This window comes from Terasakiella pusilla DSM 6293 (assembly GCF_000688235.1).
Taxonomy (GTDB): Bacteria; Pseudomonadota; Alphaproteobacteria; order Rhodospirillales; family Terasakiellaceae; genus Terasakiella; species Terasakiella pusilla.
On record NZ_JHYO01000007.1, the window covers coordinates 57,672 to 114,972 of the forward strand.

Annotated in this window: 59 protein-coding genes (2 of these 59 only partly in view); 40 read left to right on the forward strand and 19 right to left on the reverse strand. The window is 48.2% G+C overall.

Annotated elements, in window-relative coordinates; all coding sequences use genetic code 11:
• Both Q397_RS25370 and Q397_RS0106255 read left to right on the forward strand, forming a co-directional pair.
• On the forward strand, positions 1 to 475 hold the 3' end of the coding sequence (locus Q397_RS25370; protein WP_051609772.1) for a M23 family metallopeptidase. Its footprint begins 836 nt before the window's first position; only the last 475 of its 1,311 coding nucleotides appear in the window; the start codon falls outside the window, past its left edge; its stop codon occupies positions 473 to 475.
• A complete protein-coding gene (locus Q397_RS0106255) occupies positions 459 to 941 on the forward strand; it encodes a bactofilin family protein (RefSeq protein ID WP_028878678.1) in 483 nt (160 codons plus the stop codon). Before Q397_RS25370 ends, Q397_RS0106255 begins: the two co-directional genes overlap by 17 nt.
• A 33-nt stretch (positions 942 to 974) precedes the next feature.
• Here the strand turns inward: Q397_RS0106255 and Q397_RS24625 are convergent, their stop codons facing one another.
• The 3 genes from Q397_RS24625 to Q397_RS0106270 are packed head-to-tail and all read right to left on the reverse strand — an operon-like array spanning position 975 to position 4,482.
• A complete protein-coding gene (locus tag Q397_RS24625; protein ID WP_084148965.1) occupies positions 975 to 1,841 on the reverse strand; it encodes an alpha/beta fold hydrolase in 867 nt (288 codons plus the stop codon).
• Positions 1,842 to 1,845: 4 nt separating this feature from the next.
• Positions 1,846 to 2,535, reverse strand: a complete 690-nt coding sequence (locus tag Q397_RS0106265; protein ID WP_028878680.1) for a haloacid dehalogenase type II — start codon at positions 2,533 to 2,535, stop codon at positions 1,846 to 1,848.
• A gap of 9 nt (positions 2,536 to 2,544) precedes the next feature.
• The gene (locus Q397_RS0106270; protein WP_038012960.1) at positions 2,545 to 4,482 is read right to left on the reverse strand and encodes a lytic transglycosylase domain-containing protein; all 1,938 of its coding nucleotides are present in this window, start codon (positions 4,480 to 4,482) and stop codon (positions 2,545 to 2,547) included.
• A gap of 267 nt (positions 4,483 to 4,749) precedes the next feature.
• Between Q397_RS0106270 and dapA the strand changes: the two genes are divergently transcribed.
• Together dapA and smpB are read left to right on the forward strand one after the other, a co-directional pair.
• Entirely contained in the window at positions 4,750 to 5,622 is an 873-nt protein-coding gene (gene dapA, locus Q397_RS0106275; RefSeq protein WP_028878682.1) for a 4-hydroxy-tetrahydrodipicolinate synthase, read from the forward strand.
• Positions 5,623 to 5,628: 6 nt separating this feature from the next.
• The gene (gene smpB, locus Q397_RS0106280; RefSeq protein ID WP_028878683.1) at positions 5,629 to 6,111 is read left to right on the forward strand and encodes an SsrA-binding protein SmpB; all 483 of its coding nucleotides are present in this window, start codon (positions 5,629 to 5,631) and stop codon (positions 6,109 to 6,111) included.
• Between the two features lie 9 nt (positions 6,112 to 6,120).
• Here the strand turns inward: smpB and Q397_RS23925 are convergent, their stop codons facing one another.
• Positions 6,121 to 8,547 carry a methyl-accepting chemotaxis protein gene (locus Q397_RS23925; protein WP_051609773.1) on the reverse strand — a complete coding sequence of 809 codons (2,427 nt, stop codon included), beginning with the start codon at positions 8,545 to 8,547 and terminating at the stop codon, positions 6,121 to 6,123.
• A 476-nt stretch (positions 8,548 to 9,023) separates the two neighbouring features.
• Between Q397_RS23925 and Q397_RS0106290 the strand changes: the two genes are divergently transcribed.
• Entirely contained in the window at positions 9,024 to 9,248 is a 225-nt protein-coding gene (locus Q397_RS0106290; RefSeq protein WP_028878684.1) for a DUF4170 domain-containing protein, read from the forward strand.
• A 38-nt stretch (positions 9,249 to 9,286) separates the two neighbouring features.
• Here Q397_RS0106290 and Q397_RS0106295 read toward each other — a convergent pair whose 3' ends face one another.
• The 4 genes from Q397_RS0106295 to Q397_RS0106310 are packed head-to-tail and all read right to left on the reverse strand — an operon-like array spanning position 9,287 to position 11,350.
• A complete protein-coding gene (locus Q397_RS0106295) occupies positions 9,287 to 9,475 on the reverse strand; it encodes a DUF4169 family protein (protein WP_028878685.1) in 189 nt (62 codons plus the stop codon).
• Complete coding sequence (thrH, locus tag Q397_RS0106300; RefSeq protein ID WP_028878686.1) at positions 9,468 to 10,079, reverse strand: bifunctional phosphoserine phosphatase/homoserine phosphotransferase ThrH; 612 nt, start codon at positions 10,077 to 10,079, stop codon at positions 9,468 to 9,470. The genes Q397_RS0106295 and thrH overlap by 8 nt, the downstream gene beginning before the upstream one ends.
• A gap of 24 nt (positions 10,080 to 10,103) precedes the next feature.
• Positions 10,104 to 10,745 (reverse strand): uracil-DNA glycosylase, encoded by a 642-nt coding sequence (locus Q397_RS0106305; RefSeq protein WP_028878687.1) that lies wholly within the window; start codon positions 10,743 to 10,745, stop codon positions 10,104 to 10,106.
• Complete coding sequence (locus Q397_RS0106310) at positions 10,745 to 11,350, reverse strand: LabA-like NYN domain-containing protein (protein WP_028878688.1); 606 nt, start codon at positions 11,348 to 11,350, stop codon at positions 10,745 to 10,747. Before Q397_RS0106310 ends, Q397_RS0106305 begins: the two co-directional genes overlap by 1 nt.
• 122 nt (positions 11,351 to 11,472) lie before the next feature.
• Here Q397_RS0106310 and folK point away from each other — a divergent pair, with 122 nt between their 5' ends.
• The 9 genes from folK to era all read left to right on the forward strand — a co-directional run bounded on the left by folK (position 11,473) and on the right by era (position 18,759).
• On the forward strand, positions 11,473 to 11,994 hold the full coding sequence (gene folK, locus Q397_RS0106315; RefSeq protein WP_038012943.1) for a 2-amino-4-hydroxy-6-hydroxymethyldihydropteridine diphosphokinase: 522 nt from the start codon (positions 11,473 to 11,475) through the stop codon (positions 11,992 to 11,994).
• A gap of 64 nt (positions 11,995 to 12,058) precedes the next feature.
• On the forward strand, positions 12,059 to 12,460 hold the full coding sequence (gene rpoZ, locus Q397_RS0106320; protein ID WP_028878690.1) for a DNA-directed RNA polymerase subunit omega: 402 nt from the start codon (positions 12,059 to 12,061) through the stop codon (positions 12,458 to 12,460).
• An 11-nt stretch (positions 12,461 to 12,471) separates the two neighbouring features.
• Positions 12,472 to 14,628 (forward strand): RelA/SpoT family protein, encoded by a 2,157-nt coding sequence (locus tag Q397_RS0106325; RefSeq protein WP_028878691.1) that lies wholly within the window; start codon positions 12,472 to 12,474, stop codon positions 14,626 to 14,628.
• Positions 14,609 to 15,229, forward strand: coding sequence for a DUF2062 domain-containing protein (locus Q397_RS0106330; RefSeq protein ID WP_205618799.1), 621 nt, complete (start codon positions 14,609 to 14,611; stop codon positions 15,227 to 15,229). The genes Q397_RS0106325 and Q397_RS0106330 overlap by 20 nt, the downstream gene beginning before the upstream one ends.
• Positions 15,229 to 15,969: a pyridoxine 5'-phosphate synthase gene (locus Q397_RS0106335; protein WP_028878693.1), complete on the forward strand. Its 741-nt coding sequence runs from the start codon at positions 15,229 to 15,231 to the stop codon at positions 15,967 to 15,969. The genes Q397_RS0106330 and Q397_RS0106335 overlap by 1 nt, the downstream gene beginning before the upstream one ends.
• Positions 15,966 to 16,376 carry a holo-ACP synthase gene (gene acpS / locus Q397_RS0106340; RefSeq protein WP_028878694.1) on the forward strand — a complete coding sequence of 137 codons (411 nt, stop codon included), beginning with the start codon at positions 15,966 to 15,968 and terminating at the stop codon, positions 16,374 to 16,376. Before Q397_RS0106335 ends, acpS begins: the two co-directional genes overlap by 4 nt.
• A 65-nt stretch (positions 16,377 to 16,441) precedes the next feature.
• Positions 16,442 to 17,146: a signal peptidase I gene (lepB, locus tag Q397_RS0106345; RefSeq protein ID WP_028878695.1), complete on the forward strand. Its 705-nt coding sequence runs from the start codon at positions 16,442 to 16,444 to the stop codon at positions 17,144 to 17,146.
• A gap of 3 nt (positions 17,147 to 17,149) precedes the next feature.
• The gene (gene rnc / locus Q397_RS0106350; protein WP_028878696.1) at positions 17,150 to 17,848 is read left to right on the forward strand and encodes a ribonuclease III; all 699 of its coding nucleotides are present in this window, start codon (positions 17,150 to 17,152) and stop codon (positions 17,846 to 17,848) included.
• A complete protein-coding gene (gene era / locus Q397_RS0106355; RefSeq protein WP_028878697.1) occupies positions 17,845 to 18,759 on the forward strand; it encodes a GTPase Era in 915 nt (304 codons plus the stop codon). Before rnc ends, era begins: the two co-directional genes overlap by 4 nt.
• Positions 18,760 to 18,795: 36 nt before the next feature.
• Here the strand turns inward: era and Q397_RS0106360 are convergent, their stop codons facing one another.
• Both Q397_RS0106360 and Q397_RS0106365 read right to left on the reverse strand, forming a co-directional pair.
• Positions 18,796 to 19,152: a hypothetical protein gene (locus Q397_RS0106360; protein WP_028878698.1), complete on the reverse strand. Its 357-nt coding sequence runs from the start codon at positions 19,150 to 19,152 to the stop codon at positions 18,796 to 18,798.
• A 4-nt stretch (positions 19,153 to 19,156) separates the two neighbouring features.
• Entirely contained in the window at positions 19,157 to 21,358 is a 2,202-nt protein-coding gene (locus tag Q397_RS0106365) for a tetratricopeptide repeat protein (RefSeq protein ID WP_028878699.1), read from the reverse strand.
• A gap of 98 nt (positions 21,359 to 21,456) precedes the next feature.
• Here Q397_RS0106365 and recO point away from each other — a divergent pair, with 98 nt between their 5' ends.
• The 4 genes from recO to Q397_RS23930 all read left to right on the forward strand — a co-directional run bounded on the left by recO (position 21,457) and on the right by Q397_RS23930 (position 27,913).
• Entirely contained in the window at positions 21,457 to 22,173 is a 717-nt protein-coding gene (recO, locus tag Q397_RS0106370) for a DNA repair protein RecO (RefSeq protein WP_028878700.1), read from the forward strand.
• Between the two features lie 55 nt (positions 22,174 to 22,228).
• A complete protein-coding gene (gene parC, locus Q397_RS0106375) occupies positions 22,229 to 24,460 on the forward strand; it encodes a DNA topoisomerase IV subunit A (RefSeq protein ID WP_028878701.1) in 2,232 nt (743 codons plus the stop codon).
• A 125-nt stretch (positions 24,461 to 24,585) separates the two neighbouring features.
• Positions 24,586 to 25,596: a biotin synthase BioB gene (bioB, locus tag Q397_RS21370; RefSeq protein WP_417782401.1), complete on the forward strand. Its 1,011-nt coding sequence runs from the start codon at positions 24,586 to 24,588 to the stop codon at positions 25,594 to 25,596.
• 349 nt (positions 25,597 to 25,945) lie between these two features.
• Entirely contained in the window at positions 25,946 to 27,913 is a 1,968-nt protein-coding gene (locus Q397_RS23930; protein ID WP_051609775.1) for a methyl-accepting chemotaxis protein, read from the forward strand.
• A gap of 119 nt (positions 27,914 to 28,032) precedes the next feature.
• Here Q397_RS23930 and Q397_RS0106390 read toward each other — a convergent pair whose 3' ends face one another.
• From Q397_RS0106390 to Q397_RS0106410, 5 genes are all read right to left on the reverse strand, one after another.
• Entirely contained in the window at positions 28,033 to 29,604 is a 1,572-nt protein-coding gene (locus Q397_RS0106390; RefSeq protein ID WP_028878702.1) for a TRAP transporter large permease, read from the reverse strand.
• 2 nt (positions 29,605 to 29,606) lie between these two features.
• Positions 29,607 to 30,152 (reverse strand): TRAP transporter small permease subunit, encoded by a 546-nt coding sequence (locus tag Q397_RS0106395; RefSeq protein WP_028878703.1) that lies wholly within the window; start codon positions 30,150 to 30,152, stop codon positions 29,607 to 29,609.
• Between the two features lie 66 nt (positions 30,153 to 30,218).
• On the reverse strand, positions 30,219 to 31,352 hold the full coding sequence (locus Q397_RS0106400) for a TRAP transporter substrate-binding protein (RefSeq protein ID WP_028878704.1): 1,134 nt from the start codon (positions 31,350 to 31,352) through the stop codon (positions 30,219 to 30,221).
• A gap of 163 nt (positions 31,353 to 31,515) precedes the next feature.
• Positions 31,516 to 32,238: an arginyltransferase gene (locus Q397_RS21380; protein ID WP_051609776.1), complete on the reverse strand. Its 723-nt coding sequence runs from the start codon at positions 32,236 to 32,238 to the stop codon at positions 31,516 to 31,518.
• Between the two features lie 19 nt (positions 32,239 to 32,257).
• Positions 32,258 to 32,767 carry an RDD family protein gene (locus tag Q397_RS0106410; protein WP_084148966.1) on the reverse strand — a complete coding sequence of 170 codons (510 nt, stop codon included), beginning with the start codon at positions 32,765 to 32,767 and terminating at the stop codon, positions 32,258 to 32,260.
• A 137-nt stretch (positions 32,768 to 32,904) separates the two neighbouring features.
• On the opposite strand from Q397_RS0106410, the gene Q397_RS0106415 reads away from it, so the two are divergent.
• Positions 32,905 to 33,378, forward strand: a complete 474-nt coding sequence (locus Q397_RS0106415) for a flavin reductase family protein (RefSeq protein ID WP_028878706.1) — start codon at positions 32,905 to 32,907, stop codon at positions 33,376 to 33,378.
• On the opposite strand, the gene Q397_RS0106420 is transcribed toward Q397_RS0106415, so the two are convergent.
• The gene (locus Q397_RS0106420) at positions 33,379 to 34,158 is read right to left on the reverse strand and encodes an enoyl-CoA hydratase-related protein (RefSeq protein ID WP_028878707.1); all 780 of its coding nucleotides are present in this window, start codon (positions 34,156 to 34,158) and stop codon (positions 33,379 to 33,381) included.
• A gap of 91 nt (positions 34,159 to 34,249) precedes the next feature.
• On the opposite strand from Q397_RS0106420, the gene Q397_RS0106425 reads away from it, so the two are divergent.
• The gene (locus Q397_RS0106425) at positions 34,250 to 35,092 is read left to right on the forward strand and encodes an alpha/beta fold hydrolase (RefSeq protein WP_028878708.1); all 843 of its coding nucleotides are present in this window, start codon (positions 34,250 to 34,252) and stop codon (positions 35,090 to 35,092) included.
• A gap of 141 nt (positions 35,093 to 35,233) precedes the next feature.
• The gene (locus tag Q397_RS0106430) at positions 35,234 to 35,740 is read left to right on the forward strand and encodes a chemotaxis protein CheW (RefSeq protein ID WP_051609783.1); all 507 of its coding nucleotides are present in this window, start codon (positions 35,234 to 35,236) and stop codon (positions 35,738 to 35,740) included.
• 75 nt (positions 35,741 to 35,815) lie between these two features.
• Here Q397_RS0106430 and hemB read toward each other — a convergent pair whose 3' ends face one another.
• Positions 35,816 to 36,829: a porphobilinogen synthase gene (gene hemB / locus Q397_RS0106435; protein ID WP_028878710.1), complete on the reverse strand. Its 1,014-nt coding sequence runs from the start codon at positions 36,827 to 36,829 to the stop codon at positions 35,816 to 35,818.
• A gap of 72 nt (positions 36,830 to 36,901) precedes the next feature.
• Entirely contained in the window at positions 36,902 to 38,194 is a 1,293-nt protein-coding gene (locus Q397_RS0106440; RefSeq protein ID WP_028878711.1) for an O-acetylhomoserine aminocarboxypropyltransferase/cysteine synthase family protein, read from the reverse strand.
• 450 nt (positions 38,195 to 38,644) lie between these two features.
• On the opposite strand from Q397_RS0106440, the gene icmF reads away from it, so the two are divergent.
• The 19 genes from icmF to Q397_RS0106535 all read left to right on the forward strand — a co-directional run bounded on the left by icmF (position 38,645) and on the right by Q397_RS0106535 (position 57,203).
• On the forward strand, positions 38,645 to 41,920 hold the full coding sequence (icmF, locus tag Q397_RS0106445; protein WP_028878712.1) for a fused isobutyryl-CoA mutase/GTPase IcmF: 3,276 nt from the start codon (positions 38,645 to 38,647) through the stop codon (positions 41,918 to 41,920).
• A 162-nt stretch (positions 41,921 to 42,082) separates the two neighbouring features.
• Positions 42,083 to 43,411 (forward strand): cyclic nucleotide-binding domain-containing protein, encoded by a 1,329-nt coding sequence (locus Q397_RS23935; RefSeq protein ID WP_051609777.1) that lies wholly within the window; start codon positions 42,083 to 42,085, stop codon positions 43,409 to 43,411.
• A 67-nt stretch (positions 43,412 to 43,478) separates the two neighbouring features.
• Entirely contained in the window at positions 43,479 to 43,676 is a 198-nt protein-coding gene (locus Q397_RS0106455) for a DUF6898 family protein (protein WP_028878713.1), read from the forward strand.
• 403 nt (positions 43,677 to 44,079) lie between these two features.
• The gene (locus Q397_RS0106460; protein WP_028878714.1) at positions 44,080 to 44,994 is read left to right on the forward strand and encodes an ABC transporter permease subunit; all 915 of its coding nucleotides are present in this window, start codon (positions 44,080 to 44,082) and stop codon (positions 44,992 to 44,994) included.
• Positions 44,995 to 45,000: 6 nt separating this feature from the next.
• Positions 45,001 to 46,311, forward strand: a complete 1,311-nt coding sequence (livM, locus tag Q397_RS0106465; protein WP_028878715.1) for a high-affinity branched-chain amino acid ABC transporter permease LivM — start codon at positions 45,001 to 45,003, stop codon at positions 46,309 to 46,311.
• Positions 46,308 to 47,183, forward strand: coding sequence for an ABC transporter ATP-binding protein (locus Q397_RS0106470; protein WP_028878716.1), 876 nt, complete (start codon positions 46,308 to 46,310; stop codon positions 47,181 to 47,183). Before livM ends, Q397_RS0106470 begins: the two co-directional genes overlap by 4 nt.
• Complete coding sequence (locus Q397_RS0106475; RefSeq protein WP_028878717.1) at positions 47,183 to 47,893, forward strand: ABC transporter ATP-binding protein; 711 nt, start codon at positions 47,183 to 47,185, stop codon at positions 47,891 to 47,893. Before Q397_RS0106470 ends, Q397_RS0106475 begins: the two co-directional genes overlap by 1 nt.
• Before the next feature lie 11 nt (positions 47,894 to 47,904).
• A complete protein-coding gene (locus Q397_RS0106480) occupies positions 47,905 to 48,249 on the forward strand; it encodes a DUF6867 family protein (RefSeq protein ID WP_028878718.1) in 345 nt (114 codons plus the stop codon).
• Between the two features lie 119 nt (positions 48,250 to 48,368).
• Positions 48,369 to 49,472 carry a branched-chain amino acid ABC transporter substrate-binding protein gene (locus Q397_RS0106485; RefSeq protein ID WP_028878719.1) on the forward strand — a complete coding sequence of 368 codons (1,104 nt, stop codon included), beginning with the start codon at positions 48,369 to 48,371 and terminating at the stop codon, positions 49,470 to 49,472.
• 128 nt (positions 49,473 to 49,600) lie between these two features.
• A complete protein-coding gene (rpiB, locus tag Q397_RS0106490; protein ID WP_028878720.1) occupies positions 49,601 to 50,047 on the forward strand; it encodes a ribose 5-phosphate isomerase B in 447 nt (148 codons plus the stop codon).
• A 56-nt stretch (positions 50,048 to 50,103) separates the two neighbouring features.
• Positions 50,104 to 51,387, forward strand: a complete 1,284-nt coding sequence (gene glyA / locus Q397_RS0106495; RefSeq protein ID WP_028878721.1) for a serine hydroxymethyltransferase — start codon at positions 50,104 to 50,106, stop codon at positions 51,385 to 51,387.
• Positions 51,388 to 51,399: 12 nt separating this feature from the next.
• Positions 51,400 to 51,858, forward strand: coding sequence for a transcriptional regulator NrdR (nrdR, locus tag Q397_RS0106500; RefSeq protein WP_028878722.1), 459 nt, complete (start codon positions 51,400 to 51,402; stop codon positions 51,856 to 51,858).
• Positions 51,803 to 52,987 (forward strand): bifunctional diaminohydroxyphosphoribosylaminopyrimidine deaminase/5-amino-6-(5-phosphoribosylamino)uracil reductase RibD, encoded by a 1,185-nt coding sequence (gene ribD, locus Q397_RS0106505; RefSeq protein WP_420864623.1) that lies wholly within the window; start codon positions 51,803 to 51,805, stop codon positions 52,985 to 52,987. Before nrdR ends, ribD begins: the two co-directional genes overlap by 56 nt.
• 30 nt (positions 52,988 to 53,017) lie before the next feature.
• Positions 53,018 to 53,611 (forward strand): riboflavin synthase, encoded by a 594-nt coding sequence (locus Q397_RS0106510; protein ID WP_028878724.1) that lies wholly within the window; start codon positions 53,018 to 53,020, stop codon positions 53,609 to 53,611.
• A 2-nt stretch (positions 53,612 to 53,613) separates the two neighbouring features.
• Complete coding sequence (ribB, locus tag Q397_RS0106515) at positions 53,614 to 54,738, forward strand: 3,4-dihydroxy-2-butanone-4-phosphate synthase (RefSeq protein WP_028878725.1); 1,125 nt, start codon at positions 53,614 to 53,616, stop codon at positions 54,736 to 54,738.
• Positions 54,735 to 55,199 carry a 6,7-dimethyl-8-ribityllumazine synthase gene (locus tag Q397_RS0106520; RefSeq protein WP_028878726.1) on the forward strand — a complete coding sequence of 155 codons (465 nt, stop codon included), beginning with the start codon at positions 54,735 to 54,737 and terminating at the stop codon, positions 55,197 to 55,199. The genes ribB and Q397_RS0106520 overlap by 4 nt, the downstream gene beginning before the upstream one ends.
• A 5-nt stretch (positions 55,200 to 55,204) precedes the next feature.
• Positions 55,205 to 55,705, forward strand: a complete 501-nt coding sequence (gene nusB, locus Q397_RS0106525; protein WP_028878727.1) for a transcription antitermination factor NusB — start codon at positions 55,205 to 55,207, stop codon at positions 55,703 to 55,705.
• A 2-nt stretch (positions 55,706 to 55,707) separates the two neighbouring features.
• Positions 55,708 to 56,658: a thiamine-phosphate kinase gene (thiL, locus tag Q397_RS0106530; RefSeq protein ID WP_028878728.1), complete on the forward strand. Its 951-nt coding sequence runs from the start codon at positions 55,708 to 55,710 to the stop codon at positions 56,656 to 56,658.
• A gap of 74 nt (positions 56,659 to 56,732) precedes the next feature.
• Positions 56,733 to 57,203: a hypothetical protein gene (locus Q397_RS0106535; protein ID WP_028878729.1), complete on the forward strand. Its 471-nt coding sequence runs from the start codon at positions 56,733 to 56,735 to the stop codon at positions 57,201 to 57,203.
• Between the two features lie 67 nt (positions 57,204 to 57,270).
• On the opposite strand, the gene Q397_RS0106540 is transcribed toward Q397_RS0106535, so the two are convergent.
• Positions 57,271 to 57,301, reverse strand: partial view of an outer membrane protein assembly factor BamE gene (locus Q397_RS0106540; RefSeq protein WP_028878730.1) — the 3' end only. Its footprint extends 425 nt past the window's final position; 31 of the gene's 456 nt are visible here — the last part of the coding sequence; its start codon lies off the right edge, out of view; its stop codon occupies positions 57,271 to 57,273.

Here is a 57,301-nt window from a genome sequence, read left to right on the forward strand (position 1 = left end):
AAAATTGGGCGAGATCGACAAGAACCTCGTTCGCTGGCAGGGCCTGCAACATATCAAGCAATCATTGCCATTGGCGCAACCTTTGGACTACTATTACATTAGCAGCCGCTACGGGAAGCGCCGTGACCCGGTAAATAAACGCTGGGCAGTCCATTATGGTCTAGATATGGCCGCTTCCAAAAAATCTCCTGTTTACGTAACTGCACCTGGTACGGTAGAGTTTGTAGGCTGGAAGGGGAATTATGGTCGCTTTATTGTTATTGACCATGGTAACGGTATCAAAACCCGTTACGGTCACCTTCACAAGACCCTTGTTAAAAAAGGGCAGCATGTCGATTTTAGAACCAAAATCGGCCTTGTGGGCAACACTGGCAGAAGCACAGGGGCTCACTTGCACTATGAAGTGCGCTTTAACGAGAAAAATGTAGATCCGTACAAATTTATCAAGGCAGGACGTAATGTTTTCCAAGGGTAATAAAAATAAAGCAAACACCTCACCAGCAGTTGCTGCGAAAAAGCGTGTTCCGCCATCAATCATCAGCGAAGACCTAACCGTCACAGGCAATCTGGTTAGTGAAGGCGAAATCCAAATCGATGGTACCGTCAAGGGTGACATCAACAGCAAAGACCTATTGGTTGGGGAAACGGCGCTTATCGAAGGCCAGATTGTTGCTGAATCCATTCGCGTCCACGGTAAAGTCGTCGGTCAAATCAAAGCCTTAAACGTTAGTCTTGCAAAAAGCGCCAATGTTGTCGGCGATATCCTGCATGATAACCTGTCTATTGAAACAGGTGCCTTCCTTGAAGGGCATTGCAAACGTCTGGCAGATGGCGAGTTTAAAAACAGCCAAAAGCCCACTTTGAAAGTGACAGCTGAGCTACCTAAATCACAGGCCTCGGCAAGCGACAAAATTGACGGCGGTAAAAAAGCAACCGCCTAATGACAAAAGCCCGCATATCGCGGGCTTTTTTATTTAAGAAATATTGCTCATGAAATCCAAGATTGCCTTTTCCGCCACCGCCTCGGAAAGAGTAGGGGCATGCCCAACATTTGGCACCTCAACACCGGAAATAGACGTTAACCCTACGCACATTTTATCAAACGTCGTTTTATCAAAAACCTGAGACGCCCCACCACGAACAACCAACACCGGTCGATCCGCAAGTGCATAGAAATAAGGCCATAAATCTTTGCGCTCCTCCAAAGCAGACTCGGCTTTTAAGTTCTGAGCAATTTTTACATCCCAGCTCGGCACATAACTGCCTTGCTCAAGTTTGTAGGTTTTCTGTGCAATAGCCTGCCAGTCTTTATCGACGAAACCCTCTTCATCCTTATAGTGCTTTTTCAACTTACGGACAGCGCCATCCAAATCGGGAACCGCTTCATCATCTTCTGTATAAGCAATAATTTTAGACAACCCCTCTTCATTCAAATCAGGTCCTACATCATTGAGGATCGCTGAATGAACAAGTCCGGGCGCAACCACACACATTGCCATTGCCAACAGCCCGCCCAAAGACGTGCCGATAAAAGTACATCCATGTAAATTCAAGGCCGTACAAACATTGAAAATGTCACTAACGTAAGTTCTCGGATGATAATTCATCCAATTTTCATCGTACTGCGAACGACCTCGCCCGCGATAGTCAAGACACACAACCCGGTGGCCCAGTCCTGAGAGCGTTTCTGCAATCTCTTCAAAGTCCTGAGAATTTCGAGTTAAGCCCGACAAGCAAACCACAGGCCTTTTCCCTTGTCCTCCAGCAACGGGGCGATAGTCCCTCACGTACAACTTCAGTCCGTCGCCAGCGGTAATCAACTTTTCCTGATAGCGCCCCATGGCTTTACTCACCTAATAACTGACTAAATCGATCCAACGATCTAATTTCAAACGTTGGTTTATTCGCTGCGCCCAACTTTTCCGGTTTTTGCCCAAAACGATTGACCCAGACCACCTGCATCCCGAAAGAGGCTGCACCGGCAACATCCCACGCATTTGCAGATTGAAAAGCAATTCTATCCGCCGCAATACCTAAGCAATCGCAGCCATATTGGTACACACTCGGATGGATTTTAAACATTTGGATGTCATCCACAGAAATGACATGATCCAACAACTTTTCAATGCCTGCTTTGCGAACAGCAGACGTCAGCATAGTCCGCGATCCATTTGACAAAATAGCTGTTTTCACCCCTCGCGCCTTCAGGTTTTCCAGCATCTTCGGCACTTCAGGATAGGCATCCAGCTTAAGATAAAGTTCCATCAAGCGGCTGCGCAAAACCGGATCATGGATGTTATATGTCTCCATGGTGAAATCCAATGCATCGCCAGTTACATGCCAAAAGTCCTTGAAATCCCCCATCAAGGAACGCAGCCATGTATACTCCAACTGCTTTTTGCGCCACATCGCAGAAAAATCAAGCCACCTTTCCCCAATGTCTTGAGCGCAACGCCTTGCGGAAGCAGCCACATCAAATAAAGTTCCATAGGCATCAAACACACAGGCATCAATATTCTTTAACTGATCAGCCATAGGTTACCTCTATTTTGCACGTTTCAAGTCCGCTTCAAGTGACGAAGCAATTTCAGCCGTCTTCAAACGATGACGATAAACTTGAATATTCTCCAAAACGCGTTGAACATAATTCCGTGTCTCACTAAAGGGAATTTGCTCCACCCAGTCAATAACATAATCATGATCATCTGTGCGCGGATCACCAAATTCCTTGATCCATTGGCGCGTCCGATACGGCCCCGCATTATAAGACGCAAGCGTCAGCACATACGAGCCCTTAAAAGTATCCAGCAAATCTTCAAGATATTCGCTCCCCAACCAAACATTAAGTTTGGGGTTTGAGATCAACTTATCCCGAGAATATTTGTAATTATTTTCTTTCGCCAGACTATGTGCTGTACGTGGCATCAACTGCATAAGGCCGCGCGCCCCAGCCCGACTAATAGCCTTGTCATAAAAAGCACTTTCTTGACGGATGATCCCGTGGACCAAAGCAGCTTCCGGTTTTTCCCGCATTAAGCCGGCATCAAGGACAGGGTAGGCGGCTTCAATTACCCCATGACCTTCACGCAAGGCGCGCTTGCCGACATAAATTGCCAAATCCGGCCGACCGGCCTCAATCGCCAGTTCAGCAACCAGCGTTCGCCAGCCTGCCGTCGTACTCATCGTGTTTAACTGATAGATAAAATGGCGCATCAAGTCACGTTCCTGCATACGTTGAAGCAGGTTGACAACATCCACAAGCTCGCTTTGTTGAAAAACGATCCGTTCCTGACGGTTCGGGCGTGCCTTGACATTAATAATCAAGTCAGATTTTTGACCTAATCGTTCAGCCGCCAATTGACCATAGTATGTTGTTTGATAGTCCGATGCTGTTTTGTACCAGTTTTGCGCTTCGTCGTTACGCCCAAGGTCAGTTAGAGCACGCGCAATCCAATAAGCGCCACGGGATCGACTAATCGGATAACTAACCGCCTCATATAAATTGCTGAAATGCTTTAACGCGACTTCCGGCTCGGCCAAAAAACGCAGCTTAATCCAACCTAAGAGCCATTCAGCGTCCGCATAATCAGCACCTTCTGTCAGGCCATGGTTCTCCGCCATCCGATAAGCTTCCGTATAATAGCCGTCGCGGACAGCCTGACGGGCCATAATCGCCCTTTGCCTCCACCAAACATGCGGATAGGGAACGGCTTCAGGTGCATCAAACAATAATTGACGTGCATCCGCATCCCGACCTTTGATACGACGCCATCTCATACGTTCAAAAAGCAACCCAGGATGATCTTCCAAATTCTTGGGGACACTGGCAACCGCGCGATCCACGCCTTTTCGCATCTTGCGCAGCTTGAGCCGTGCATCAGCCAGCAACTTCCAATCTTTATTTACATAATCAAGCATACGACGGGCAGGGTAGTAACGACCTTCCCATAACAAGCGATCCAATCGATCAATATGGTCCTGATCGCTCAGGTAAGACTTATACCTTTTATAAAACTGTGACTGCTGATCACGCCCAAAGTTAACATTCAACCAAGACTTTTTAACTTGTAAACGCAGCTCTTCCGTCCGCCCCATTTGCTCCAAAGCGGCAGCTAGCATGATATGTCCGTTTGAACTGACCGGCTGACGACCCGCGAACCATTTCAACACAGACGCTGCGGGGATGGCCATATTCATGGCTTCTTCAGCACGGCGTTGTAAAACGGATTGACGTGGCCAATCCGGGTTATGCGCAATAAAAGCCGCAATTTCCTGAAACGGAACATCCTTTTTCGGGTCCGTAATCTGCATCCAACGGATGAGCTTTCCGGGCAACCCGCTATCCGCTTTGCCAGCCGCAGACAACGCATTGCCCCAGCGTTGTTTCTTCGCTTCCTTAAAGGCTTTTTCAGCAACTTTAAAATCACTTTGTGACAAATCCGCCGCATCCAGCGGATTTGAAAGTGTGAGCGCGATTAACATGCAAACCCCGGCAGAACCGAGCTGTTTTACACCGTGAAGACCTTTAAACAACTGTCTTTCATCCCTTGTTATTTACGGTTAATTCTATTCCCATTACCGTTTAAACAAACACTGTAAGAGTCCTACCTGATGATCGCAAGGAAGGAATACTATTTTTTTATTATACAAAAACTTGCCGTGACCGATTGAAAGAGCTATGTTCGGCTTCTTCTAAATCTTATTACTATAAATGTGGCGCAATATTGCCCACATACCAAGGAGATAGTCATGTTTCAGGGATCCATTCCTGCCCTGATCACACCGTTCAAAAATGGTCAAGTCGATGAACAGGCTTTCCAAGACCATGTTGAATGGCAGATCGAGCAAGGGTCTGATGCTCTCGTCCCGGTCGGCACCACAGGTGAATCACCGACCCTCAGCCATGAAGAACACCACCGCGTTGTGGAACTGTGTCTTGAGGCTGCGAAGGGACGTGTTCCGGTGATTGCCGGAACCGGTTCTAACAACACAGCCGAAGCCGTCAGCCTGCATAAACATGCCAAGGATGCAGGCGCGGATGCGGGTCTGGTCGTGACTCCTTATTATAACAAACCGACACAAGCCGGTTTGCTTGCTCACTTTAAAGCAATTCACGATTCCTGTGATTTACCGATCATTATTTACAACATTCCGGGCCGTTCCGTTATCGACATGAATGTCGAAACAATGGCTGAACTGTCCAAGCTGCCCAATATTGTCGGCGTCAAAGATGCGACAGGTGACTTGTGCCGCCCACTCGACACCTATTTGGCCTGTGGTCCTGACTTCTGCCAGCTTTCTGGTGAAGACGCGACAGCTGTTCAATTCTTGTCGGCTGGTGGACGCGGTTGCATTTCAGTGACAGCAAACGTCGCCCCTAAACTTTGCGCTGATATGCAACGTGCGTGGCGTGAAGGCGATATCAAAACCGCCATGGACATTCAGTTTAAACTGATGCCGCTTCACAACGCCATGTTCTGTGAAAGCAGCCCAGGGCCGGTTAAATATGCAGCGGAACTTCTGGGGCTTTGCTCTTCAGAAACACGCTTGCCGCTGGTTGAAATCGCTGAAAGCAGTAAAGAGCGCGTAAAAGCGGCCCTAACCTCTCTTGGCATGATTTAAAGATCAATGGCTAGCAAGAACAAAAAAGACGACTTTTCGACGCGCATTGCGGCTCAAAACCGCAAGGCGCGTCATAACTATTTTATCGAAGATACGATAGAATGCGGCATGGTTTTGACTGGCACCGAAGTCAAATCCTTAAGAAGCGGTCGTGCCAGCATCACCGAAGCCTATGCCACTGAAAAAGATGGTGAACTGTACTTGATCAACGCCAACATCCCTGTCTATGAAGGCGGCAACAGATTCAACCACGAACCTAAACGCATGCGTAAACTGCTTGCGCACAAAAAAGAACTCGCCAAAATGCTGGGGATGACCACCCAGAAAGGCTATACACTCGTTCCTCTCCATATTCACTTCAACGACCGCGGCATTGCAAAAGTCGCCATCGGGGTCGGGAAGGGGAAACAGAGCCACGACAAACGCGACAGCATCAAAGACAGAGACTGGAAACGCGATAAAGCCAGACTCATGCGAGAAAAATCCTAAGAGAACAGACTACTGCTGCACAGTCCGTGCAAAGTCTGCCAGCTTTCCATCTTGATCAGAATGGTGCTCTTGCCACCATTTTGCAAGCATGCTGACGAGCGCTATCCCTTCTGTTTTCTTGCCTTGCTCAATATCATCTTTGAGCTCGTTCAGCCTTGAGAGAAAATAAAAATGCTCAAGCTGATGATCATCCATATCCTCGTAGTTTTCTGTGAACATAAAGGTCTCCTCACCACTGAAATGGTGTGAGTAGGTATGAATGAGCTCATCCACCGTCGCCAAGGACACCTCGTCCATCTGCCCAGATTTCAGGTTTTGGTAGATTTTATTAATCATTTCCACCATCTCTCTATGCTCTCGATCAGATTCTGATAGTTCCCCCTCATGTTCATCTTCCCAACTCAACAACTCGGCATCGCCTCCGCTCGTGTTCTGAACTCCCCGCAAAAACTTGGTGACTTCTGAACGCAAACTTGTTGCCTCTTCTGACAAAGACGCAGATGCCTGCGCAATCATATGGGCTGCATTATTCGCATCCTGTGCAGCGTGCAACACTTCGACAATCGACGTCGAGACACTTGCCGTCCCGATTGACGCCTCTTCAACATTCCTCGCAATTTCCTGTGTAGCCGCGCTCTGTTCTTCAACTGCTGCTGAAATCGAGGCGGAAATATTGCTGACCTCACCGATGACTTTCGAAATGCCGTTAATGGACATGACCGCTTGCTGCGTTGAGGACTGCACTTGACCAATCTGTGATGCGATTTCTTCAGTCGCCTTAGACGTTTGATTGGCCAAATTTTTGACTTCACTGGCCACCACCGCAAAACCTTTACCGGCTTCACCGGCACGCGCAGCTTCTATGGTCGCATTCAACGCTAATAAATTCGTCTGTTCCGCAATATCATTGATCAACGACACAATTTGACTGATCGCGTTCACATTATTTTCCAACACATAGATCGCGGACGATGTATTTTCAGATTCAGAAACCGCATTCTTAGAAACGATATTGGCTTGCGCGACCTGCCGCCCAATTTCGTTGATCGACGCCGCCAACTCCTCAGCCGCACTCGCTACGGTCTGCACATTGTTTGACGCTTCCTCCGACGCGCCAGCCACTGTGGTGGAACGTTCTTTTGTACTCTCAGCACTTTTACGCACGTCTTGTGAGGATTTTTTCATAGTGCTGTCAGCTTTAGATAGATTATCTAAAACACTGACAATAGTTAGCTCGAAGCCACTGATCAGCTCGCGCACTCTTTCTGCTTCCTGCTGCTTTTCAATGTCAGCCTTTCGCTGTTCCTCGGTTAACAGTTCATTCTGGATCATATTGTCTTTAAAAACAGTCACCGCGTTGGCCATATGACCAATCTCATTCTTCAATTCTGTCGCGGGAATTTCAACCGACTTATCTCCCTGTGCGAGCCGTGACATCGCCAATGTCATTGCCTTGATCGGGTTCGACACACCTCTGCCGATAACAACACCAGCTATTAAAGCGACGACAATCCCAACAATGGATACAGCTAACGTTACATTTTTAGCTGACTTTACTGCCGCAGTCGCTTGAGGCCCCAGTGTATCCTGTTCACTTTTCACCAGCAGCTTAAGGCCCTCAATATCTTCGGCAATCTTTGGCCCCAACTTATCCAGCCGGTTCATTACAATTTCATTTCGTTCAGAAATCGCCTTGAAGATATTCTGCACGGCCTCTTTATAAACACCATACTCTTCTAAAACACCCGCAGCCAATTCCTTGCGGTTTGGGTTATCCAAATTCTCCAAGAGTAACTTTGCTTTATCCTCCATCACCGCAAACTCTTTAAGCGCACGCTGATAAGAAAGAGTATCGTTTTCAACCAGATACTTCACTAAATACAGACGCCCTAAAAGAAACGAACGCAGCATTTCCCCAGCACGATAGGCCGCTTCGGTATCTCCATCAAAATACGCACTCTGCATTACAGCCGATAAAGCTTCTTCCATCTTTGGTCCCAGCACATTCAGCTTTTGGGTCAATATCTCATCACTCTGACGCTGCTTTTGCACCACCTCTTCAAAGGTCGCTAAATATTCCTTCATGGCACGTTCAGAGCCAGAGGCAACACTTCGACGTTGCTCGTCATCCGCCATCCCCTTCAACCCTTCAATCAAGCTTAAGGTCGCCGCCGATCTTTCCTCGACGTTTAAAATGCTCTGGTCGTTTGCTTGAATAAGGAAATTTTTCACCTCTAAACGGGTTTCCAAAAGATTGGCTTGAACACGACCGGATTGATTCGTCTGCAGCGCAAGTCCCCGATAGCGGGAAAAATTGTCGCCAATAGACGAAAGCTCAACAAAACCGACGGAAGCAACCACCAAAAGAAGGACTAAAACCGTAAAGAACCCGCTAAACACTTTTGTCGAAATTTTCAAATTGTCGTAAAAAGACATCGTCGACCCCGCTAGAAAGACAACTAAAGAGATTCCATAAAATTTTCTCAGCTTCAGGCGTCATGTTTTTCTATATATTTATCTCAATCAGCTAAGCAATCTTTAGTTATATTCAATGTTTTTTTCACCTTAAAGAAAACACCCCCTCTCTACACCGCGGCGGAAACCGTTGAAACCCACTGAAATCAAAAAGTAAAAACATCAAAAACATTTAAAAAATAAAAATAAAATCCAATTAAATGATGTTTTTGTAATATTCATTTCCTCAGTATTCCTTCACCTAAAAAAGAACCAAAAACAAAATTATGTCTTTACTTAAACACGATTAAAAAGACTGAAAGTTCCATATTGAAAGACTATTTTTTCACCAACCTAAGAGTTGATGTTACCGCCAATAGCGTTATTATTGAATTGAAAACAAACAATTAAACCCGTATATTCAACGAAATCGCTGTCTTACAGAAGGATATAATTTTATGGAAAAACCTTTACTTCACCTGGTGTTCGGCGGTGAAGTTGCTGACCCGCAAACCAACGACTTTGTAGACCCTGACAACCTGGACATTATCGGCATTTTCCCCAGTTATGAAGCTGCCCTCAATGCCTGGCGTGGCGCAAGTCAAGCGCATGTGGATGAAGCGCACACCAAGTATGTCATCGTCCATATGCACAAAATGCTCGACCCCAGCAGTGCCGATTAATCAAATGAAAAAGGCGCCCTGTAATCCGGGCGCCTTTTTTATTCTTCCAGCTTTTTCTCAAGCCTCTTCAATTCCAGTTCACTTAACGCTTTCTTCTTTTCAAAAGCGTCTCGTTTTTTTTGATCTTTCGTCCGGCCGAACTTGATCCGATTTTGCTCGGCCTGCTTCTCTTTTTCTTCTCGGCCCTTTTGCTTTCGGTGCTGCCGAAGATTGATAATATCAGCCAAAACGAGGGCTCCCTTCCTTGATCAGCGCCATCAAGCCATCATACTCAGTCGTCGTTCTAAACTGTGGGAATGCAGTTCGCACATTTTCAGGGGCATTAAATAAAACCCCCACATCCGCTCGCGACAGCATGGATGTATCGTTATAGCTGTCACCCGCCGCAATGGTATAAAAATTCAGTTGTGCAAAAGCCTCAACAGCTTTCCGCTTATGATCAGCTAGTCTTAATTGATACCCCACAACAGCATCCGTTTCATCCACCAGCAAACGATGACAAAACAAAGTCGGCAAATCCAACTGACGCATCAACGGTTTGGCAAATTCATAGAATGTATCCGACAAAATAACGACCTGAAAGTCTTCCCGCAGTTGCCCCAAAAAGTCTCGCGCCCCCTCCAGCGGTGCCATCTGAGAAATGACATCCTGAATATCGCTCATTTTCAGATTATTCTCCCTAAGGAGGTCCAGCCGATATTGCATCAACGCATCATAATCCGGCTCATCACGGGTTGTTCGTTTTAGCGCTTCAATTCCCGTTTTTTCGGCAAAGGCAATCCAAATTTCCGGGACCAACACACCTTCAAGGTCAAGACAAACGATTTCCACAACACGCCCCTCAAATATAAAGACTTAGGCAATTTCCTGACAAACCGAACGAAAGACATCATGGAACATCTCTTCGGTCAAGCGCCCGGTATTCGTATTATATCGTGAACAGTGATAGCTATCGAAAAGGACAGGCCCCTCCGGCAAATCATGGCGTACATTGTGACCAAACTTCCACTGAGATTTCTTAAACCCCAAAGTCTGAATGACGGCATTATGCCCGACACTCCCCAACGCAACGATCACCTTTAAATTCTTCATCGCCTTAAATTCATCGATCAAGAAAGGCCGACAGTTCTTTTCTTCGGCAGCCGTGGTCTTATTTTGTGGGGGCACACATCGCACCGCATTGGTGATACGACAATTCACCAACTCAAATCCATCATCAATGGAAGCGCCATAAGTCCCACGCGCAAACCCAAATGTCTTAAGGGTAGGGTAAAGTAAATCCCCTGCATAATCGCCGGTAAAGGGACGCCCTGTGCAATTCGCCCCTTTTAGGCCGGGAGCCAACCCCACGACCAACACCTCAGCGTCAATCCCGCCAAAAGACGGGACCGGGCCATTAAAAAAGTCAGGGAATTTCGCCTGATTATCCTCACGAAACGCGACAAGACGCGGACATAAAGGACAATCTTTCTCGGGAAAACGTGGTTCAATCATCATTAGTCAATAAATTCAACATCGTCTTCCTCATCCACATACTCATCATCATATGCAGGCTGAGAGGAAGCTGGCGCATTACTCGGGCGGGTCACGGTGTCTTCCAAGTCCGTCAAATCAATAAAATTGTCGGCCTGTCGACGCAATTCATCAGCGACCATCGGCGGGTTTGACTTGGTTGTGCTGACAACCGTCACACGCACCCCTTTGCGCTGTACCGCATCCACAAGCCGTCTAAAGTCACCGTCACCAGAGAAAATAACGATATGATCCAGATGCTCGGCCATTTCCATAACATCAATGGCGAGCTCAATATCCATATTACCTTTGATCTTGCGACGTCCCTGCGCATCGGTAAATTCCTTAGTCGGCTTTGTCACCATCGTGTAGCCGTTATAGTCCAACCAATCCACCAAAGGACGAATCGGGGAATATTCCTGATCCTCAACCAATGCTGTATAATAGAAAGCCCGAATAAGGTGGCCTTTACTGGCAAACACTTCGAGCAAACGCTTATAATCGATATCGAAATTTAAGGAACGCGCTGCCGCATAAAGGTTTGACCCATCAATAAACAAACCCATACGTTCCTGAGGATAGAAAATCATTTTAAAACCCTAACGTTTAAAAAAATACATTTGCGCCAAATCATCATTGCCAAAATAGGATAGCAACCGTATAAAAACACTCAATTATTACCTTAAAAGCACTGTTTTCGCAAGGAGTTATCATGATCCTCGTTGGATTGGGCGCAAACCTTCCATCCCCGCGCTTTGGCACACCTGTCGAAACCTTGGAAGCCTGCCTTGAAACATTCAAAGATCATGGACTTACGATCATAAAACGCTCCCGTTGGTATAAAAGCGCCCCCGTTCCGATGTCGGACCAGCCTTGGTACATTAACGGCGTTGTCGCCGTCTCAACAGACAAATCCCCGCGAGACACCCTCAAAACGTTGCTTGAAATCGAGAACTCCTTTGGTCGTGTCCGTTCAGAGGCGAATGCCCCGCGCGTTCTGGACCTTGACCTGATCGCCTTTCGCGACTTGATCCTTGAAGACGAGGGGAAGATCGAAGACAAGCCTTTTTGCGTGCCGCATCCACGTATGCACGAGCGCAGCTTTGTCCTCCTCCCGCTCCAAGATCTTGACAAGAACTGGAAACATCCAAAATTAGATAGTCAGCTACTTGATTTAATTGCAAAATTGCCGCAAGATCAAATTATCGAAGTAATCGAACAAGTTTCCTCTTGATTTAACACAGAGGAGCGCTATATTTTGCGCCCTTCGCATTTATATATATTGGAGTGACGTCTTTATGGCTCGCGTTACCGTAGAAGATTGTATCGTTAAAATACCGAACCGCTTTGAGCTGGTTATGTCTGCTGCTCAGCGCACGCGTGATATTTCAGCCGGTGCTGAAATCACCGTTGATCGTGATAACGATAAAAACCCGGTGGTTGCCCTTCGTGAAATCGCCGATGAGACAGTCTCCATTGACAATCTTAAAGAGTCCCTGATCCGCGGATCTCAGCGCATGGCACCGTCACGCGATGATGACGATGACGCGGAAGGTGCAGAAGATGCACAAACGGCTTCCGCAGAAGAAAGTGCAGACGCCCTTGCTGATGCCTTGAACGTTCAAGACGACAGTGCGTCTTTAGATGCTGCTGGCGCTTTGGCTTTCCAAGACGAAGTTGAAATCGACGACGAAGACTAAGTAGGTACACGATGATCCGTCAATACGAACTGGTTGAACGGGTCAGAGCCTATGATCCAAGCGCGGATGAGGATTCCCTCAACCGCGCTTATGTTTTTGCAATGAAAGCGCACGGCTCTCAAAAACGAGCCTCTGGCGATCCTTATTTCATGCATCCGCTGGAAGTGGCAGGCATCCTGACCGATTATCGTCTGGATACGGATACCATTATCACAGCGCTTCTTCACGATACGATTGAAGATACAGAAGTTACCTCCAAAGATATTGAAAATGCTTTTGGGGAACGTGTCTCGCGGCTTGTTGGCGGCGTCACCAAACTAACGCAGATCGAACTGCAATCCAGCCATACCAAACAAGCTGAAAACCTGCGCAAGCTGGTTATCGCCATGTCCGATGACATTCGTGTCCTTCTGGTAAAGCTGGCCGACCGTCTTCACAACATGCGCACGCTTCACTTTATCAAAAAGGAAGAAAAACGCCGTCGTATCGCTGCCGAAACAATGGAGATTTACGCTCCCTTGGCAGAACGTATCGGCATGCATGAAATAAAAGACGAGCTCCAAGATCTCTCTTTTGCGCAACTCAATCCAGAAGCCCGTGATTCCATCATTACGCGTCTCGAATTTCTGCGCGAACAGGGCGGCGACCTTGTTGGGCGGATCCTGAAAGAACTGCGTACAACCGTCAAAGAAAACGACATTGACGCAGAAGTGAGCGGACGGGAAAAAGCACCATACTCCATTTGGCGCAAAATGCAGCGTCAAGACGTCGGATTTGAGCAGCTTTGTGATATCATGGCCTTTCGCGTCATTGTCGATAGCGTTGAAGATTGCTACCGCGTCCTCGGGATCATTCACGGTAAATACCCAACCGTCCCCGGCCGTTTTAAAGATTATCTTAGCACCCCAAAGCCGAATGGATACCAGTCCCTCCATACAGGCGTGTTTGGCCCTGACCATCATCGTATTGAAATTCAGATCAGAACCCGCCAAATGCATGAAATTGCAGAATATGGGGTTGCTGCTCACTGGCACTACAAAGCAAAAGGCGGGTCCGACACCCAATTGACAGAAGGGCGTCAGTACCGCTGGTTACGCGAACTTCTGGACATTCTGGATAGCGCGGACGACCCGGAAGAGTTTCTCGAACATACAAAACTAAATATGTTCCAGGATCAGGTCTTCTGTTTCTCCCCAAAAGGGGATTTGATCAACCTGCCACGTGGTGCCACACCCGTTGACTTTGCCTATGCCGTCCATACTGAAATCGGCAACCGCTGTGTCGGCGCTAAGATCAATCGCCGCATTGTGCCTTTGCGCACAGAGCTTCAAAACGGCGATCAAGTTGATATTATCACATCCAAAGTGCCACAACCCAGCCCCACTTGGGAGCGATTTGTGGTCACAGGTAAAGCGCGCGCCTGCATTCGCCGCTATATCCGCTTGCAACAGCGTGATGAATATCTGGCCTTAGGCCGGATCATGCTACAACGTGCCTTTAGACAGGAAGACTACGAATTTTCGGAAAAAGCCCTGCAAGGCATACTCAAAAAATTCAACGCCCATGATTCGGAAGATATCATGGCCGAGGTCGGCAGCGGACACCTACACGCCCGCGATATTCTCGAAGCTGTTTTCCCCGGCATTAAAGCGAAGAAGACGGTTACTTCAACCAAAATTCCGACAAAATCAAATAAAGACAAAGATAAAACCGACTCGGTGCCTATCCGCGGTCTTATTCCCGGCATGGCCATGCACTTTGCCGGATGCTGTCACCCCTTGCCGGGGGATCGCATCGTCGGGATCGTTACAACCGGCCGCGGTGTCACAATTCATACAATTGACTGTGATACGCTCATGCAGTTCCAGAATGAACCGGAACGCTGGTTGGATGTGTCATGGGATATGACCCAGCAAAATGAGAATTCAAAACACGTCGGACGCATCAAACTGACGGTCTTGAACGAACCCGGAGCATTGGGATCTTTGTCAATGATTATCGCGAAAAACCGTGGCAATATTCACAACCTGAAAATCACCCATCGCACGCAGGAATTTTTCGAAATTATCGTCGATGTGGAGGTAGATGATGTCCGGCATTTAACCAACATTATTGCAGCCTTAAGAGCCACCCCTGAAGTCAATTCAGTTGAGAGAGCAAAGAGCTAGCATGTTCAGACGGCGTCAAAAATCTCCCTTACTTGAGAGAATATTTGGTTTTTTCTGGCCCAAAATCGGCTGGAAGCGATCCTCACGCTATGTAGGACACCGTGTTGCCCGCTTACCCGGAACGCCCTATAGCATTGCAGCCGGTTTTGCCTGTGGCGCAGCTATCTCGTTTACGCCTTTTATTGGGCTTCATCTTGCAGGCGGCGCTTTGCTTGCTTGGCTTATTCGCGGCAACCTCCTTGCGTCTTGGATTGGCACATTGGTCGGGAACCCTTGGACATTCCCGTTTATCTGGATTGGTATTTATAAACTTGGTCTTTTAATGGGAGCCGGGGTCGAGAATTCATCTGAAAATCTAGACTTCATTACTTTCTTCGAGCAGTTTTTGGACGCCCTTCACAGCTTTGATGTCTCATATATCGGTGAAATCGCATGGCCTGTCCTGTGGCCTATGATTGTTGGCGGCGCTCCATGCTTTGTCCTATCGTGGATTTTGTTCTTTTTTCCCATTAAAATCCTTGTTAAACGCTACCATAGTCGCCGTGTGAAACGACACGCAATGGCAAAGAAATCAACATTTACAGGATCTGCAGGCACATGATGCAAAACAAACTGAGGCTTGGTGTTAACATTGACCACGTTGCCACTATCCGTAATGCACGAGGGGGAAGTTTTCCTGACCCTATTCGCGCTGCTCGTCTTGCTGCACGGGCAGGGGCTGACGGCATCACGGCGCATTTGCGCGAAGACCGTCGCCACATCTCTGATTCAGATATCACACGTCTGACGAATGAAGTAAACCTGCCTCTGAACTTCGAAATGGCAGCCACACAGGAGATGCTGGACATCGCCTTGCGCCACCGCCCACACGCCGCCTGCATCGTCCCTGAGAAGCGCGAAGAACGCACGACGGAAGGGGGCTTGGATGCCAAAGGTAACTTTGACAAGCTTAAACCCTTTGTCGAGCGCCTGAGTGTTGCAGGCATCCGTGTTTCCCTGTTTATCGAAGCAAATCTTGCCCAACTGGACGCCGCCAAAGCACTTGGCGCGCCTGTCATTGAACTACACACTGGCGCTTATTGTGAAGAAGTTGGGGAAAAACGCGATCGGGAACTCAAACGCATAGTCGAAGCCGCCGCCTATGCAGACGAACTCGGGCTGGAATGTCACGCCGGACACGGTCTAACTTATGATACCGTAAAACCAATTGCTGAAATTCCCACCATTCAGGAACTCAATATCGGGCACTTCCTGATCGGGGAAGCCGTCTTCTGCGGCTTGGCTGAAGCCATGGAAAAAATGCGCTCCCTAATGGATGAAGCCCGAATGGGGACAAAATGATTATCGGCGTCGGAACAGACCTGATCGATATTAGACGCATTGAGAAAACCCTTGAAAAGTTCAAGGATCGCTTTATAAATCGCGTCTATACCCTTGAAGAACAAGCAAGATCAGAAAAACGCGCTCATGTCGCAAACGGGTATGCCATGCGATACGCAGCCAAAGAAGCTGCGGCTAAAGCACTGGGAACAGGATTTGCCGATGGTGTCTATTGGCGTGATCTTGTTAATGATAATTTAGAGTCTGGTAAACCTACCATGACCTTTCATGGTGGTGCACTTAAGCGCCTTCAAGACTTAACGCCAACGGGGATGCAGCCGCAAATCGATGTTTCGCTGACCGATGAATACCCGATGGCACACGCAATCGTCATCATTTCTGCCGTCGCAAAGGCAGATGAAGCTTGACAATCCGGTGATAAGATTCGATTCATCTTGTCCGTTAAAATTTAACTCAAAACAAAAGCTTATCCATGGATACGATTAAAACTATTTTTTGGGCCATTATTCTGGCCTTGGGCATTCGCACCGTTGCATATGAACCCTTCAATATTCCCTCAGGCTCAATGAAGCCGACACTCCTGATCGGTGATTACCTCTTCGTATCCAAGTTCTCTTACGGGTATAGCACGTATTCTCTGCCATTTGGCGTCAACCTGTTTGACGATCGTATCCTGTCTTCAGAACCCAAGCGTGGTGATGTCGCTGTCTTTAAATTGCCCAGTGACCCCTCTGTCGACTATATCAAGCGTATCGTTGGTCTACCGGGCGACAAAATTCAAGTGATTGACAGCATCCTTCACATCAACGGTAAAGCCGTAGAGCGCGAACTGGTCGGTGATTTTGTCACCCGCACCCGTGATGGCAGCATTCACCGTTCCAACCGGTATGTTGAAACGTTACCGTCAGGCCTGAAACACTATATCCTTGAAAACTCCGACAACTTAAACCCGATGGACAATACGCAAGTCTATAACGTGCCCCCGGGACATTACTTCATGATGGGTGACAACCGCGATAACTCCCGCGATAGTCGCTACCTGAACGAAGTCGGCTTTGTACCTGCTAAAAACCTTGTTGGACGCGCGGAATTCCTGTTCTACTCCAAAGACACTTTAGAGCCGATCTGGGATTTGTCTTCTATTCGCTTTGATCGCCTCTTTACAGGTATTGAATAATAGATGAGTGCAGCTAACCCTTCAAAGCTGGAAGAAACACTTGGCTATCGCTTTAAAGACAAGGACCGGCTGAAGCTGGCCCTTGTCCATGCCAGCACCCACAAACGCAAAAAAGACGGTCAGGCCATCGACAACGAACGCCTTGAATTTTTAGGTGATCGTGTCCTTGGCCTTGTCATTGCAGATCTGCTTCTCCGACGCTTTCCAAAGGATAAGGAAGGTGATTTGGCCCGCCGTCATACAGCCTTGGTCAGAAAAGAAGCTTTGGCCCGTGTCGCCAAACAGATCAACCTTGGAAGCTATATCGACATGCTGGAGGCAGAAGCTGTGGCAGGCGGGCGTGAAAACCCTGCCATTCTGTCAAATGCCTGTGAAGCCGTGATTGCTGCCCTCTATCTTGATGGCGGGCTGGAAACAGCACAAAAATTTATCCATACTTTTTGGCATGACATGGTCGCAGAAGACCCGACACCACCACAAGATAATAAGACCGCCCTGCAAGAATGGGCACAGGGCAGGGGCTTACCCTTACCACTTTACAAAATCGTCTCACAGGAAGGCCCCGCACATGCGCCTGTCTTTGAGATCGAAGTTATGGTAAAAAATCATACGCCTCATCGCGCACAAGGTACCTCCAAGAGACAGGCTGAACAAGCCGCGGCAGGGGCCTTGCTTAAAACCGTCTTGGAAATGAAACTATGAACGACCTAAACGACCTATCGACACAACGCGCCGGCTTTGTTGCTTTTGTTGGTGCTCCAAATGCCGGTAAATCAACTGCCATCAACTATATGGTCGGCACCAAAGTCTCCATTGTCTCCCCTAAAGTACAAACGACACGAACACGTGTTCTAGGGATTATGATGAAAGACCACAGCCAAATCATCTTTGTCGATACCCCTGGTATTTTTGCGCCAAAACGCCGCCTTGATCGAGCGATGGTTGCCGCGGCATGGGGCGGGGCTGCCGATGCCGATTTTATCGTTGTTTTGGTAGATGCCAAACGCGGGATCTGCAAGGAAACTCGCAACATTATCGATACACTTAAGGACCAAAAGCGCAAAGCCATTCTGATCCTTAATAAAATTGATCTTGTCGAAAAAGGTGCCTTGCTGGAACTAGCCCACACCCTAAATGAAGAAGAAATCTTCACCGATACCTTCATGGTCTCTGCCAAAAAAGGCGATGGTCTGGATCACTTTGTTGATTTCATCGCAGGCAAGTTACCACAGGGGCCATGGCTTTTCCCTGAAGATCAGGTGTCCGATATGCCGGAACGTTTGCTCGCAGCTGAGATCACTCGCGAGCAGCTATACCTAAAACTTCGCCAAGAACTGCCGTACTCAACCACGGTTGAAACGGAGACCTGGGAAGAAAAACAGGACGGGTCCATTAAGATCGAACAAGTGGTCTATGTGGCCCGCGATGGCCAAAAGAAAATCATTCTCGGCAAAGGCGGTCAACAGATCAAGGCGATTGGTGCCAATGCCCGTAGAGAATTGGAAGAGATTATGGACTGTCGTGTCCACCTGTTCCTCTTCGTGAAAGTCCGTGACAAATGGGGCGATGACCCAGAGCGCTTCAGCTACTGGGGACTGGATTACAACGCATAAAGTTAAGGCCATATCAGATGATATGGCCTTTTTTATTTAGCTATTTTTCTTGAGCTCGTCGTTAAACTCAAGCACCTTTTCAGCAATCGTTTCAGCAAACACATCATCGCCAGTAAATTTGATCATCTCATTTACCGCTTTGATTTTTTTATCTTTCAAGATTTTGCCGCTTTTTTCGTTGTATGTCACATCGAAGTCCATATCCAGCTCGTCAGAAAACAAAGCCAGCCACGTGATATGCGGCTCAAGATTATGCTCAACGCTGACAAAAAGATTCCCGTTATCCTCGTCCGTGACCTGAATGCGATGCTCCTCGGTGCACAGCAGCCCTTCTTCACCGAGCTTCTTACGTAGCTTTTTGATCACAAAATCTACAGGCGTCTGACGTCCCACAATCTTATCCTTTGTTTTTCAGTTTAAGTTCTTCCAGCTCTTGGCCTAGACGCGCAAACACATCTGCCCATTCGCCCGGTTCTGACTGACGATATATAGTCATAGACGGATACCAATGACAAGCAACACCTGCGCCCCCCTTGGGGGTCCCCCAACGCCAATCGACGGCATAGGGCAAAACCATCCACACGCGCTTCCCCATCGCACCCGCAAGATGAGCGACCGCACTGTCACATGTAATAACAAGATCAAGACATTGAATTAAAGCTGCCGTATCCGCAAAATCTACAAGATCCGCCCCATAATTTTTAACGACCTTTGATAATTGAGGATCATTCAAAACATCGCTACCATCCCCAACTTGCAAACCGAAAAAATCCAACCCACGCATATAGAACAAGCGGGAAAACGGCCAAATCCCCGGGGAGCGCCGCGTATCTTTACGATAACTTCGAGAGCCCTGCCAAACGAGCCCAACACTTAAGCCCTTGCTATCCGCAGAAACCCGTTGCTGCCATTGCTGCACATCTCTCTTATCCGCGCTCAAATAGGGCCTAAAGAACGGGAGTTCTTTTCGGGAGTTAACCCCCAAAATCAAAGGAAGGCTGTTTAACGAGGCCATAAACTCACAACGCGGCGGGTTCGTTCCCTCGTGGATAACCCCAGAGACACCTTTGATTGACGAAAACAATCGCGCGAGGTCTTTTTGACAATAGATATAAACATCTTTAGCACGCTCAAGCACCATGGGGACAAAGCGGATAAATTGAATAGCCTCGCTGACACTGCCTTCAGCAAAGAGAACAAGACGTTTATCGGACAGGTTTTGCCCTGACCAAACGGCGGCATTACATTGAGCCTTAGATAATAACGGCTTGTAAGTCGCAAGCTTCTTTCGGGCCTCATAGGCCGGCCAGCCTTCTTCCCAACGCCCCGCCTGCAACAAAATCTGCCCTAATCTAAATTCAATTCCCTTGTCTTTAAGGTTAAGGCTTTGCGCTTCCCGGATATAGTGAACAGCATGATCCAGTTCCAGATTATCCTGATAAGCTAAGGCAATTTCCAACAGAGGTTTCCATTCAGTTGGCGCAAGGCGAACAGCTTTCAAAAGAACATCAATTGCATCATTTAAGTGATCATCTTCACGCAACAACACCCCGAGTGCACAAAGACATTGCCAATCCGTCCCGTCTATTTGTACAGCTTTTTGGCAACTTTCATGGGCATCCGTCAAACGCCCCAAAGCCAGCAAGGCCAGACCACGCTGGGCATAGGCAAGGGCAAAAGAAGGGTTGTTTTCAATAGCTCGATCGTAACTCAAGACGGCGCCATCAAACTCACCACGTTGACTTAAACAATCGCCCATCAGGAAATAGGTGTCCGCATTGTTCGGATGTAACTTAGCTTCACGATAAAGCGCAGACATGGCCCCATCATAGTCATTCAACTGAATGAGTTTATTTGCGACCTTTACATGGAAGTCTGCACGGTCCGCACTAAAGCGCGATGCTGCCTCAAAATGTTGTGTCGCCTCCTGCACCTTGCCGGACGCTGCAACCAAAAGCGCATACAGAAAATGCGCATCGGCAAAATCGCTTTTCAAACTCAGCGCTTGTCGGACATGCTTTCGGGCGATATCACGATCCCCGAGTCTTGCCTCTATCGCGGCGGCTCGATAATAGGCTTCATACGACTCTGCCCATCGTTCAATGATGTCCAGATACTGTTTCAGAGCCTTTTTAACATCGCCGCTACGTTCTAATATTTGTGCGCGCCCGATATGGAACCTCACATCGCCGGGAGCCAATTGCGCCGCTTTTTCATAGGCTTCATCTGCACGATCTACATACCCAACAAGTGTGAGAATTTCTCCCAGCTTTCCATAATAGGCCGCATTATCTGGCTCCGACAAAATCGCGCGTTCAATCATTGCGATCGCATCGTCTTTAAGCCCACGTTCAAAAGCCGCAACACCTAGCAGGTAATTCGCATCCGCATGATCTGGATATTTGCGCAAAATACCACTGTAAATCTGAACAGCCTTTTCCATCTTGCCTTTTTTATGAGCGCGAATGGCCGCGGCAAGGGATAGGGAAACACTAATCGGGGCAGGCGGAGAGGGCGATTTATTCTCTTCAGAATCAATCCCTTCAACAGATCGTTCATTTTCTTGCGCTTGTTCACCCAAGCTGGAAAATGCTGACACGCCGACACCCTCATTTTTGTGTTTCTTAAAAATTAGCTTCCATCATATGAAATCATAGGCCATCTTCCCAAGAGTTTTTTGATTTAATTTGGCTTTTCATGATCTGGACCGACCTTGGTATTGTTCTCACGACCCGCAAACATGGGGAAAGCGCTGTTATTGCAACGTTTTTAACACGCGAACACGGGCGGACCAGCGGGCTGATCCGTGGCGGGGCAGGGAAAAAGCTATCCGCACACCTCCAACCCGGCAACCTTCTGCGCCTGGAATGGAGAGGACGATTAGAAGAACACCTCGGGACAATCCTGATTGAACCCGAAGAAAGCTTCAGCGCCAACGCCATGACCAACCGCGATAAACTCGCAAACCTAAACACCCTTTGTGCGATGGCAGAAGCCTGCCTTCCAGAACGACAGCCTGTTGAAGGTATTTTTGGGGCCAGCCTGATCCTGCTCACGATGTTGGATGAAACACGCCTTTGGCCCGAAATATATCAAAAATGGGAATTAGGTCTTTTAAATGAACTTGGCTATGGACTGGACCTTTCCTCCTGTGCTGCAACAGGACAGAACGGTGATTTAATTTATATTTCCCCCAAAACCGGGCGGGCGGTCAGCCGTCATGCGGGGGAACCTTTTAAAAACAAGCTGTTCCCTTTGCCATACCATCTGCTAGTAGACGAGGTTAAGCCCACTAAAAGTGACCTTTTATGCGTTTTTGAGATCACAGAGCACTTCCTCACCCGTCATGTTTTGGCACCTGTTGGAAAGAAGATTCCAATGGTACGAAAGCGTTTTATTGACCGATTGAAATAGATCGCTAAACTAGCGCGCAAACGTTAACGTTCATTTTATTGAGTTTACGACCTACATGTCAGAAAACATTCACGCGGGCGATATCCGCGAAACACGACTAGCCGATGCACTGGGTGAGCGTTATCTCGCCTATTCTGTTTCAACCATTAAATCACGTGCACTACCAGATGTGCGAGACGGTCTAAAACCGGTTCACCGCCGCCTTTTATTTGCCATGCGACAGTTGAAACTGGACCCTCAAAAAGGCTTTAAAAAATGTGCCCGTGTGGTCGGGGACGTGATCGGTAAGTATCACCCGCATGGTGACAGTTCTGTTTACGAAGCCATGGTCCGACTGGCACAAGAATTTGCAGTACGATATCCCCTTGTAGATGGACAGGGGAATTTCGGTAACATTGATGGCGATAATGCGGCTGCCATGCGTTATACCGAGGCGCGCCTCACAGAAGTCGCCATGGCATTGCTGCGTAATATTGATGAAGACGCCGTAGACTTTCGCGAAACCTATGACGGTGAAGAGCAAGAACCCATCGTCCTGCCTGCAGCCTTTCCAAATCTGCTCGCAAATGGATCCAGCGGGATTGCGGTGGGGATGGCCACCAACATTCCACCACACAACGCAGGCGAGCTGTGTGACGGCTTACTCCATCTGATTAAGCACCCGAATGCAAGTATCGATAAACTCGTCGAACTGATCCCCGGTCCTGACTTCCCCACAGGCGGTGTGCTTGTTGAAGATCGCGCAAGCATCATCAACACCTACAGCAAAGGGAAGGGTGCTTTCCGGCTGCGGGCAAAATGGGAAAAGGAAGAACTTTCCCATGGCATGTATCAGATCGTTGTCAGTGATATTCCGTATCAGGTTCAAAAGTCCAAGCTGATTGAAAAGGTCGCGGAACTTCTCATTGCGAAAAAATTGCCCCTGCTCGCAGATATCCGTGACGAGTCAGCTGAAGAAGTCCGCATCGTTATCGAACCGCGCAACCGCACGGTCGAGCCGGAAGTCTTGATGGAGCAACTTTTCAAACTCACAGAACTGGAAATCCGGTTTAACCTGAACCTAAACGTTCTGGATGCGGACCAAACCCCGCGTGTTATGGATTTGCGGGAAGTTTTACAAGCCTTCCTTGATCACCGTCGTAACGTTTTGGTTCGCCGATCCAAGTTCCGTCTTGAGAAGATTGACCGCCGTCTGGAAATTCTCGAAGGCTATCTAATTGCCTTCCTCAATCTAGATGAAGTCATTCGCATCATCCGCGAAGAAGATCACCCCCGTCAGGAATTGATGAAGACGTTTAACCTGACAGAAGTACAGGCAGAAGCCATTCTCAACATGCGCTTGCGCTCTTTGCGTAAGCTCGAAGAAATGGAACTGAAATCCGAGCACGACGAACTGAGTAAAGAGCGCGAGGGCCTGCAACAACTGTTGGCTGACGAAGGGCTGCAATGGACCAACATTGCAAACGAAATCCGCGAAACCAAAAAGCAATTTGGTCAGAAAACCGAGCTGGGCGCACGACGGACAAGCTTCGGTGATGCCCCGAGTGCAGATATCGTTAACTTTGAATCCTTTATCGAACGCGAACCTGTCACTGTTGTTTGTTCCAAAATGGGCTGGATCAGAGCGTTCAAAGGTCACAACAACGATGAAAGTGCAATCAAATACAAAGATGGCGACGAAGCACGTTTCGTCCTCAAAGGCTATACCACAGACAAACTGTTAGCCTTTACCAGTAACGGGCGCTTCTTCACCATTGGCTGTGACAAACTGCCACCGGGGCGGGGACATGGTGAGCCAGTCCGTCTCATGGTCGATATCGGCAATGAAAACGACATCATAGACATGTTCGTTCATGTCCCTGAACGAAAACTGCTTGTTGCCTCAAGCGCAGGTCGTGGTTTTGCGATTGAGGAAGAAAGTGTTGTTGCCCAGACTAAAAACGGCAAACAGGTTCTAAACCTACAAGATAAAGAGAAAGCAAAGACCTGTATTCCACTGACAGGGGATGCCGTTGCCGTGGTTGGTGACAACCGCAAACTCCTGATCTTTAAGGTCGAAGAATTGCCGGACATGAACCGTGGCCGTGGCGTAATCTTGCAGAAATACCGCGATGGCGGCATGTCTGACGTCATGAGCTTTAATCTGGAAGACGGTATTTCCTGGCAAATGGGCGGCGGCAGTGACCGTACACGCACGGTTACAGACCTGTTGCCATGGATTGGAAAACGGGCAGGGGCAGGACGTCTGGCGCCAAACGGTTTCCCGAGAAATAACAAGTTTTCATAAAAACAACGACTTATAAAACCCTAAAAGATAAATCGGTATTCAAATGCCGATTTATCTTGAATCTTTCCTGAAGCTCGCGTATTTATTTTGTTAAATAACGTGGTGCGCCACTCAGGTATTATAGAATGAAGATAGAACCAATGACCTCTCAAATTTCAGCTACACCAAGAAATGACTGGACTGTTGAAGAAGTCGAAGCCCTGTTTGCTTTGCCCTTTAACGACCTGCTTTTCCATGCACAGTCGGTTCACCGTCAAAATTTTGATCCGAACAAAGTTCAACTCAGCACCCTGTTAAACATTAAAACAGGTGGTTGTGCAGAAGATTGTAACTACTGTTCACAAAGTGCCCACAATGGCGCTGACCTGAAGGCATCAAAGATGATCCCGACAAATGAGGTCATCGAGGCAGCTAAGGCTGCTAAAGACGGCGGTGCGACCCGTTTCTGTATGGGGGCAGCTTGGAGCTCCCCTAAAGACCGTGACATGCCGGAAATCATCAACATGGTGAAATCCGTCAAGTCTTTGGGGATGGATACCTGCATGACATTGGGCATGTTGTCCGACGAACAAACCGCACAATTGAAAGAGGCTGGTCTGGACTATTACAACCACAACCTCGACACGTCACGGGAATATTACGACAAAGTTGTCACGACACGTACCTATGATGATCGTCTTGCCACACTGGACCGCTGCCGTGACAAAGGCATCAAACTATGCACAGGCGGCATCATTGGCATGGGTGAAACACAAAAAGACCGTGCCTCCATGATGGTCACGTTGGCAAACCTGCCGAAGCACCCGGAAAGTATTCCGATCAACATGCTGATCCCGATTGAGGGAACACCATTTGAAGCAAAAGCAAAAATTGACCATTTCGATTTTGTCCGCACCATCGCAGTTGCCCGTATCGTAATGCCTGCATCTTATGTCCGTCTGTCTGCGGGCCGCGAAGAAATGAGCGAAGAGTTGCAATCCCTCTGCTTCTTTGCCGGGGCAAACTCAATGTTCTACGGTGACAAGTTGCTCACCGCTGGTAACCAAGGCGTATCTGATGACCAGAACATGTTCGCTAAATTAGGGATTACACCTGAAGAACATCGGGAAGGTAAACCTATGCTCCAAGCAGTATAGGGCAAACGACCAAAAATTCCCAAAAGGCCGGTGTGTAATATCACCGGCCTTTTTTGTTTGCCTGCGATTCTTTACTATTTTTTACAATCTGATGTTTTTAATAATTACAATATTTCAAAACTAAAGAAATTTTAGTCTTAAAAAAATCTATGATTTAAAAAAAATGCAACAATATATCTCTTAGTTTTTTTTCACAAAAGGATACGTGTATTCACCTATAGTAAATAGGATCCGATATCAGTGACGGCATGATGCACCGTCAAAGGTACTGTGTTTTGGGAAAACAGAGAGACCGTATCAACCCTAGACTATTTGCCGATAAAATAATAAGGCAAAGACTGAGAGACTTATGAAACATATCTTTAAAAACGTCCCAATTAGCTGGCAGATAGGGGTTATTTCACTTATCTCACTGGTTGCTTTAGTTATCGTACAAGGGATCAACAGCTATCAAGGCCACATCATCAAAGATGCCGAAGTACAAAAAGAGAAAATTCAGCAGACGGCCTTAGCGGTCGACCTTATCAGTTCAACTTTCATGCAATCACGCATCGTTGAAAAACAATTTTTATATAATCTCGATATTGAAGGTGTAGAAGCCCATAAAGCGCTTCAAACAAAGATCAACGAACAACAAAAAGCGCTATTAGAAAACCCTCTCTTCCAAAATAATGAAGAAGCGACAGCAGAACTTCAGAATTTCACCAAGACATATGAATATTATGCGATGAAATTCGATAAGGTTGCTGAAAATGCGATCAAAATCGGACTAGACCCCAAGAGTGGGCTGCGCGGTGATATGCGAAATCATAGTATATTGATCAACGGCGTAATGGCCGGCATCAACAGTCAGGAAGTTATTAGCGTTCTGACCGATATGCAACTTAAGACCAGCCAGTTTCTTTTGGAAAACAATAAACGTGTGATCAAACGCGTATCTTATCTCGGCAAGAACCTCAAAAAGCTTGTAACAGCCGCTGACCCCGCTGAACTGGAGCAACTTCTTGAGGCAATAGACCTTTACACTCAAACATTCAATGAACTCGCCATTCTACGGCTAACGAACATTGATGAAATTTCTGCAATGGATGAACTGTATCGCCAAGCCCTTCCCCTAAAGCAAAAATTGGAAGATCGCATGCATACAGAAATTCAGCTTGTAACGGATCGGGCAGAAACAGCGGAAGCTCAAGTTGGGGCGATTGTAATTGGAACGATTGTTGCTGCCTTGATCATTACCATTCTTCTCTCTCTATACATCACCCGTATGATCAACTTACCGATCTCCAGCCTCAAAGACACAATGGGCGAACTCACCAACGGCAATCTGGATGCACATGTTTATGGTCTTGATTACAAAAACGTCATTGGTGAAATGGCAAATGCGATCAACATCTTTAAAGAAAATGCCATTCAGGTGAAAAAACTACAAGATGAACAGAAAGAAGAAGATGCGATTAAAGAAAAACGCGCACAGACGATTGATAAACTGCTGAAAATTTTCAATGAAGAGTCGACAAAGTCGCTAGATATTGTGAGCACCTCTGCCAAAATGATGTCCAGCAGCTCACAAGAACTGTCCAACATTGCCCGCAAGACCACGCAGGAAGTCGAACAAGCGGCACTGGCAACCGACAAGACGTCCCAGAACGTAGAAACCGTCTCTGCGGCCACCAACGAGCTCTCCGCCTCTGCCGCCTCTATCCATGAGCAAATCAACCAGTCTACAGAAATCGGTCAAACGGCTGTCGAACAAGCCAGTATAACAAATGACCTTATTCTCGGCCTGTCTCAATCCGTTGAAGAAATTGGAAAGGTTGTTGATTTGATCAACGACATTGCCGATCAAACAAACATGCTGGCCCTCAATGCCACGATTGAGGCTGCGCGGGCAGGGGAAGCGGGGAAAGGCTTTGCCGTTGTCGCCGGCGAAGTGAAAAATCTAGCCGTACAAACGGGCGAAGCAACCAGTCAGATTTCTGTTCAAATTAACCAAATTCAGGACAAGACCACCGATGCTGTGGATGCGATTCAAAACATCTCCAACGTCATCAATCAGATTAGTCAAGCGTCCGCTTCCATTGCAGCTGCCATGGAACAACAACAGGCGGCAACTGACGAGATTGCCCGTAGCGTCCATACTGCCGCAGATGGGACCAGAGAAGTTTCTGCCAACGTTGAAAACGTCAATGAAGGTGCGTCCCTGACCGAACAGACAGCGGTTGAAGTCAATCGGGCTGCTGATGAAGTTAACAAACAAACCGAAGAACTGAAGGAAAAGGTTCACACCTTCCTTGACAATATACGGATTGCTTAACTCTAATCCGTGCCAGAATAAGTCTATACTCTGTCAATTTGTTTCAGGACGAGTCACTCAACAAAAAAAGGCCGGACGTTTCATCGTCCGGCCTTTTATGTATCTGGATAAAACCTGTCTTATCCAAAGATTACCGTCGGCAACCATGTTGCCAAACCGGGGAAGATCGCCAGAAGAAGCAAACCAATCATCTGAATAACAATGAAAGGCAATACCCCTTTGTAAATCTGCATCGTCGACACCGACTTCGGTGCAACACCACGCAAATAGAACAAGGCGAAACCAAACGGTGGTGTCAGGAAGGATGTTTGCAAGTTCATCGCCATCATCACGCCCAACCAGACCGGGTTCAGGTCCATCATCAACAAGACTGGCGCCACAATCGGCACGACCACAAAAGTGATCTCGATAAAGTCGAGGAAGAACCCCAGGAAAAACATCACCAGCATCACCACGATCATGGCACCAACAACGCCACCCGGCAGATCCGAGAGCATTTCGTGAACCATATCGTCACCGCCAAGCCCACGGAAAACGAGGGAAAAGACAGATGCACCGATCAGGATAACGAATACCATGGACGTAATATCCATCGTTGAGCGACATACATTCTGAAGAATTTCTACGTCATATACACGCTTCAACGCGACAAAAACACCATAGGCCAAAACCAACCCACAGGCAGAAACAGCACCGATCCCGATCATATTGGAGAGTGTTGTTTCATCCATATTGACGCGCAGGTCCATTGTGTTTGTCAAAATCAACATGACAACAAGGGCCAAGCCGGCAGCATAGAACGGAACACCATGGCTCTCATCCTGACGCAAGCCCGCTAGCAAGATCGCACCAATAGAACCAACAGCAGCCGCCTCAGTCGGTGTGGCAACACCAGCCAAGATTGACCCCAACACCGCAACAATCAATACGATCGGCGGGATCAAAGCATGGGCAATCCGCTTACCAAGACCTTCAACATTCAGCTCTTCCTCAGGGATGGGAGGAGATGTTTCCGGCTTCAACCACGCGACTAAAAGCTGATAAAGGATATACATCCCAACCAACCCCAGCCCCGGGATCAAGGCGCCCGCAAACAAATCACCGACAGAAACAGGTTCCGGCGAGAAATTGCCCAACGCACGCTGTGCATCAGAATAAGCGTTTGAAATCTGGTCACCCAGTAAAACAAGAACGATGGATGGCGGTATGATCTGCCCCAACGTCCCCGCCGCACAAATGGAACCACAAGCAAGGGAAGGGTTGTAGCCACGTTTCAACATTGTTGGAAGCGATAACAGCCCCATGGTAACAACCGTAGCACCAACGATACCGGTAGAGGCCGCAAGCAAAGCACCAACGATGGAAACGGAAATACCCAAACCACCGCGCATGGAGCCAAACAGCATGCCCATACTATCCAGCAATTCTTCTGCCACTTTAGAGCGCTCAAGCATCACGCCCATAAAGATAAAGAGGGGGACGGCGATCAAGACTTCATTCGTCATCGCGTTCCCGAAAATACGGGATGGCAAGGCGCCAAACAAACCCCAGTTAAAGACATCTAGTGCAACGCCAAGGGCTGCAAAAAAGATACTTGTCCCCGCCAGCGTAAAGGCCACAGGGAAGCCAAACATCAAGAAGCCACAAGTCACCGCAAACATGGTGATGCACAAAATTTCAGCAATAAGCATGGTTAAGGCACCTCATGAATTTCTTGATCTTCTTCAGGCACCACAACGCCTTTCAGAATAAGATAGGAACGTAATGCCATCGCAATCCCTTGCAATCCAAGCAGAATGCAGAAAACCAGAATGACTGATTTCAACAGGAAAACACCATGAATACCGCTTGTCTCCTTGGATCCTTCGAAAATGGACCAAGACTGCGCGACATAGGCCCAAGAGCTTTCACCAATCAGAATACAAACCGGCAGCAGTAAAAATACGACACCGAATAAATCGATCATCGCTTTTTTACGAATACTGGCTTCACGATAAAAAACATCAACACGGACATGTCCGTTTGTAAGCAACGTATAACCGGCACCGATCATAAACAACAAAGAGTGCATATAAACGACCGATTCCTGCATCATGATGGATCCGATCCCAAAGATATAGCGCATCAAAACAACTGCGAACTGGGTCAAAACCATAATGACGGCCAACCACGCGAACGTCTTGCCAATACCTCTGTTGAAACCATCAATCGTGCGCATAAGCCCCACGAGAAATCCCAAAGTAAGTCTCCGTTATTTTAAAGAGAAAAGGCGGCTATCCATACGGATGCCGCCTTAGCAAGAAAGTTAGTCGTACTTGTAAGACAAGCCACGTGATTCCCAATAGGATTTTTCAGACAGATCTGACCAACCCATGGCTTTCTTACGGAAGTCTGCGAAGCTCTTGAAGACTTTCCCAGTCATTTCGTCAGCAGCCGCTACTTCGCGCATGACTTCACCGGAAGCTTCACCGATTTGCTGCATGATTTCGTCAGAGAACTTGCGCAACTGAACGCCATGTTCTTTCAACAACACCTCAAGGCTATCGCCGTTACGAGCGTTGAATTCAGCCATCATGTAGTTGTTTTCAGCCATTGTCGCGTTTTCAACGATCGCTTGCTGTGACGGTGTCAGAGATTTCCAGACATCAAGGTTTACGCCACAAGACAGGGTAGAGCCCGGCTCATGGAAACCTGGGTAGTAGTAGAATTTAGTAACTTTGTAGAAGCCAAAGGCCAGATCGTTCCATGGGCCAACCCACTCTGTCGCATCAATCGCACCAGATTGCAAAGACGGGAAGATTTCACCACCCGGCAGCGTGATCGCTGCAGCACCAAGCTTACGCAGTACTTCGCCACCCAGACCCGGCATACGGATTTTAAGACCTTTAAGGTCTTCTACGCTGTTGATTTCTTTGTTGAACCAACCGCCCATTTGAACGCCAGTGTTACCACAAGCAAAAGGTTTCACGTTAAAACCAGAAGCCAGTTCGTCCCACAATGCCTGACCGCCACCATGGTGGATCCACGCATCCATTTCACCCGCTGTCAGACCAAACGGTACAGCTGTGAAGAAGTTGAACGCTTTGTGCTTACCCTGCCAGTAATATTCTGCACCATGGTACATATCTGCTGTGCCGTTAGAAACAGCATCAAAAGATTCCAAGGCAGGAACCAGTTCACCAGCAGAGAACAACTTTACAGTCAGTTCGCCATCAGACATATCCGTGATACGTTGCGCCGCACGTGCCGCACCCGTTCCCAGACCTGGGAAGTTCTTCGGCCATGTTGTGACCATTTTAAGTTCACGTTTCTTTTTTAAAACAGCCGGTGCTGCTTTTTTCTCTTCTTTCTTATCTTCGCCACAAGCCGAAAGGGCCAGTGCACCTGCACCCAACGCAACACCCGTTGCTGTTCCGGCTAGAAAATCACGACGCTTCATGTGAAAAACCTCCCTAATCACATACAAAATAAAGATTGTTCGATCTCCCAATCGAACGGGTAATAAAATTACCAATATTTTGCTAGATTACGACTATTCGCCAAAGGATGCAATTGCTATCGACTACCTATAAATGCGTAGTTGATTGCAATATTTAGGTATTTTATAGGGGATCAAGCGCTGTCCACACACCATCCACACAGCCTTCAAGCGGAGAATAGCGGGACTTATAAGACATTTTGCGACAGTCTTTAATGAGATAACCAAGATAAACGTAAGGCAGATTATTGTTTGCACACTCATTAATCGCCCACAAAACCATATAGTTCCCCAAGCCCTGATAGTCTTTCGCGTGATCAAAGAAACTATAGACCGCCGACACCCCGTCATCAAGATGATCCATCAACAAGGCAGAGACCAACTTGCCCCCCTCACGAAACTCAACAACAGACGTTGGAATCGGTGTTTCTTCCACCATGGATCGGTAGTCAAAAAAGTCCATCAACGCCATATCCCCATCAAAATGGCGGCTCTTCTGATAGGCTTCAAACAAAGAAAACTGTTCTTGTGTGGCGCGGGCAGGACAAAGGGTCACATCCAAATGTGCAAATTTATTCCTGATCCTTTTCCAGCTTTTGCTCAGATTAAAGTTCGCAACATCGACCCGCACCGGAATGCAGGCATTGCAATTGGGGCAAACCGGCGCGTAGGCCATATAATGACTACGGCGAAAACCGCTTTTAGATAAAGCGTTGTGTAAATCATCCGAATCAGTACCCGTTAATTCTGTCACAATACGGCGTTCAACCTGTCCTTCAAGGTAAGGACAGGACAAAGGCGACGTTGTATAAAAAAAGACTTTTGACTTAATTCGGTCGTGCTTCATGGATTTATTTTCTACATCTTTAGTCGATCTTGTTCAGGATCAATGTACCTGCAAGTATATCATGTAAGCATCGGCGCTGTGAATTAAACAGGCAAACGATCAAAATTAAAAATGATGTCGGCGCAACGGTCAAAAAGAAAACCGCCGTCTGAATAAACGCCTGCAAAATCTCCGGCCGTCCCCCATCAAGACGGTAGACGCGCACCCCCATCATCCGCATGCCAATCGTAGCGGCTTGATCAGACGAGATGAAAAAAGTGTGGTAGACCAGAGGGATCAAGGCAAGCAACGCCATCAACGGACCAAAAAGAAGACCAAAACTCATCACGCCAACAATGCTGGCAATAATCGTCCCAATAATACCCACAAAGCCACAAATTAGAAAATCAATTACATAAGCAATGATCCGTTTAACAGAAACACCATCGTAATATTCCGGATTTTCAACCGGGTCTGGACCTGATGCGATCTTTCTCTCCACATGCGGTTGCCATTGTTCTGTCGGCATTTTGGAATGGTCTCCAGCCATGATTTTTCCTTCGTAATCATACAATTGACTTCATATATATCATAAGGTAAGCCGATTGAGTTGAATTAACAAGCTATTGACGCAGTGGTGCACAATCTCTATTCAACTGCTATCAATCAGAAAATACGGATATACATATGAGCATCGATCAACGGGAATTCAGAAATGCATTAGGGAAGTTTGCAACAGGTATCACTGTTGTCACCGCCAAAGATATCAATAGCGGCTTGATCGGCGTGACGATCAATTCCTTTGCGTCTGTCTCTCTTGAGCCCCCCATGGTGCTGTTCTCATTGAAAAATGAAAGCCCCCTCTGCGATATCTTCGCAACAACCGACAACTTTAATATCGGCATCCTGTCTTCAGAACAGCAAGACCTGTCCAACCTGTTTGCCGGCCCGACCGACAATAAGTTCGATCAGGTGAACTGGTCGGAAGGCAAGAATGGTGTGCCTGTGCTTGCAGGTACACTGGCTAATCTGGAATGTAAACGTGCCGCAGCTTATCTGGGTGGTGACCACACCATCTTTGTGGGTGAAGTCACCATGTTACATCAGTCCGATCAAGAGGATGCCCTGCTTTACTTTAAAGGCGGCTATAAAACCCTGTAACTATCGGGCCTTAAATTCAGGCGCTTCTTTCGCCATAAAGGCCTTATAGCCAACCTGATAATCTTCTGAGTCACACGTCGAAAAGGCTTCGTCCAATTCGGCTTGGCTCAGAGGGGCAGGCTGTTTTAAACGGCGGACCATTTTCTTGTGCAGCCGTGCCGCAAGCGGAGCCCCTTTGGCAATTCTGTCCGCACACAGGCGCACTTCTTCTTCAACCTCCCAATCTTCAACAATCCGGTTGATCAGCCCCACCTGTTTGGCAAACTCGGCATCCACAACACGTCCTTCCAACAAGAGCTCCAGCATAACAGCGGGACTAACCAGACGCAAAATCGCTTCTAGTTCCGGATAGGCAAGCGTATGGCCCAATTTGTTGATCGGCACGCCAAAACGGGCACTTTCTCCGGCGATGCGGATATCACAGGCACAGGCGATTTCAAGCCCGCCACCTGTACAAGCGCCTTTAATCAACGCAATCGTCGGATGCTGACATTCCTCAATCGCTTTAACCGCGCGAGTGACCACATCCCCATACGCCCTGGCTTGGGCTGCCGTAGAGCGATCAGATGGAAATTCCGAGATATCTGCACCAGCCGCAAAGGCCGCCTCACCGGCGCCCCGGATAATGATACAACGCAGGTCGTTATCTGCGGATAAGTCTTCCACCACGTCCCCAAGTTTTTGCCACGCTGGTTTTGTCAGTGCATTTCTTTTATCCGGGTTGTTCAAGACAATCGTTACAATGGCACCATCACGCTCAACTAAAATCGGGTCGGTCATATCTTTATCATCTCCGCAAAATAATTGTTTGACTTCCAAACTATCAATTTCCCACAATAAGGCAATCTGTTTGAAAGGCATACCACCCGACATGAAGCAAAATAGTTATCTCAGCCTTGGTCCCCACGGTTTTCATCGTATCGCCTACACTCAATGGGGCGATACGCAAAACGAACATAAACTGGTCTGCGTACACGGCCTAACCCGCAACAGTCGAGATTTTGATATTTTTGCCAGTAGTGTGGCTGATCAGTATCAGGTCATTTGCCCAGATGTGGCGGGCAGGGGATATAGCGACTGGCTGATAAACCCACATGATTACGGCTTTCCCGTCTACGTCAACGATATGGCCGCCTTACTTGCCAAAATCCAGGGAGAAAAAGTTGACTGGCTAGGTACATCAATGGGAGGCCTCATCGGTATGATGCTCGCCGCACAACCCAATTCCCCCATCCAGCGCCTGATCTTAAATGATGTGGGCCCGTTTATCTCAAAGGAATCTTTGGGGTTCATCGCAGATTACCTTGGTTTAAACCCGACATTCGACACACTTTCAGACCTTGAACAACACTTGCGACTGGTCCACGCACCTTTTGGCGACCTTACAGACGACCAATGGCGTCATCTGGCAGAACATAGCGCCAAACGCACAGCCGATGGGCGGTTTAACCTGCATTACGACCCCGCATTGGCGGTTCCCATCAAGGAAACCGATCCGCAAGACGTGGACCTTTGGGCACTGTGGGAGATGATAAAATGTCCTGTCCTGATCCTTCGAGGGGAGACGTCCGAGCTTCTAAGCAAAAAAACCGCTGAAGAAATGTTACGACGAGGACCGGATGCAGAGCTTATCGAGATCCCAAAAACCGGGCATGCCCCAGCTTTAATGGATCCAGAACAAATCGCCCTTGTAAAACAATGGTTGAACAGTTAATTTGAATGTTCATAAGATGAAAACATAAAATTGATTCACTCTTGAGTGGATTTTCTTGCTAATTTGTTTTTAAATCTTTTGGGAAACGCTTTATCGAAGCTCAAGATAATATGCCAAATGTGAATGGCCGGAGAAAAAACTATGAATCAGCTTGTGACAACTGAAGGACAATCAACAGACCTTATCAAAGGGGATGGTCTGGAAGATTATGTAACTTTCAAAATTGCGGACCAGCTGTTTGGTATTCCTGTCCTCAAAGTTCAGGACATTCTGATGCCTGACCACATTGCCTTTATTCCGCTGGCACCAAAAGAAGTCGCTGGTTCCATCAACCTGCGTGGTCGTATCGTCACCGTTATTGATGTACGTGTTCGCCTTGGTCTGCCAAAACGTAAAGACGGCGGACAAAGCATGGGCGTAACTGTTGAGCATGTGAATGAACTCTATAGCTTGCTGGTCGATACTGTCGGCGAAGTTCTTAGCCTTGATGAGAAAAACTACGAACGCAACCCAAGCACGCTTGACCCAATCTGGCGTGAGTTTGCCTCAGGCGTTTACCGCCTTGATGGTCAATTGATGGTTGTTCTGGATGTTGACCGTATGCTGGACATTCAAACAGGCGACGGCAAATCAGCTGCTGTTTCCTAAGTCAAAAAATAGAGATATAAAAAGGGCCGCCCTCTTTTGAGGTGCAGCCCTTTTTATTGCGTCTTCACCTTCGCTTTACTGCTGAAGCAACTTTGCAGCTTCCACAGCACAATAGGTAAAGATGATATCCGCGCCCGCACGTTTAAAGCACATCAGGCTTTCCAGTACTGCACGGTCATTGTCTAGCCAACCATTTTGTACAGCCGCCTTCAACATCGAATATTCGCCACTGACATGGTACACAGCAACAGGTGCCCCAAACGATTCCTTGATGCGATGGACAATATCCAGATAAGGCATACCCGGCTTTATCATAAACATATCCGCACCTTCTGCTACATCCAGCGACACTTCACGCAAGGCCTCATCCGTATTGGCGGGATCCATCTGATAGGTTTTCTTATCGCCTTGGCCCAGCGCAGTGCTAGAACCAACCGCGTCACGAAACGGACCATAAAAGGCTGACGCATATTTTGCCGCATAAGACATGGTTTGGACATTCTGATAGCCCGCTGCGTCCAATGCATCACGGATAGCGCCCATGCGTCCATCCATCATATCGGACGGAGCGACAATATCACAGCCAGCCTCTGCCTGATTAATCGCTTGCTTGCACAAAACCTCAATGGTTTCATCATTCAAGACCACACCATCAACGACCAGCCCGTCATGACCATCACTGTTATAGGGGTCCAGCGCAATATCCGTTATCACGCCCATGTCAGGGTATTTGTCTTTAATCGCACGTGTCGCACGACAAACAAGATTATCTTTATTGTACGCTTCTTTTGCACAAGACGTCTTCAACGCCGGATCTGTGTAGGGGAACAGCTCCACTGCGGGAATGCCAAGCTCATAAGCTTCCCCAACAGCGTCAACTAATAGATCAACCGAATATCGCTCCACCTCAGGCATTGATGCCACAGGTGCACGACGGTTTTCGCCTTCCAGCACAAAGACTGGCCAGACAAGGTCATCCACACTTAAATGATTTTCGCGGACCATACGGCGCGACCATTCTGTTTGTCGTGTCCGGCGCATACGCGTGCGCGGAAAGGATGCGTTGGTTAGAAAATGCGGTCGTGACACAGTAGTCCCCCTTCATCAAAAAAAACGCCGGACAGGTTATGCCCGGCGTTTATGCTTAAATTATGGCAAAGATTATACTTTTGCCAAAGCCTGTTCGATATCAGCGATGATATCGTCAGCATGTTCAATCCCGATGGACAAACGGACATAGCCGGCACTCACGCCAGCTGCCGCCTGTTCTTCCGGTGTCATTTGAGAATGTGTCGTGCTAGCTGGGTGAATTGCCAAGGAACGTGCATCCCCAATATTCGCTACATGGTACAGCAATTCCAGTGAGTCGATAAACGTACGACCGGCTTCCAGCCCCCCCGCAAGCTCAACGCCAACCAAACCGCCGTTGCCGCCTTTAAGGTATGTTTCGGCGCGGCGTTTGGCTTCACCTTCTTGAACGCTAGGGTAGGTTACGCTCGCGACCTTGTCATGTGACTGAAGGAAAGCAACAACTTTCTCCGCATTCTCGCAATGTTGGCGCATACGTAGCGGCAATGTTTCCAGTCCCTGAATAATCTGCCATGCATTGAACGGGCTGCTTGCAGAACCGATATCACGCAACAATGTCACACGTGCGCGAATGATGTAGGCAATCGGACCCAACGGCTTAACCGCTTCTGTCCAAACCGCCCCATGGTAAGACGCATCCGGCTTATTTAATGTCGGGAAACGATCACCTTGTGCTTCCCAATCAAAATTACCGCCATCAATAATCACACCACCAACCGACGTGCCGTGACCCGCAATATATTTGGTTGTGGAATACATTACCACAGCCGCGCCATGGTCAAACGGACGGCAAATCAACGGGGCAGCTGTATTATCCACGATCAGCGGTACACCCAATTCGCGCCCAATGTCGGCAACTTCTTTAATCGGGAAGACATTCAGTTTCGGGTTCGGCAACGTCTCTGCAAAATAAAGACGTGTTTTCTCGTCCGTTGCTGCACGGAAAGATTCCGGGTCAGTCGGATCAACAAAGCGAGCTTCAATACCCATTTGTTTAAAGGTATTGGCAAACAAGTTCCATGTCCCACCATAAAGGTCCGTGGAAGTCACAAAGTTGTCACCTGCGCTACATAGGTTCAGAATCGCCAATGTCGCCGCAGATTGACCAGAAGACACGCATAAAGCCGCAACGCCACCTTCAAGGGCTGCCAAGCGTTGTTCCAACACATCGTTGGTCGGGTTCATAATACGGGTGTAGATATTGCCAAATTCTTTGAGCGCAAAAAGGTTTGCCGCATGTTCTGCGCTGTCAAACTGATAAGACGTCGTCTGATGAATAGGAACAGCAACCGATTTTGCCGTAGGGTCGTTACGATAACCAGCGTGAAGCGCCAGCGTTTCTGGATGTAGTTGCTTATCAGACATGAGCCTATCCTTAATTTATCCAAGGTGTAAAAGAGGATACATAAAGACCATTTCAACAAGTTTGCGTCAAGTTCGATGACGTTCAGCGTGCACTGGTAGCCGCTTTTTTGATTTAGAAGAAGTTTATGTACATAGAAAAATAGGGGATAAAGCCGAAAAAGATACCATACAGACGTTTTTCACTTCGCTAAAATTATCGCCTCAAAAAGCCCAAAGCTCAATGTTTCTCGCAGAATCTTAGAAGGTCTTCGTTTTTTAACATTTTTTTACTTTACCTTCCAAATTCCTTGCTTTACGTTTACGTAAACGTAATTAATAGATTCATGGCAACCTGAAAATTCGGGTTGGCATTTTGCAGCGTCCTTCCTTTATCTAAGGTAGGGCGTTTTCAAGAAGCATAAATCGGTATTCCTGTACCGATTTATTGCCATCATACTTTGGGAGGTACACATGCCTGACGGAAACACAAGCAAGAATACAAATCAAAAGGCTTTCACGCTTAAAAACCCGGTACGTTTTGTAACAGCTGCCAGCCTGTTTGACGGGCATGATGCTTCCATCAATATCATGCGCCGCATCCTACAGTCCAATGGGGCTGAGGTGATCCACCTTGGTCACAACCGTTCTGTGGACGAGATCGTTACCGCTGCAATCCAAGAAGACGTGCAAGGCATCGCTGTTAGCTCTTATCAGGGCGGGCATGTCGAGTACTTTAAGTACATGATCGACCTGCTGAAAGAACGTGGCGCAGGCCATATCAAGGTATTTGGTGGCGGTGGCGGCGTAATCGTCACTGACGAAATTCAAGATCTGATGAGCCATGGTGTTGAGAAAATTTACTCTCCCGAAGATGGTCGCAAAATGGGCCTTGAAGGCATGATTCAAGATATGGTCAAACGTTCGGACTATGCGCCGGCAAAAGACATTTCCTGCCCCAAAAGCCTCGCCAAACTGAAAAAAGGCGACAAACTAGATCTCGCACGCCTCATCACAGCACTTGAAAATGATCAGCTGAGCGACAAGCTGAAAAGCGAAATCGATGAAGCGGGTGAAAAACAAAATGGTAAAATTCCGGTTGTCGGGATTACCGGTACAGGTGGTGCGGGTAAATCTTCCCTGACAGATGAATTGATCCGCCGCTTCCGCATGTATTCAAATGAGCCGAATATCGCTGTTCTCGCCATCGACCCGACACGCCGTAAAACAGGCGGCGCGTTACTCGGTGACCGTATCCGCATGAACGCGAATAAGGCCGACAATATTTATGTGCGCTCTATTGCGACACGTGACAATAAAGCCGAAGTTCCGGCAAGTATGACCTCCATCATCAATGCTTGTAAGGCTGCAGGCTTTGATCTTGTCATCGTTGAAACGCCGGGGATCGGGCAGGGTGACGCAGGCATCGTCCCTTATGTTGACTTCCCCATGTATGTCATGACACCTGAATTCGGGGCCGCTTCCCAACTTGAAAAAATCGATATGCTCGATTTCGCAGAGATCGTCGCGATCAACAAATTTGATCGGAACGGCGCGATGGACGCCTTGCGTGATGTTGCCAAACAAGTCATGCGCAACCGCGAACAGTTCCATTCTAAACCCGAAGACATGCCTGTCATCGGCACCATCGCGTCGCGTTTCAATGACGAAGGCGTGACTGCGCTTTATTATGAACTGGTGACAAAGCTTAAGGACAAAAAGCTCGGTAAGCTGAAAACAACTTTGAAAGAAGCACCGGGCATCCGTCATTCTTCCCCCAAAACAGCGATCGTTCCACCAGAGCGTCGTCGCTATTTGGCTGAGATTGCGGACACGGTTCGCGGCTACCACGCAGAAATCGCCAAGCAAAGCAAAATTGCCCGTGAGCGCCAACAATTGCGCGAAACTATCCGCATGCTGGAAGAAGCTGGCGAAAAGGGCAAGAAAGCCATTCGCAAACTGTTAAAAGAACGTGATCAGGAGCTGGATGGTCGTTGCCACAAGCTTCTTGATATCTGGCCGACAGTGAAAGAAAACTATTCCGGTGACGAATATGTGGTCAAAATTCGTGACCGCGAAATCCGCACGTCACTGAAGTATGAAAGCCTTTCTGGTCTGAAAATCCCGAAGGTCTCTCTGCCACAGTTTGAAGACGAAGGCGAAATCCTCAAATGGTTGCTGAAAGAAAACGTCCCCGGCAGCTTCCCTTACACAGCTGGTGTCTTCGCCTTTAAACGCGAAGGGGAAGACCCGACACGTATGTTTGCAGGGGAGGGCGATCCTTTCCGCACCAACCGTCGCTTTAAGTATCTGTCACAACATTCTGATGCCAAACGTCTTTCAACTGCATTTGACTCCGTGACACTTTATGGTCAGGACCCGGATCACCGCCCCGATATCTATGGTAAAATCGGTAACTCCGGCGTCTCGGTCGCCACACTGGATGACATGAAAGTGCTATATGACGGCTTCGACCTGACAGCACCCAGCACCTCTGTGTCCATGACCATCAACGGTCCGGCTCCGATGATCCTTGCCATGTTCCTCAACACAGCTATCGATCAGCAGCTTGACAAATTCGAGAAAGACAACGGTCGTATCCCGACTGATGAAGAGATCGAAAAAATCAAAGCATGGGCATTGGCGAACACACGCGGGACCGTACAGGCTGATATTCTGAAAGAAGATCAGGGCCAAAACACCTGTATTTTCTCTACAGAATTCGCCCTGAAAATGATGGGGGATATTCAGCAGTACTTCGTGGATCACAATGTCCGTAACTTCTACTCTGTCTCCATCTCCGGCTACCATATTGCGGAGGCAGGCGCCAACCCGATTTCCCAATTGGCCTTTACCTTGTCCAATGGCTTCACTTTCGCAGAAAGCTATCTGGCACGTGGCATGCAAATTGATGATTTTGCCCCGAACCTGTCCTACTTCTTCTCTAACGGGATGGACCCGGAATATACTGTCCTTGGTCGTGTCGCCCGTCGTATCTGGTCAACTGCAATGCGCTTTAAATATGGTGCAAACGAACGCTCCCAGAAACTGAAATACCATATTCAGACATCTGGCCGTTCACTGCACGCGCAAGAAATGGATTTCAACGATATCCGCACGACCTTACAGGCCTTACTGGCGACATACGACAACTGTAACAGCTTGCACACAAATGCTTATGACGAAGCCTTTACAACGCCGACAGAAGAGTCTGTGCGCCGTGCCTTGGCTATCCAAATGGTCATCAACCAGGAATTCGGACTGGCGAAAAACGAAAACCCGAACCAAGGGGCGTTTATTGTCGAAGAACTCACCGACCTTGTTGAAGAGGCCGTCCTTCGCGAATTTGAACGTATCTCCGAACGTGGGGGTGTGCTAGGTGCCATGGAAACAGGTTACCAGCGCGGCAAAATTCAAGACGAGTCGCTTTACTATGAAATGAAAAAACATGATGGTTCCCTGCCAATCATCGGGGTGAACACCTTCCTCAACCCGAAAGAAGCAGAACCAATCACGCCCGACTTGGCCCGCTCCACAACTGAAGAAAAAGAAAGCCAAATCAACCGCTTGCGCGAATTCCAAACACGCAACGCAGAAGAAGGTGAAAAAGCACTTCAGAAGTTGAAAGATACCGCAAGAGCTGGCGGCAACATGTTTGACGTTCTCATGGAAGCTGTTCGTTCCTGCTCTATGGGCCAAATTTCTGACGCTCTGTTTGAAGTTGGCGGCCAATACCGCAGAAACATGTAAAATCACCAAGTTCATTCACTTCTCAGGAGCTTTCCAATCGGAAAGCTCCTTTTTTTTTATTCCAGTCAAAAAATACCCCCAGTGATACCGATCACATCGTTAGGTTGATTATTCGTCTATTTCCTTAAAAAAAGAAAAACACATTTTAAAGAGAGATATGTCGTGTCAAATCAAGCGCTCCAATACGTCCACTTCAAGCCCAAATCCGTCCTGTTCAAAGAAGGGGAAAAGCCTGACTTCGCCTATATCATCAAAAAGGGAAACGTGCGCATTTCCAAACGCGGGCCAAGCGGTAAAAAAATCTCAATCGCAAAAGCCGGGCAGGGCAATATCGTTGGTGAAATGGCGATTATTGCTGACAGTCCGCGCTCGGCAACTGTCGTCGCCATCGACACAGTCGAGGCAATTGCGATCAACAAAACATCCTTTGACACAAAGCTAAAGTCAGCCGATCCCTTTCTTCACTCGCTGATTTCAACAGTCATTAAGCGCCTACGCAAAACGTCAGATCACACCGTCGCTCTCTATGATAAAGTGCGCGAACAGGAGAAAAACAGCCTAATCACGGTGCAACCCAGCAAGAAAAAAGAAGTAACAAAAGAAGGCATCTCACGCGTAAACCTGTTGTTGGCTGATCCAAACCGGCAAACTCGGCACGGATTACGAAGCGGTCTCTTTAGCCACGGTTTTCGCGATATCTGTGACACCAGCATCTACCAACAAATTACTGAACAGACCCGCCATAAGAACTTTGATCTGATTATCCTTGATGCCGCCTTTGGTATCTACGAGCTCACCACTCTCATCCAAGAAATCAGACATGCAAAATCCAGCAAAAAACCATTTGCGACTATTCTGGTGATTACAGAGAAACACCAGACTGAACTCCATGATCCTCTGCGCCATAGCGGGTGTGATGAAATTCTCACCAAACCACTCTCTATGATGGATATCATCGGCTTCATTGACAATATGATCCAAAATAATGCACGTACTTTTATTGTGACCCGTGACTATGCTGGCCCCGACCGCCCCAATTACAAAGACCACACGGCGCAAGACGCCCCGCGCTTTCGCCCCCCAAACAGCCTTGTCGCTAAAATGGTCAATCGTGTTGACTGCAAGGTCGTAGATGAAGCCATCCAAAAAGCTTCTCTCCAATTCAACGAGATGAAAATTGAACGCCACCTTGTGCAAATCGATTGGTTACTCAAACAGCTTGGTTCCACCGATTGCCCTCCACATGATATGCACTATCTGTTCGATCAGATTGAACAGGCAATCAACGACCTCATCCTACGGACACAAGCTAGCCGTTTTGACGAGGCGCGAAAAATTTGTCACAAACTTAAACAGGCACTCTCATCCCCTTGTTTGCAAAAAATTACATCCCTCTACCAACTTTTGCTCCAGTGCTTCCCACAAAACACCACACCGCATGCAATCAGCACGTCAATTCTTCCACCTCACTCGACGGCCTCTCTTTCATGAGAATAGCTCTGGACTTCCTAAAAATTGGGACTAAATTAGGGAAAAATTGACAACGTGATCGTGAACAATGAAACGCAGAGTACAGCTTTCAAACGTCTATTTCGAAATCAGGCAGTATGGCAAATACCTGCGCGTTGCCGCTATTGATCCAAACAGTGGCACCGAGGCCCATTCCACCGGCCCGGTGACTATGGGCGAAGAAGTGCTTAAACGTGCCGCACACCGTAAGCTGGAATATATCCTGACAAAAAAGCTCCCTGATTAAGCTACTCAGAATCGTTCTGAAGCGCTATCAAAGGAAAAATTAATACAAATCAAATCCAAAACTTACGGAATAATAATTCCGCAAGGGGCCTAATATTATAATTTTTTTACATTTTTGACGTTTTCAACTCAAACAACGCTCAATCTCTGCGTTGAAAAAACCATTTTTCTTGACAACCTTCCCGGCTCCGATAGAGTCAAAATCAATACATAAGGGCAAAAAAACACGCCCTATAAATTAAACTTTCGGGTCCCCATAGGCTTGGGATCTAGAAAACTTGGTTAGGCTACATCTGGTGGGAAATTGTTTTGTCTGAAAACATTTCACCTCGCAATTACTTTATCGTCTCGTTTGCGGGACCATTTGTTGCTGCGCCACTAGTGAGAGACTTTTAAAGGCAAAAATGGAATATTTCACCCAACAGTTAATCAATGGTGTCACATTGGGCTCAATCTACGGATTGATCGCAATCGGTTACACCATGGTTTACGGGATCATCGGTATGATCAACTTCGCACACGGCGAAATCTATATGATCGGTGCGTTTGTTTCGATGATCACGTTTCTTGTTCTCACCCTCGTGGGTGGGATCTGGCTTCCACTGGCACTTCTCGCCGCATTAATTATGGCGATGCTCTTCACCTCCATCTGGGGATGGACGGTTGAACGTATGGCCTATCGCCCGCTTCGCGGTTCATTCCGTCTCGCACCGCTGATCTCAGCCATTGGTATGTCGATTTTTCTGCAAAACCTGGTGCAGGTACTACAAGGCGCACGCGTTAAGCCGCTCCAACCGCTCATTTCAGGCGGTTTTGAGATTATGGAAAAAGACGGCTTCACCGTTACCATCAGCTATCTGCAAATTTTCATCATCGTCCTGACAATCGTCCTGATGACAATTTTCACGTTGCTGATCAACAAAACATCACTGGGCCGCGCACAACGCGCAACAGAACAAGACCGTACAATGGCTGCCCTTATCGGCGTCAACGTTGACCGTACGATCTCCACAACCTTTGTCATGGGCGCTGCGCTTGCAGCCGTTGCAGGCTTGATGGTTACCCTTTACTATGGTGTGATCGACTTTTACATCGGCTTCCTTGCCGGTATGAAAGCCTTTACAGCAGCCGTATTGGGCGGCATCGGCTCTATTCCGGGTGCGATGCTCGGTGGGTTGTTGATCGGCCTGATCGAAGCCTTCTGGTCCGGTTACTTCACCATTGAATACAAGGATGTTGCAGCATTCTCTATTCTCGTTCTGGTGTTGATTTTCCGTCCGACCGGTCTTCTTGGTAAACCCGAAATCGAGAAGGTGTAACGTCGTATGTCAGTTCAAAACCAAAAACTAGATATGTTATCCTTATTAAAGGAATCTGGGCTTGCTGCACTCATTGCCGCAGCACTGGCCCTGCCACTGGCAGGCTTTAAAACTTTCGACGTCAACGGCACCTTGACAGCTGAAACTCGTTTCAACTGGGTTTTAGTTGCTGCTGTTGTCGTCTTTTTTGGACGCATGGCAATTTCCATCGGTCAAAAGACATTTTTCCCAAGTATGGGGCAGGCGGCGGGAGGTGCTGCGGGTTCCATTGGGGATGTCATCAATCAAAACCGGACGCTGTTACTCTGCCTGTTGTTGGCAGCTGTCATCATCTTTCCGTTCACCCCCATGGCAAACCGCCATTCCCTTGACCTTGCCGTCTACGTCTTGATTTACGTGATGCTCGGTTGGGGCCTCAACATTGTAGTTGGGCTTGCGGGTCTACTTGACCTTGGCTATGTGGCTTTTTATGCCGTTGGTGCCTATTCCTACGCTTTGTTGGCCACTACTTATGACCTGTCCTTCTGGATCTGTCTGCCACTGGCAGGGATCTTTGCGGCAAGCTTCGGGATTATCCTCGGCTTCCCGGTCCTTCGCTTACGTGGGGATTATCTTGCCATTGTGACCCTTGGCTTCGGGGAAATTATCCGCGTTGTCCTGTTAAACTGGTATGAATTTACGGGTGGTCCAGACGGCATTTCCTCCATTCCGAAACCAACTTTCTTCGGCTTGGCTGAATTCTCTCGCAGTGGTTCGGACGGTCTGCCGCCATTCCATGAATTGTTCGGGATTGAATATTCCTCCCTACACAAGTTCATGTTCTTCTACTTCCTCATTTTAGCACTCGCGTTGGTCACCAACCTGTTTACACTCCGCATTCGTAAACTGCCTGTTGGCCGTGCGTGGGAAGCATTGCGTGAAGATGAAACCGCTTGTCGCTCCCTTGGCATCAACCCGACAAACACCAAACTTTCTGCTTTTGCGATTGGCGCGATGTTTGCTGGTTTTGCAGGTTCATTCTTTGCGACACGACAAGGCTTCATCAGTCCAGAATCCTTCACCTTCATTGAATCTGCGATTATTCTTGCCATCGTTGTTCTGGGGGGAATGGGCTCTCAGGTCGGTGTTGTTCTCGCCTCCATCGTGCTGGTCCTTGGCCCAGAAATCTTCCGTGAACTTGCAGAATACCGCATGCTTGCGTTTGGTGGCTTGATGGTTCTCGTTATGGTGTGGAAACCCAAAGGGCTGATGTCCAAACGTAATCCAACCGTCCTAATGCACAACGACACCAACGCCAAACAGGGAGCTGCGAAATGAGTGATCAATCACATGAAGTTTCCGGCGTTCCGCTGCTGGAAGTAGAACATCTAACTATGCGCTTCGGTGGCCTTGTTGCCATTGGTGATCTTTCTTTCACTGCGATGCGCGAACAAATCACGGCTCTCATCGGGCCAAACGGGGCAGGGAAAACCACTGTTTTTAACTGTCTGACAGGTTTTTACAAACCAACCGAAGGGCGCCTGACGCTTCATCATCCAGTCAAGCAGGAACAGTATTATCTGGAACAAATGGATGGGTTCCGCATTCCGCAAGTTGCGGGCGTTGCACGGACCTTCCAAAACATCCGCCTGTTTGGCAACATGACCGTTCTGGAAAACCTGCTGGTTGCCCAGCACAACAAACTGATGGTCGAGTCCGGTTTCTCTGTCTTCGGTCTGTTGGGGTTGAAAAAATACCGCAAAGCCGAAGCTGAAGCGATTGAACTGGCAAAATACTGGCTGGATCGCGTGGGTCTATATGACAAGGCGGACTGGAACTCATCCAACCTGCCATACGGTGACCAACGTCGTCTGGAAATTGCACGCGCGATGTGCACACGTCCACAGGCCTTGTGCCTCGACGAACCGGCCGCCGGTCTAAACCCCAAAGAAACATTAGAGATGAACGAGCTTTTCCACTTCATTAAGGAAGAAGAAAAGATCGGTCTGCTGTTGATTGAACACGATATGTCCATGGTTATGGAAGTTTCCGACCATGTTGTCGTTATCGATTACGGGCGCAAAATCTCTGACGGGACACCAGATCATGTTAAAAATGATCCGGCGGTTATCCGTGCCTACCTCGGTGAAGAAGAAGATGAAGAGCTACCGCCAGAAGTTGCCCAGGATTTTGAAGGGGAGAACGCCTAATGCTTAAGTTCACAGATGTTCATACCCACTACGGCAGCATTCAAGCACTCAAAGGGATCAACATTGAAATCAATGAAGGGGAAATCGTAACCCTGATCGGGGCCAACGGTGCCGGCAAGACGACCACCTTGATGACAATGTGCGGCCTTCCTCAGGCCTCCTCTGGGACGGTTACTTTTGAAGGTGAAGACATTACCAAAAAACCAACGGATAAAATCGTATCCAACGGTATTGCGGTATCGCCTGAAGGACGCCGTATCTTTCCGCGCATGACGGTTTTTGAAAACCTGCAAATGGGCGCGATTACAACAGACCCAAAATATTTCGAAGAAGATTTAGCACGTGTTTACAAACTGTTCCCGCGCTTGCAGGAACGTTTAACCCAACGTGGCGGCACCTTATCCGGTGGGGAACAGCAAATGCTGGCGATTGCACGCGCCTTGATGGCCCGTCCGCGTCTGCTCTTGCTCGACGAACCCTCACTGGGGCTGGCCCCACTGGTCGTGCGTCAAATTTTCGAAATCATCAAAGAGATTAACGAGAAAGAAAAAATGACCGTCTTTCTTGTTGAACAAAACGCCTACCATGCCCTGAAACTGGCCCACCGCGGCTACGTTCTGGTCAATGGTGAAGTCACCATGAGTGGGACGGGCCAAGAACTTCTGGCAAGTCCTGAAGTTCGCGCGGCCTACCTCGAAGGTGGACATTAAGGAGATAAAAAATGGAATCCATTACAGGTGTATCACTTGGTGTCTTTCTAGGCTTAACTTGTTTTATTGCAGGCTTTTGCGCCTACATGACAGGTCAAGCACTGGCTTCAACGTGGCGCCCGATGTGGCAGCTTTTCCCCTACATGGTTTTGTTGGGATTAGCCGATCGCTTTTTAAGCTTTGCACTGTTTGACGGGCCTTTGCTGTCATTACAGGCCTACATCGTTGACACAGCCGTTCTCGTCCTCATTGCCGTCCTGTCTTTCATGGCGACAAGAGCCTCCAAAATGGTGGCTCAGTACCCGTGGCAGTACCAACGTGCAGGCTTGTTCAGCTGGAAAGAAATAAATGAATAATTGTGATTTTCTCTATTGAATTCAACCAATAGAAAGATCATAGTTTTTCCTGTTAATTTATTTAGCAGGTTTTTTGACGGATTTAATAACTCCGTTTTTGATTAGGGAGACAATCAAATATGACCAAAACTTTCAAAACTTCACTTTTTGCCGCTGCAGCAGCAATTGCCTTGAGTGCAAACGTTGCCCAAGCTGACATCAAAATCGCTGTCGCTGGTCCTTTCACAGGCCAACTGGCTTCTTTTGGTGAGCAGCTTAAGCGTGGCGCTGAAATGGCTGTTGAACACCTCAATGCCAAAGGCGGCGTCAACGGCGAAAAAGTAGAGCTGATCTACGGGGATGACCAATGCGATCCGAAACAGGCTGTGTCTGTTGCAAACAACCTTGTAAACCAAGGTGTACAGTTTGTTGCTGGTCACTTCTGCTCTTCCAGCTCCATCCCGGCTTCTGACGTCTATAACGAAGAAGGCATCCCGATGATCACGCCTGCGTCTACAAACCCGACGCTGACGGAAAAAGGCTATGATCGCGTTTATCGAGTTTGTGGTCGTGACGACCAACAAGGTAGCGTAGCTGGTGCTTATGTTGCCAAGGAATACGCTGACGCAAACATCGCGATCATCCACGACAAAACCGCTTACGGTAAAGGTCTGGCTGACGAGATGAAAAAAGCTCTGAACGCTGCTGGTAAACAAGAAGCAATGTACGAGCCGATCACGGCTGGTGAAAAAGATTACTCTGCTTTGATTTCTAAACTGAAACAAAACAAAGTATCTGTTGTTTACCTCGGCGGGTATCACCCAGAAGGCGGCTTGATCGTTCGTCAAGCAAAAGAGCAAGGCCTCGACATGCAGCTGATCTCTGGTAATGCGCTGAACAGCCTTGAGTTCGGTTCTATCGCAGGTCAAGCTGGCGACGGCACAATCTTCATATTTGGTCCTGAGCCGCGTAACTTCCCGGAAGCACAAGAAGCTGTAAACGCGTTTAAAGCAACTGGCTACGATCCGGAAGGCTACACACTTTACACTTACGCAACGATCCAAGCTTGGGCACAAGCTGCAACAGAAGCTGGCTCAGCTGACGTTGACGCTGTTGCTTCCCAGCTGCACAAAACACGTTTCAAAACTGTGATCGGTGAATTCGCTTTCGATGCAAAGGGTGACACTGATGGCCGTGCGTACGTTTGGTACGAGTGGAAAGACGGTAACTACGCAGAAAGATAACTCTAAATCTTACTGTTAGAACCAAGAGCCCGACGAAAGAAATTTTCGTCGGGCTTTTTCATTGTCGCCTCTCAAACGCTGTGCTACATAATCCACAATCAAACGACCATTCATAAGGATTTAGGATCATGGCTGCTGAGAAAATTGCCATTGCCTCTGACCACGGTGGCACAAATTTGAAACAAGCCATCATTGATGAGTTAAGCTCTAAAGGCTTTGACGTCCTTGATCTTGGCTGCGATGGGTCTGCCTCTGTGGATTACCCCGATTACGGCTATAAACTAGCAGAAGCCATTAAAAGCGGAACTGTTGCACGCGGTGTTGTCGTGTGCGGATCTGGTATCGGCATTTCAATTGCGGTCAACCGCTTCCCTGAAATTCGCTGCGCGCTCGTCCATGATCGCTTGGGCGCAAGCCTGTCGCGCGAACACAACAATGCAAACGTCATCGCATTCGGTGAACGTACAACAGGGGTCGCAACGGCCCTTGATGCACTAGACGCTTTTTTAAATACCGAATTCGAAGGCGGCCGTCACGAACGCCGTGTTGAAAAGCTTTCTAACCCGCCGCTTTGAAGCATAGGTCTTAAAAGCAAACTTCTTTTATCTCCTCAATGGAAAGGCTCACATAAATGTCTTTTGAAAATTTTTTTACAGCTTCCTTAGCGGACTCAGACCCTGAAATCTATGCGTCTACCCGTGAAGAACTGGGCCGTCAACAGAACCAGATCGAACTGATCGCTTCTGAAAACATCGTATCACGCGCTGTTATCGAAGCACAGGGTACAGTCCTGACAAACAAATACGCCGAAGGCTATCCGGGCCGCCGTTATTACGGTGGTTGCGAGTATGTAGACGTATCTGAAGGTCTTGCGATCGAACGTGCTAAAAAACTGTTTAACTGCGAGTATGTCAACGTACAGCCACACTCTGGCGCACAAGCGAACGGCGCTGTCTTTATGGCCCTGTTGCAGCCAGGCGATACCATCCTTGGCATGACACTGGCTTCCGGCGGTCACTTGACACACGGTGCGCCACCTGCACAATCTGGCAAATGGTTTAACGCGGTTCAATACGATGTTTCTCGCGAAACTCAACAGATCGATTATGATGAAGTCGAAGCAATTGCAGTTGAAAGCAAGCCGAAACTCATCATCGCTGGGGGGTCTGCCATCCCACGTCAGCTCGACTTTAAACGCTTCCGTGAAATCGCGGACAAAGTTGGCGCCTTGCTGATGGTTGATATGGCACACTTTGCCGGTCTGGTCGCTGGTGGTGCGCACCCAAGCCCGCTGCCTTACGCTGACGTTGTGACAACAACCACACACAAAACACTGCGCGGTCCGCGTGGCGGCATGATCCTCTCCAACAATGTTGATCTGGGCAAAAAAATCAATTCTGCTGTCTTCCCAGGGCTGCAAGGTGGGCCGCTGATGCACGTCATCGCAGCCAAAGCCGTTGCCTTCGGTGAAGCTCTCCGCCCAGAGTTTAAAGACTATGCGGCACAAATTGTGAAGAATGCCCAAGCTTTGGCCGCTGTTTTGGTGGAACGTGGCTGTGACATCGTCACCGGCGGTACAGATACTCACTTGATGCTGGTTGACTTGCGCCCCAAAAAAGTGACCGGTAAAATGGCTGACGCCGCCCTAGAACGTGCGGGCATCACATGTAATAAAAACGGTATCCCGTTTGATCCGGAAAAGCCGATGGTCACATCCGGTATTCGTGTGGGTACACCGGCAGGCACCACACGTGGCTTTAAGGAAGAAGAGTTCAAACTGATCGGAAACCTAATCAGTGACGTACTGGACGGCCTTTCTGCCAACGGTGAAGACAACAACCAGGCTGTTGAACAGGAAGTTCGTGCAAAAGTCGCTGACTTGTGCGCTAAATTCCCGATCTACAAAGACCTGTAAGGAACGACGAAGATGCGCTGTCCATTCTGTGGCGACCATGATACCCAAGTTAAGGATTCTCGTCCTGCAGAGGACAGCGCCTCTATTCGCCGTCGCCGGTATTGTCCGGCCTGTTCTTCACGCTTCACAACGTTCGAGCGCGTACAACTGCGCGAACTGACTGTTGTAAAGCGCGACGGTACAAAAAAAGCCTTTGATCGTGAAAAACTTCTAAGCTCCATTCGCATTGCGCTTCGCAAGCGTCCGGTGGACGAAGAAAAGATCGAACGCATTGTCAGCTCTATCCAACGTCAGCTCGAAACATCGGGCGAAACGGAAATCCAGTCTGCCGCTATTGGTGAAAAAGTGATGGAAGTCTTGCTGGATATCGATAAAGTTGCCTATGTAAGATTTGCCTCTGTTTATAAAGACTTCCGTGAAGCAAAGGACTTCGAGGACTTTGTCGAAAATTTGGGAACACATAAAGAATAAAGCCCCGTCACCAGCCTGTGACGACGACGCTTATATGAAAATTGCCCTCAAGCTCGCCAAACGCGGGCTTGGCAACGTTTGGCCGAACCCTGCCGTCGGCTGCGTTCTTGTAAAAGAAAACACCATTATCGCACGCGGCTGGACCCAGCCCGGTGGTCGCCCTCATGCCGAAGTCGAAGCCTTAACGCGGGCAGGGGAAGCGGCAAAGGGTGCGACAGCTTACGTCACTCTAGAACCTTGTGCCCATTACGGTAAAACACCACCCTGTGCAAATGCCCTTGTAGAGGCTGGCATCAAACGCGTTGTTATCGCTGTTGAAGATCCAGACCCGCGCGTATCGGGGCAAGGGGTTAAAATCCTCAAAGACGCGGGCATTGACGTGACCATGAATGTCTGTCGTGAGGAGGGGATTGAAGTTAACGAAGGCTTCTTCCTGAAAGTTTTGAAAAACCGCCCCCTCTTCACCATGAAAATGGCGACCACACTGGACGGTAAAATTGCCGTTCATACCGGGGAAAGCCAGTGGATCACAGAACAGCCAACACGTCAGCAAGGCCACCTGCTACGCGCTAACCATGATGCCATCATGGTCGGGATCGGGACGGCCTCTGAAGATAACCCAGAGCTTACCTGTCGTCTGCCGGGCCTTGAACATCATTCACCGGTGCGCATTGTCGTTGATCGCCGTATGCGCCTGCCACTAACAAGTAAGCTCGTCACCCAAGCACACAAAATCCCGACCTGGATGATTACCTTGGGGGATCAGGATGCCATTCGCGCAGAAGCTTACCGCGAAGCTGGTGTTGAACTGATTATCCCGGATAGCAGTTCTCAATCCGAAGCTGGAATTACATTGGACTGGGTGGCTCAGGAACTGGCGAAACGCGACTTAACCCGCATCCTTGTAGAAGGGGGCAGCCATCTGGCCGCCGCCCTGCTTCGTCGCAAGTTGGTGGATCGCCTTTGCTGGATGCGTGCCCCACGGATTATGGGGCATGACGGGATACCGGTTGTGCAGGCCTTCGGGGTTGACCATCTTGAAGAAACGCCGTTTTTTGACCGTACCTCCATGTTTAATTCCGGTGACGACTTAGTCGAAATCTATCGTCGTCGTGATTTTGATATTTAACAATAAAAAAGCTAAGAAAGGCCGCACCCTATGTTTACAGGTATCATCACAGATTTGGGTAAAATCAAATCCATTGAAAAAGCAGGCGACACTCGCTTTGACTTCGTAACTTCATACGATATGTCAACCGTAGACATCGGCGCCTCTATCGCCTGCAATGGCGCATGTATGACCGTCATTGAAAAAGGCAACGGCTGGTTTGCCATTACCGCCTCAGCGGAGAGCCTGTCCAAAACCACAATGGGCGACTGGAAAGAAGGCGACGACATCAACTTTGAACGCGCCTGCCGCGTCGGTGACGAACTGGGGGGGCATATTGTCTCCGGCCACGTCGATGGGGTCGCGGAAGTTGTATCCATCACGCCGGAAGGGGATTCCCACCGCTTTAAATTTAAAGCACCTGCGAATTTGAAAAATTTCATTGCGCCAAAGGGGTCAGTTACGCTAAACGGCATTTCCCTGACGGTAAATGAGGTTGAAGATGATATCTTCGGTATCAATATCATTCCTCATACCATGGACGTCACCAATCTTGGTCAAACAAAGGTTGGCGACAAGGTGAATTTAGAAATCGACATGTTGGCGCGATACGTAGCGCGCCTTCTGGAAAAGGACGAAAAATAACAGTGACTGATTACAGCCAATATCTGTCCAGCATCGAAGAGATTATCGAAGATGCCAAACAAGGTCGTATGTTCATCCTTGTTGATGACGAAGATCGTGAGAATGAAGGGGATTTGATCATCCCTGCGGAAAAATGCGACGCTGATGCCATCAACTTTATGGCAACACATGGTCGTGGCTTGATTTGCCTTGCCATGACTGGGGAGCGGATCGATCATCTGGGCCTGCCTTTGATGACCACGCATAACGCCTCACGCCATGAAACCGCCTTTACAATTTCCATTGAAGCCCGCGAAGGGGTTTCCACCGGTATTTCTGCGGCAGACCGTGCGCTGACAATCGGCACAGCAATTGCTGAACAGTCATCCCGCGCCGATATCGCAACACCGGGTCATATCTTCCCGTTGCGCGCCCGTGACGGTGGTGTTCTGGTCCGCGCCGGTCATACCGAAGCATCTGTGGACGTTGCGCGTCTAGCAGGCCTCAACCCGTCTGGTGTGATTTGTGAAATCATGAACGACGATGGCACCATGGCGCGTTTGCCCGATCTGGTCGGCTACGCTCAAAAACACGATTTGAAAATTGCAACCATCGCAGACCTGATCGCATACCGTCGTAAACATGACCGCATCATTGAAGTGAAGACAGAGACAACGTTGAACAGCCTTTACGGCGGTGAGTTCAACATGCGCGTTTACACAAATAATGTTGAATATGCAGAGCACGTGGCCCTGATCAAAGGTGACATTACAACCAACGAACCTGTGCTGGTGCGTATGCATGCACTGAACGTTCTGGATGATGTACTGGGCGATCATAGTGCCGGTAAGCAAAAAGAACTCCACAACGCCATGCGTCATATTGCAGACGTTGGTCGCGGCGTGATTGTCCTGATCCGCGAGCCACAACGTTCCAGCCTGTCGGAGCGTGTGAAAGCACATGCAGACGGCAAAAAAGGGGCTGGTCAGCTGCGCGATTATGGAACTGGGGCACAAATCCTGCTTGATCTCGGCATCAGCGATATGATCCTGCTCAGCAATTCTGAGCGTAAAAATATTATTGGTCTGGAAGGCTATGGTCTTGCTATTGTAGACCAGCAACCGATCCCGACATTGGAGAATGAATGATGGAAGCCCCACGTATTTTTGTTGCGGAAGCCCGTTTCTATGATGATATCGCAGACCAGCTCTATGCCTCTGTCGAAAAAGAGTTTGAAGGCAAAGGGTATGAACTAAAGCGCTTTCAGGTACCCGGTGTCTTTGAACTGGCGCCGGCCTTTTCCTATGCCATTCAATCCATGAAAGTGGGCGCGATGGGCTCGCGTTATGCCGGTTTTATCAGCTTGGGCTGTGTCATCCGTGGGGAAACAACCCATTATGACGTGGTGGTCAACGAAACCTCACGCGCTTTGATGGACCTGACAGTTAAACACAACCTTGCCCATGGCTTCGGAATGATCACTTGCGAAAACCGGGACCAGGCGCTTGTGCGCGCTGATCGTGACCAGAAAGACGTCGGGGGTAAAGCCGCACGTGCCTGTCTCGACATGATCGAGTTGAAAAAAGAACTTCACCTGTTGCCGAGATAAGTGCCATGAGCGATAAAATTAAACCAAACAAGTCCGTAAAACGCAGCTCTGCACGTCTGGCTGCCGTGCAGGCAATTTATGAAGTTGAACTGTCTGACAGCAATGTGGATGACGTTCTGATCAACTTTCTAAAAACCCGTTGGGACACACCGCAAGAAGTCGGGGACGAAAATCAGGAAAGCAGCCCGCTGACAGCACCTGATAAAAACCTGTTCACTGACCTGATCCGTGGCGTTCATAAGCAACGTGATCAGCTGGAAGAAATGCTGGCGGGTGCCTTGTCCCAAGAATGGTCGCCGGATCGTTTGGAAACCATCGTACGCATTATCCTGCTCGCCGGTATTTACGAGCTTTATAACCGTAAAGACGTCCCTGCACGTGTGGTTATCACACAGTATGTGGATGTGGCCCATGCCTTCTTTGAAGGACCGGAACCTGGTTTTGTAAACGGTGTTCTGGATCGCATGGCAAAAACACTGCGTCCGGATGACTTCCAAAAACGCTAATCATGTTGGGTGAATTCGAACAGATCGCTAAAATTATGGCTCCTTTAGCTCAAAAGGCTAGAGGAGCTTTTGGTTTAACAGATGATGCCGCTGTCTTTCAGCATGCACCAGATCAAGAAATCGTCGTCACGACCGACACTCTGATTGCAGGCGTGCATTTTTTTGCCGCCGACCCACCGGAAACGATTGCCCGCAAACTCTTGGGGGTAAACTTATCTGATCTGGCTGCAATGGGTGCTCAGCCGCTTCACTATACGCTCAACGCTTCATACCCTCGTGATATCAAGCTGGATTGGCTCAAAAGCTTTGCAGCAGGCTTAAAAGCCATGCAGGACACATATGGCATTATCTTGCTTGGCGGAGATACCACTTCAACGCCAGGTCCCCTTTGCCTCAGCTTAACCGCTTTCGGCACAGTCCCGAAAGGACAGGCCATTCGACGCACAACCGCGCGGGTAGGGGATTTAATCTGCACCAGCGGCACCATTGGAGATGGCGCCCTCGGCCTCTTGGTCGCTCAAGGGCGGCTTGAGGACCAGAGCGGACATTTGTTAGGGCGATATCGCTGCCCCCAACCAAGAACGGCCCTAGGCGTAGCCCTCAGCTCACTTGCTACGGCTTGCCTTGATATTTCTGACGGCTTACTGACGGACTTCACTCATATGAAAAAGGCAGGGGAGATTTACCTTTCGTCCATCCCCTTGTCCAAGCCAGCACAGCACTTGCTGGAACAGGATTCTGAGTTGTTTGCTACGATCCTAAACGGCGGGGATGACTATGAATTACTTTTTTGTGTAGCCCCCGAAAATGAAAACGTCCTTAAAACCATAGCGCAAAAGACAGCAACGCCAATTACTGTAATCGGCAGGATTACAACTGGCGAAGGCGTCCGCTTGTTGGATCAGGACAACAACCAAGTCCCTGTAGAAACAGCCGGCTATCGTCATTTTTGAAGTCTCACATTGCATTCATCAACGACACAACCGATAATAATACGACTTAATCGAGGGTAATAGGCACATATATAATGAAAAAAGCGATTCTCATTTTCGTTCTGGCACTTGTTGTCATCGGAGCTGTCATCGGCACGCTATATTTTTTAAAGCTAGGGCCGTTTGAAGGTCGGGACAAGGTTATCGAAAAAACACAGGAAGAACTTGAGCTTGAACGCGTAGATAATAAAACGACAATTAAAATCAAACCTTTTACCATTCCCATGTTTCAAGGGGAACGGGTCGCCGGCAGCATTCAGGTCCAATTTGAACTAGAAATCCAAAAAGGTCAGGAAGAAATCATTAAGGGCAAGATGGTACGGCTGGAAGATGCCTATCTGCGCGACCTCTACGTCTTTATGCCCCGCCTACTGCGTAACCGCGAAAAACTGGATATTATCGCCCTTAAAAAGCGCCTTCTGCGCGTTACCGCCAAGGTCATGGGGGAAGATGCACAAATTGTCTCAGACGTGCTGATCCAGTCCGTTGCCGATAATCCCGGTTAAGCAGAAGGCTTTTATCACCGGAGTTCATAAAAAAAGGAAGGCCGATTGGACCTTCCTTTTTTGTTGGTTATTTGCCTTTGTTAAAGCGGCCCAAGTTC

What these genes read in the sequence shown, in the direction of transcription:
- Q397_RS0106255 (WP_028878678.1), top strand. Translation starts at nt 459, where the DNA reads ATGTTTTCCAAGGGTAATAAAAATAAAGCAAACACCTCACCAGCAGTT.
- Q397_RS24625 (WP_084148965.1), bottom strand. Translation starts at nt 1,841, where the DNA reads ATGGGGCGCTATCAGGAAAAGTTGATTACCGCTGGCGACGGACTGAAG.
- Q397_RS0106265 (WP_028878680.1), bottom strand. Translation starts at nt 2,535, where the DNA reads ATGGCTGATCAGTTAAAGAATATTGATGCCTGTGTGTTTGATGCCTAT.
- Q397_RS0106270 (WP_038012960.1), bottom strand. Translation starts at nt 4,482, where the DNA reads ATGTTAATCGCGCTCACACTTTCAAATCCGCTGGATGCGGCGGATTTG.
- dapA (WP_028878682.1), top strand. Translation starts at nt 4,750, where the DNA reads ATGTTTCAGGGATCCATTCCTGCCCTGATCACACCGTTCAAAAATGGT.
- smpB (WP_028878683.1), top strand. Translation starts at nt 5,629, where the DNA reads ATGGCTAGCAAGAACAAAAAAGACGACTTTTCGACGCGCATTGCGGCT.
- Q397_RS23925 (WP_051609773.1), bottom strand. Translation starts at nt 8,547, where the DNA reads ATGTCTTTTTACGACAATTTGAAAATTTCGACAAAAGTGTTTAGCGGG.
- Q397_RS0106290 (WP_028878684.1), top strand. Translation starts at nt 9,024, where the DNA reads ATGGAAAAACCTTTACTTCACCTGGTGTTCGGCGGTGAAGTTGCTGAC.
- Q397_RS0106305 (WP_028878687.1), bottom strand. Translation starts at nt 10,745, where the DNA reads ATGATGATTGAACCACGTTTTCCCGAGAAAGATTGTCCTTTATGTCCG.
- Q397_RS0106310 (WP_028878688.1), bottom strand. Translation starts at nt 11,350, where the DNA reads ATGATTTTCTATCCTCAGGAACGTATGGGTTTGTTTATTGATGGGTCA.
- folK (WP_038012943.1), top strand. Translation starts at nt 11,473, where the DNA reads ATGATCCTCGTTGGATTGGGCGCAAACCTTCCATCCCCGCGCTTTGGC.
- rpoZ (WP_028878690.1), top strand. Translation starts at nt 12,059, where the DNA reads ATGGCTCGCGTTACCGTAGAAGATTGTATCGTTAAAATACCGAACCGC.
- Q397_RS0106325 (WP_028878691.1), top strand. Translation starts at nt 12,472, where the DNA reads ATGATCCGTCAATACGAACTGGTTGAACGGGTCAGAGCCTATGATCCA.
- Q397_RS0106335 (WP_028878693.1), top strand. Translation starts at nt 15,229, where the DNA reads ATGCAAAACAAACTGAGGCTTGGTGTTAACATTGACCACGTTGCCACT.
- acpS (WP_028878694.1), top strand. Translation starts at nt 15,966, where the DNA reads ATGATTATCGGCGTCGGAACAGACCTGATCGATATTAGACGCATTGAG.
- lepB (WP_028878695.1), top strand. Translation starts at nt 16,442, where the DNA reads ATGGATACGATTAAAACTATTTTTTGGGCCATTATTCTGGCCTTGGGC.
- rnc (WP_028878696.1), top strand. Translation starts at nt 17,150, where the DNA reads ATGAGTGCAGCTAACCCTTCAAAGCTGGAAGAAACACTTGGCTATCGC.
- era (WP_028878697.1), top strand. Translation starts at nt 17,845, where the DNA reads ATGAACGACCTAAACGACCTATCGACACAACGCGCCGGCTTTGTTGCT.
- recO (WP_028878700.1), top strand. Translation starts at nt 21,457, where the DNA reads ATGATCTGGACCGACCTTGGTATTGTTCTCACGACCCGCAAACATGGG.
- parC (WP_028878701.1), top strand. Translation starts at nt 22,229, where the DNA reads ATGTCAGAAAACATTCACGCGGGCGATATCCGCGAAACACGACTAGCC.
- bioB (WP_417782401.1), top strand. Translation starts at nt 24,586, where the DNA reads ATGAAGATAGAACCAATGACCTCTCAAATTTCAGCTACACCAAGAAAT.
- Q397_RS23930 (WP_051609775.1), top strand. Translation starts at nt 25,946, where the DNA reads ATGAAACATATCTTTAAAAACGTCCCAATTAGCTGGCAGATAGGGGTT.
- Q397_RS0106390 (WP_028878702.1), bottom strand. Translation starts at nt 29,604, where the DNA reads ATGCTTATTGCTGAAATTTTGTGCATCACCATGTTTGCGGTGACTTGT.
- Q397_RS0106400 (WP_028878704.1), bottom strand. Translation starts at nt 31,352, where the DNA reads ATGAAGCGTCGTGATTTTCTAGCCGGAACAGCAACGGGTGTTGCGTTG.
- Q397_RS21380 (WP_051609776.1), bottom strand. Translation starts at nt 32,238, where the DNA reads ATGAAGCACGACCGAATTAAGTCAAAAGTCTTTTTTTATACAACGTCG.
- Q397_RS0106410 (WP_084148966.1), bottom strand. Translation starts at nt 32,767, where the DNA reads ATGGCTGGAGACCATTCCAAAATGCCGACAGAACAATGGCAACCGCAT.
- Q397_RS0106415 (WP_028878706.1), top strand. Translation starts at nt 32,905, where the DNA reads ATGAGCATCGATCAACGGGAATTCAGAAATGCATTAGGGAAGTTTGCA.
- Q397_RS0106420 (WP_028878707.1), bottom strand. Translation starts at nt 34,158, where the DNA reads ATGACCGACCCGATTTTAGTTGAGCGTGATGGTGCCATTGTAACGATT.
- Q397_RS0106425 (WP_028878708.1), top strand. Translation starts at nt 34,250, where the DNA reads ATGAAGCAAAATAGTTATCTCAGCCTTGGTCCCCACGGTTTTCATCGT.
- Q397_RS0106430 (WP_051609783.1), top strand. Translation starts at nt 35,234, where the DNA reads ATGAATCAGCTTGTGACAACTGAAGGACAATCAACAGACCTTATCAAA.
- Q397_RS0106440 (WP_028878711.1), bottom strand. Translation starts at nt 38,194, where the DNA reads ATGTCTGATAAGCAACTACATCCAGAAACGCTGGCGCTTCACGCTGGT.
- icmF (WP_028878712.1), top strand. Translation starts at nt 38,645, where the DNA reads ATGCCTGACGGAAACACAAGCAAGAATACAAATCAAAAGGCTTTCACG.
- Q397_RS0106455 (WP_028878713.1), top strand. Translation starts at nt 43,479, where the DNA reads ATGAAACGCAGAGTACAGCTTTCAAACGTCTATTTCGAAATCAGGCAG.
- Q397_RS0106460 (WP_028878714.1), top strand. Translation starts at nt 44,080, where the DNA reads ATGGAATATTTCACCCAACAGTTAATCAATGGTGTCACATTGGGCTCA.
- livM (WP_028878715.1), top strand. Translation starts at nt 45,001, where the DNA reads ATGTCAGTTCAAAACCAAAAACTAGATATGTTATCCTTATTAAAGGAA.
- Q397_RS0106470 (WP_028878716.1), top strand. Translation starts at nt 46,308, where the DNA reads ATGAGTGATCAATCACATGAAGTTTCCGGCGTTCCGCTGCTGGAAGTA.
- Q397_RS0106475 (WP_028878717.1), top strand. Translation starts at nt 47,183, where the DNA reads ATGCTTAAGTTCACAGATGTTCATACCCACTACGGCAGCATTCAAGCA.
- Q397_RS0106480 (WP_028878718.1), top strand. Translation starts at nt 47,905, where the DNA reads ATGGAATCCATTACAGGTGTATCACTTGGTGTCTTTCTAGGCTTAACT.
- Q397_RS0106485 (WP_028878719.1), top strand. Translation starts at nt 48,369, where the DNA reads ATGACCAAAACTTTCAAAACTTCACTTTTTGCCGCTGCAGCAGCAATT.
- rpiB (WP_028878720.1), top strand. Translation starts at nt 49,601, where the DNA reads ATGGCTGCTGAGAAAATTGCCATTGCCTCTGACCACGGTGGCACAAAT.
- glyA (WP_028878721.1), top strand. Translation starts at nt 50,104, where the DNA reads ATGTCTTTTGAAAATTTTTTTACAGCTTCCTTAGCGGACTCAGACCCT.
- nrdR (WP_028878722.1), top strand. Translation starts at nt 51,400, where the DNA reads ATGCGCTGTCCATTCTGTGGCGACCATGATACCCAAGTTAAGGATTCT.
- Q397_RS0106510 (WP_028878724.1), top strand. Translation starts at nt 53,018, where the DNA reads ATGTTTACAGGTATCATCACAGATTTGGGTAAAATCAAATCCATTGAA.
- Q397_RS0106520 (WP_028878726.1), top strand. Translation starts at nt 54,735, where the DNA reads ATGATGGAAGCCCCACGTATTTTTGTTGCGGAAGCCCGTTTCTATGAT.
- nusB (WP_028878727.1), top strand. Translation starts at nt 55,205, where the DNA reads ATGAGCGATAAAATTAAACCAAACAAGTCCGTAAAACGCAGCTCTGCA.
- thiL (WP_028878728.1), top strand. Translation starts at nt 55,708, where the DNA reads ATGTTGGGTGAATTCGAACAGATCGCTAAAATTATGGCTCCTTTAGCT.
- Q397_RS0106535 (WP_028878729.1), top strand. Translation starts at nt 56,733, where the DNA reads ATGAAAAAAGCGATTCTCATTTTCGTTCTGGCACTTGTTGTCATCGGA.